The organism is Streptomyces sp. NPDC051909 (genome assembly GCF_040681095.1).
In the GTDB taxonomy this organism is placed as follows: domain Bacteria; phylum Actinomycetota; class Actinomycetes; order Streptomycetales; family Streptomycetaceae; genus Streptomyces.
Genome location: NZ_JBFAYA010000033.1, coordinates 1 through 57671, shown reverse-complemented (window position 1 = coordinate 57671; position 57671 = coordinate 1). Strand labels below are relative to the sequence as shown.

Annotated in this window: 43 protein-coding genes and 17 pseudogenes (1 of these 60 running past the window's edge); 27 read left to right on the top strand and 33 right to left on the bottom strand. The window is 66.4% G+C overall.

Going from position 1 to position 57671, the window contains the following annotated elements; translation table 11 throughout:
* Positions 1-212, bottom strand: partial view of a transposase family protein gene (locus tag AB0M18_RS32900; protein ID WP_365764516.1) — the beginning only. Its footprint begins 259 nt before the window's first position; only the first 212 of its 471 coding nucleotides appear in the window; the start codon lies at positions 210-212; the stop codon falls past the left edge of the window.
* Between the two features lie 271 nt (positions 213-483).
* Complete coding sequence (locus AB0M18_RS32895) at positions 484-948, bottom strand: hypothetical protein (protein WP_365764514.1); 465 nt, start codon at positions 946-948, stop codon at positions 484-486.
* Between the two features lie 783 nt (positions 949-1731).
* Between AB0M18_RS32895 and AB0M18_RS32890 the strand changes: the two are divergent.
* Positions 1732-2081 (top strand): annotated as a pseudogene (locus AB0M18_RS32890) (transposase family protein); the annotation flags it as partial.
* On the opposite strand, the pseudogene AB0M18_RS32885 reads toward AB0M18_RS32890, so the two are convergent.
* Both AB0M18_RS32885 and AB0M18_RS32880 read right to left on the bottom strand, forming a co-directional pair.
* A pseudogene (locus AB0M18_RS32885) lies at positions 2073-2171 on the bottom strand (IS5/IS1182 family transposase); the annotation flags it as partial. The pseudogenes AB0M18_RS32890 and AB0M18_RS32885 overlap by 9 nt on opposite strands.
* A 524-nt stretch (positions 2172-2695) precedes the next feature.
* Positions 2696-3325, bottom strand: a complete 630-nt coding sequence (locus AB0M18_RS32880) for a TetR/AcrR family transcriptional regulator (RefSeq protein WP_365764526.1) — start codon at positions 3323-3325, stop codon at positions 2696-2698.
* Positions 3326-3795: 470 nt separating this feature from the next.
* Here AB0M18_RS32880 and AB0M18_RS32875 point away from each other — a divergent pair.
* Positions 3796-4160, top strand: a pseudogene (locus AB0M18_RS32875) (transposase family protein); the annotation flags it as partial.
* Between the two features lie 34 nt (positions 4161-4194).
* On the opposite strand, the gene AB0M18_RS32870 reads toward AB0M18_RS32875, so the two are convergent.
* From AB0M18_RS32870 to AB0M18_RS32845, 6 genes and pseudogenes are all read right to left on the bottom strand, one after another.
* Entirely contained in the window at positions 4195-4632 is a 438-nt protein-coding gene (locus AB0M18_RS32870) for a cytochrome P450 (RefSeq protein ID WP_365764512.1), read from the bottom strand.
* A gap of 1288 nt (positions 4633-5920) precedes the next feature.
* Positions 5921-6466, bottom strand: coding sequence for a hypothetical protein (locus AB0M18_RS32865; protein WP_365764510.1), 546 nt, complete (start codon positions 6464-6466; stop codon positions 5921-5923).
* A 1428-nt stretch (positions 6467-7894) separates the two neighbouring features.
* Positions 7895-8771: pseudogene (locus tag AB0M18_RS32860) on the bottom strand (IS5 family transposase).
* A 165-nt stretch (positions 8772-8936) separates the two neighbouring features.
* A pseudogene (locus AB0M18_RS32855) lies at positions 8937-9656 on the bottom strand (IS5 family transposase); the annotation flags it as partial.
* Complete coding sequence (locus AB0M18_RS32850; RefSeq protein ID WP_365764524.1) at positions 9587-10135, bottom strand: integrase core domain-containing protein; 549 nt, start codon at positions 10133-10135, stop codon at positions 9587-9589. The gene AB0M18_RS32850 and the pseudogene AB0M18_RS32855, both read right to left, overlap by 70 nt.
* A gap of 52 nt (positions 10136-10187) precedes the next feature.
* Entirely contained in the window at positions 10188-10457 is a 270-nt protein-coding gene (locus tag AB0M18_RS32845) for a hypothetical protein (RefSeq protein WP_365764508.1), read from the bottom strand.
* Positions 10458-11281: 824 nt separating this feature from the next.
* Between AB0M18_RS32845 and AB0M18_RS32840 the strand changes: the two genes are divergently transcribed.
* On the top strand, positions 11282-11731 hold the full coding sequence (locus AB0M18_RS32840) for a WhiB family transcriptional regulator (RefSeq protein ID WP_365764506.1): 450 nt from the start codon (positions 11282-11284) through the stop codon (positions 11729-11731).
* Positions 11732-12527: 796 nt separating this feature from the next.
* Here the strand turns inward: AB0M18_RS32840 and AB0M18_RS32835 are convergent.
* On the bottom strand, positions 12528-12890 hold the full coding sequence (locus tag AB0M18_RS32835) for a hypothetical protein (RefSeq protein WP_365764504.1): 363 nt from the start codon (positions 12888-12890) through the stop codon (positions 12528-12530).
* A gap of 497 nt (positions 12891-13387) precedes the next feature.
* Between AB0M18_RS32835 and AB0M18_RS32830 the strand changes: the two genes are divergently transcribed.
* Positions 13388-13663, top strand: coding sequence for a WhiB family transcriptional regulator (locus tag AB0M18_RS32830; protein WP_365764522.1), 276 nt, complete (start codon positions 13388-13390; stop codon positions 13661-13663).
* 351 nt (positions 13664-14014) lie between these two features.
* Here AB0M18_RS32830 and AB0M18_RS32825 read toward each other — a convergent pair.
* A pseudogene (locus AB0M18_RS32825) lies at positions 14015-14304 on the bottom strand (2-oxoglutarate ferredoxin oxidoreductase subunit alpha); the annotation flags it as partial.
* A gap of 642 nt (positions 14305-14946) precedes the next feature.
* Here AB0M18_RS32825 and AB0M18_RS32820 point away from each other — a divergent pair.
* Positions 14947-15272 (top strand): annotated as a pseudogene (locus AB0M18_RS32820) (IS5/IS1182 family transposase); the annotation flags it as partial.
* A gap of 971 nt (positions 15273-16243) precedes the next feature.
* Here the strand turns inward: AB0M18_RS32820 and tnpA are convergent.
* Complete coding sequence (tnpA, locus tag AB0M18_RS32815) at positions 16244-16687, bottom strand: IS200/IS605 family transposase (RefSeq protein WP_365764502.1); 444 nt, start codon at positions 16685-16687, stop codon at positions 16244-16246.
* A 6-nt stretch (positions 16688-16693) separates the two neighbouring features.
* Between tnpA and AB0M18_RS32810 the strand changes: the two genes are divergently transcribed.
* From AB0M18_RS32810 to AB0M18_RS32785, 6 genes and pseudogenes are all read left to right on the top strand, one after another.
* Positions 16694-16831, top strand: a complete 138-nt coding sequence (locus tag AB0M18_RS32810; protein WP_365764500.1) for a hypothetical protein — start codon at positions 16694-16696, stop codon at positions 16829-16831.
* Between the two features lie 66 nt (positions 16832-16897).
* On the top strand, positions 16898-17284 hold the full coding sequence (locus AB0M18_RS32805) for a hypothetical protein (RefSeq protein WP_365764498.1): 387 nt from the start codon (positions 16898-16900) through the stop codon (positions 17282-17284).
* 62 nt (positions 17285-17346) lie between these two features.
* Positions 17347-17844: a transposase gene (locus tag AB0M18_RS32800; RefSeq protein ID WP_365764496.1), complete on the top strand. Its 498-nt coding sequence runs from the start codon at positions 17347-17349 to the stop codon at positions 17842-17844.
* A 651-nt stretch (positions 17845-18495) separates the two neighbouring features.
* Entirely contained in the window at positions 18496-21384 is a 2889-nt protein-coding gene (locus AB0M18_RS32795; protein WP_365764494.1) for a LuxR C-terminal-related transcriptional regulator, read from the top strand.
* Positions 21353-24037: a LuxR C-terminal-related transcriptional regulator gene (locus AB0M18_RS32790; RefSeq protein WP_365764492.1), complete on the top strand. Its 2685-nt coding sequence runs from the start codon at positions 21353-21355 to the stop codon at positions 24035-24037. The genes AB0M18_RS32795 and AB0M18_RS32790 overlap by 32 nt, the downstream gene beginning before the upstream one ends.
* Before the next feature lie 18 nt (positions 24038-24055).
* Positions 24056-24571, top strand: a pseudogene (locus AB0M18_RS32785) (transposase family protein); the annotation flags it as partial.
* Between the two features lie 121 nt (positions 24572-24692).
* Here AB0M18_RS32785 and AB0M18_RS32780 read toward each other — a convergent pair.
* From AB0M18_RS32780 to AB0M18_RS32765, 4 genes and pseudogenes are all read right to left on the bottom strand, one after another.
* Positions 24693-24843, bottom strand: a pseudogene (locus tag AB0M18_RS32780) (IS1380 family transposase); the annotation flags it as partial.
* Between the two features lie 195 nt (positions 24844-25038).
* Positions 25039-25305: pseudogene (locus AB0M18_RS32775) on the bottom strand (transposase domain-containing protein); the annotation flags it as partial.
* A 67-nt stretch (positions 25306-25372) separates the two neighbouring features.
* Positions 25373-26191: an MBL fold metallo-hydrolase gene (locus AB0M18_RS32770; protein ID WP_365764490.1), complete on the bottom strand. Its 819-nt coding sequence runs from the start codon at positions 26189-26191 to the stop codon at positions 25373-25375.
* A gap of 621 nt (positions 26192-26812) precedes the next feature.
* A pseudogene (locus AB0M18_RS32765) lies at positions 26813-27046 on the bottom strand (RNA-guided endonuclease TnpB family protein); the annotation flags it as partial.
* A gap of 412 nt (positions 27047-27458) precedes the next feature.
* Here AB0M18_RS32765 and AB0M18_RS32760 point away from each other — a divergent pair.
* From AB0M18_RS32760 to AB0M18_RS32720, 9 genes and pseudogenes are all read left to right on the top strand, one after another.
* Positions 27459-27641, top strand: a complete 183-nt coding sequence (locus tag AB0M18_RS32760; RefSeq protein ID WP_365764488.1) for a hypothetical protein — start codon at positions 27459-27461, stop codon at positions 27639-27641.
* A 210-nt stretch (positions 27642-27851) separates the two neighbouring features.
* Positions 27852-28799, top strand: a complete 948-nt coding sequence (gene mvk, locus AB0M18_RS32755) for a mevalonate kinase (RefSeq protein WP_365764486.1) — start codon at positions 27852-27854, stop codon at positions 28797-28799.
* Positions 28789-29823 (top strand): diphosphomevalonate decarboxylase, encoded by a 1035-nt coding sequence (mvaD, locus tag AB0M18_RS32750; RefSeq protein WP_365764484.1) that lies wholly within the window; start codon positions 28789-28791, stop codon positions 29821-29823. Before mvk ends, mvaD begins: the two co-directional genes overlap by 11 nt.
* Positions 29820-30959 (top strand): phosphomevalonate kinase, encoded by a 1140-nt coding sequence (locus tag AB0M18_RS32745; RefSeq protein ID WP_365764482.1) that lies wholly within the window; start codon positions 29820-29822, stop codon positions 30957-30959. Before mvaD ends, AB0M18_RS32745 begins: the two co-directional genes overlap by 4 nt.
* Entirely contained in the window at positions 30956-32029 is a 1074-nt protein-coding gene (gene fni, locus AB0M18_RS32740; RefSeq protein ID WP_365764480.1) for a type 2 isopentenyl-diphosphate Delta-isomerase, read from the top strand. Before AB0M18_RS32745 ends, fni begins: the two co-directional genes overlap by 4 nt.
* Before the next feature lie 12 nt (positions 32030-32041).
* The gene (locus AB0M18_RS32735) at positions 32042-33109 is read left to right on the top strand and encodes a hydroxymethylglutaryl-CoA reductase (RefSeq protein ID WP_365764478.1); all 1068 of its coding nucleotides are present in this window, start codon (positions 32042-32044) and stop codon (positions 33107-33109) included.
* Positions 33110-33490: 381 nt separating this feature from the next.
* A pseudogene (locus tag AB0M18_RS32730) lies at positions 33491-33663 on the top strand (IS21 family transposase); the annotation flags it as partial.
* 710 nt (positions 33664-34373) lie between these two features.
* Positions 34374-34892, top strand: a complete 519-nt coding sequence (locus AB0M18_RS32725) for an ATP-binding protein (RefSeq protein WP_365764520.1) — start codon at positions 34374-34376, stop codon at positions 34890-34892.
* Between the two features lie 247 nt (positions 34893-35139).
* Positions 35140-35760 carry a transposase gene (locus tag AB0M18_RS32720; protein ID WP_365764476.1) on the top strand — a complete coding sequence of 207 codons (621 nt, stop codon included), beginning with the start codon at positions 35140-35142 and terminating at the stop codon, positions 35758-35760.
* A 143-nt stretch (positions 35761-35903) separates the two neighbouring features.
* Here AB0M18_RS32720 and AB0M18_RS32715 read toward each other — a convergent pair whose 3' ends face one another.
* From AB0M18_RS32715 to AB0M18_RS32700, 4 genes are all read right to left on the bottom strand, one after another.
* Positions 35904-36623 (bottom strand): SGNH/GDSL hydrolase family protein, encoded by a 720-nt coding sequence (locus tag AB0M18_RS32715; RefSeq protein WP_365764473.1) that lies wholly within the window; start codon positions 36621-36623, stop codon positions 35904-35906.
* The gene (locus tag AB0M18_RS32710; protein WP_365764471.1) at positions 36620-37084 is read right to left on the bottom strand and encodes a cupin domain-containing protein; all 465 of its coding nucleotides are present in this window, start codon (positions 37082-37084) and stop codon (positions 36620-36622) included. The genes AB0M18_RS32715 and AB0M18_RS32710 overlap by 4 nt, the downstream gene beginning before the upstream one ends.
* A gap of 83 nt (positions 37085-37167) precedes the next feature.
* Positions 37168-37992, bottom strand: coding sequence for a helix-turn-helix domain-containing protein (locus AB0M18_RS32705; protein WP_365764469.1), 825 nt, complete (start codon positions 37990-37992; stop codon positions 37168-37170).
* Between the two features lie 709 nt (positions 37993-38701).
* Positions 38702-38887, bottom strand: coding sequence for a helix-turn-helix transcriptional regulator (locus AB0M18_RS32700; RefSeq protein WP_365764467.1), 186 nt, complete (start codon positions 38885-38887; stop codon positions 38702-38704).
* 283 nt (positions 38888-39170) lie between these two features.
* Between AB0M18_RS32700 and AB0M18_RS32695 the strand changes: the two genes are divergently transcribed.
* Positions 39171-39359, top strand: a complete 189-nt coding sequence (locus AB0M18_RS32695) for a hypothetical protein (protein WP_365764465.1) — start codon at positions 39171-39173, stop codon at positions 39357-39359.
* A 65-nt stretch (positions 39360-39424) separates the two neighbouring features.
* Here AB0M18_RS32695 and AB0M18_RS32690 read toward each other — a convergent pair whose 3' ends face one another.
* The 5 genes from AB0M18_RS32690 to AB0M18_RS32670 all read right to left on the bottom strand — a co-directional run bounded on the left by AB0M18_RS32690 (position 39425) and on the right by AB0M18_RS32670 (position 42625).
* Entirely contained in the window at positions 39425-40075 is a 651-nt protein-coding gene (locus tag AB0M18_RS32690; protein WP_365764518.1) for an HAD family hydrolase, read from the bottom strand.
* Positions 40076-40296: 221 nt separating this feature from the next.
* A complete protein-coding gene (locus tag AB0M18_RS32685; protein WP_365764463.1) occupies positions 40297-40527 on the bottom strand; it encodes a hypothetical protein in 231 nt (76 codons plus the stop codon).
* A gap of 138 nt (positions 40528-40665) precedes the next feature.
* Complete coding sequence (locus AB0M18_RS32680; RefSeq protein WP_365764461.1) at positions 40666-41010, bottom strand: helix-turn-helix transcriptional regulator; 345 nt, start codon at positions 41008-41010, stop codon at positions 40666-40668.
* Between the two features lie 119 nt (positions 41011-41129).
* Positions 41130-41438 (bottom strand): hypothetical protein, encoded by a 309-nt coding sequence (locus tag AB0M18_RS32675; RefSeq protein WP_365764459.1) that lies wholly within the window; start codon positions 41436-41438, stop codon positions 41130-41132.
* 632 nt (positions 41439-42070) lie between these two features.
* On the bottom strand, positions 42071-42625 hold the full coding sequence (locus tag AB0M18_RS32670) for a CGNR zinc finger domain-containing protein (protein ID WP_365764457.1): 555 nt from the start codon (positions 42623-42625) through the stop codon (positions 42071-42073).
* A gap of 81 nt (positions 42626-42706) precedes the next feature.
* On the opposite strand from AB0M18_RS32670, the gene AB0M18_RS32665 reads away from it, so the two are divergent.
* Genes AB0M18_RS32665 through AB0M18_RS32655 form a run of 3 tightly spaced genes read left to right on the top strand, consistent with a single transcriptional unit; the run spans position 42707 to position 44432 of the window.
* The gene (locus tag AB0M18_RS32665; protein WP_365764455.1) at positions 42707-43423 is read left to right on the top strand and encodes an AzlC family ABC transporter permease; all 717 of its coding nucleotides are present in this window, start codon (positions 42707-42709) and stop codon (positions 43421-43423) included.
* Positions 43420-43734: an AzlD domain-containing protein gene (locus tag AB0M18_RS32660; RefSeq protein ID WP_365764453.1), complete on the top strand. Its 315-nt coding sequence runs from the start codon at positions 43420-43422 to the stop codon at positions 43732-43734. The genes AB0M18_RS32665 and AB0M18_RS32660 overlap by 4 nt, the downstream gene beginning before the upstream one ends.
* Positions 43735-43748: 14 nt before the next feature.
* On the top strand, positions 43749-44432 hold the full coding sequence (locus AB0M18_RS32655; protein ID WP_365764451.1) for an RraA family protein: 684 nt from the start codon (positions 43749-43751) through the stop codon (positions 44430-44432).
* 141 nt (positions 44433-44573) lie between these two features.
* On the opposite strand, the gene AB0M18_RS32650 is transcribed toward AB0M18_RS32655, so the two are convergent.
* From AB0M18_RS32650 to AB0M18_RS32640, 3 genes are all read right to left on the bottom strand, one after another.
* Positions 44574-46337: a prolyl oligopeptidase family serine peptidase gene (locus tag AB0M18_RS32650; RefSeq protein ID WP_365764449.1), complete on the bottom strand. Its 1764-nt coding sequence runs from the start codon at positions 46335-46337 to the stop codon at positions 44574-44576.
* 1 nt (position 46338) lies between these two features.
* On the bottom strand, positions 46339-47343 hold the full coding sequence (locus AB0M18_RS32645; protein ID WP_365764447.1) for a hypothetical protein: 1005 nt from the start codon (positions 47341-47343) through the stop codon (positions 46339-46341).
* 450 nt (positions 47344-47793) lie between these two features.
* Positions 47794-48867, bottom strand: a complete 1074-nt coding sequence (locus AB0M18_RS32640) for a hypothetical protein (protein WP_365764445.1) — start codon at positions 48865-48867, stop codon at positions 47794-47796.
* A gap of 1289 nt (positions 48868-50156) precedes the next feature.
* Here AB0M18_RS32640 and AB0M18_RS32635 point away from each other — a divergent pair.
* Complete coding sequence (locus tag AB0M18_RS32635) at positions 50157-51881, top strand: lamin tail domain-containing protein (RefSeq protein WP_365764443.1); 1725 nt, start codon at positions 50157-50159, stop codon at positions 51879-51881.
* 508 nt (positions 51882-52389) lie between these two features.
* Here AB0M18_RS32635 and AB0M18_RS32630 read toward each other — a convergent pair.
* From AB0M18_RS32630 to AB0M18_RS32620, 3 genes and pseudogenes are all read right to left on the bottom strand, one after another.
* A pseudogene (locus AB0M18_RS32630) lies at positions 52390-52596 on the bottom strand (transposase); the annotation flags it as partial.
* 456 nt (positions 52597-53052) lie between these two features.
* Entirely contained in the window at positions 53053-53550 is a 498-nt protein-coding gene (locus AB0M18_RS32625) for a hypothetical protein (protein ID WP_365764441.1), read from the bottom strand.
* Positions 53551-53702: 152 nt separating this feature from the next.
* Positions 53703-53822: pseudogene (locus tag AB0M18_RS32620) on the bottom strand (cobalt ABC transporter ATP-binding protein); the annotation flags it as partial.
* A gap of 316 nt (positions 53823-54138) precedes the next feature.
* On the opposite strand from AB0M18_RS32620, the pseudogene AB0M18_RS32615 reads away from it, so the two are divergent.
* Positions 54139-54981: pseudogene (locus AB0M18_RS32615) on the top strand (IS5 family transposase).
* A gap of 1458 nt (positions 54982-56439) precedes the next feature.
* Here AB0M18_RS32615 and AB0M18_RS32610 read toward each other — a convergent pair.
* Positions 56440-56661: pseudogene (locus AB0M18_RS32610) on the bottom strand (IS5/IS1182 family transposase); the annotation flags it as partial.
* A gap of 160 nt (positions 56662-56821) precedes the next feature.
* On the opposite strand from AB0M18_RS32610, the pseudogene AB0M18_RS32605 reads away from it, so the two are divergent.
* A pseudogene (locus AB0M18_RS32605) lies at positions 56822-57032 on the top strand (IS5/IS1182 family transposase); the annotation flags it as partial.
* Positions 57033-57671 lie beyond the last annotated feature (639 nt).

Here is a 57671-nt window from a genome sequence, read left to right as displayed (position 1 = left end):
GGGATCCGAGGACGTTCGCAGGTCGTGACGATGCGGTGTGTGCGGGCGGCGGTGATGGCGGCCATACGTCCGGGCGGGGCGGGTGAGAGCCACGGGAGCCCGCCCTCCGCAGTGATGACCCGCGGGTTCACACCCTCGTGGCGGACCTTGCCGGAGAGGTGTCCTCCGGCACCGGCCCGGCCGGTCTCCGCGACGGTACTGTCCGGCGGCATGTAGCCGTCGGCGTGGTCCCGTGAGCGCTTCCGACAGCACCGGGGCCGCTTCGGCGAGTCGCCCGGCCGTGCCGTTCACGCGGCGCCAGCGCCGTGGCCACGCCGGTCCGGAAGCCAGCCGCGAGTTGTCCGGAGGCGCCGTGCTCGCGCGGGCAGACCAGCGTGCACCGGGCCCGGTCGTCCGTACGCGGCTGCGGGCGCGGTCATCGCCGCACCCGACGATCACCATCGTCACGAATCCTATGGCAGCGACTCACAGAAGGCCCGGCTTTCAGGAAACCGCGCGCACCGTGGACGCGATCGGTGACAAGGCTGCCAACATCCTCGCGAGGATACGATCAGCTGCCCGCTGAACATTTCCCGGCGGCAGGTGTGCCGACATTTCTACGATATTCAAAGTACAGCTGAGTGCTCTGCATGCAGCCACCAGCACTTTGACATATTCGTCGCGCCGAAGTACCCCTTCATCTATGCGGCGCAGAATGCGCAGGAACCAGGCGGTTACCGGCCCTCGGTCTACCACTTCTTTGAGATGCTTTTGGATCAGTCCGTTCAGATCGCCGTAGAATATCCGTACTACAGCATCGGAGTTCCGCGGGGTATAGCGGGCGACAGAAAGAGCTTTCAGGATGGGCACCGCCCATTCACGCAGCGTCTGTTCAGCCGGCTGACATAGCAAGACGCGAGAATGGACAATTCCAAGAAGATTGTTAGCTTCACCAATGTTTCTGACCATCGGCCTCTCACCGTGTCCTTCGCATCCTGACGCGAAAGGCGTCTTGTAGCCATGCGCCCCCAGGATTTTCGCTGGGAAGTTTCTTCGAGAGTTGCCGCTGGCTGCCTCCCGTTCATGAGTAGCTCTCACTCAAAGCCCTCAAAGTTCTTTGATCAACTACGGCGCGTCTCAGCATGGGAGGGGCGCACCACGCGTCTTGGGGTGCCGCTGTCATCGTGGACGCCAGTGCGCCAAGCGCCGCCGCGAACGACCCTCCCGGCGGGTGACCCGGAAGAGGACGCCGGTCCGCGTGGCCGTCGGGGGGCCGGTATCCGCTGGTGGCGCTGGTGTGAGCTGCGGCCCGCGCGGTCGCGGCGGGAGCGCGTTCGTACACCGTCCGCCGGGAAATCGAACGCCCGCGCTCCAACGGTCCGCCGGTACGGAGCGTGACCGTCCCGCGCGGCTGGCGGCGGACGGCGGGAGCGCCCAGGGTACACGCGGACCGGTGCGCGGCCCGCGGTCCGCCCCGCTGACGGTCATCGGCCAGGACGACCAGGTCAAAGCCCGGCCGCGTATCCCCGGCAGGACTGGTGAGGTCCCCTGTTTCGCGCGGGGTCCCCGGCCCGCTGGGCACCGGAGGCACCCTGGGTGAGCGCGGACGCACCGCACAGACAGCGCCCGGCTCCCGGCCGGGGGCGGGAAGGCCCACCGCTCGCTCACCGTCAAGCTCAGCCAGCAACGCACAAAGCCCCGTGCCGTTGGGGAAGGCGTTCAAAGTGTCAACCCGCCGGTACAGGAGCCTCGTTGGTTTCCTACCCCGCCGCACTCGACCTTCCGCATGCCCTCGTCGAGTGGGTCACGATTCTCGTCACCGCCCGTGAGGGTGACCGCAGGTGCAAATTCCTGCCGCACCAGCGCGCGCTTGTCGCTCTGGTGTACCTCCGGCCGCCCGACACCTCACCCGGATCTCGGCCGGTTTCGGAATATCCGTCGGCACCGCCAGCGCATATGTCACCACCGGGACTGGACTGCCAGCCGTTCGGGCCCCGGGCCTGCTCAAGACGCTGCGGAAGCCTGATCCGGAATTCGTCCTGCTGGTCGGGACCATAGCCGAGTACGACCGCGTCGGCGACAGCCCGGCCGACTATTCGGCCGGGCAGGGCGGGCAAGATCCATACCAGCATGCCGTCCGGAGCGATCACCACCCGCGGGTTCACCCCATGCCGGCGGCGCTTTCCCGAATACCGGCACGGCCGTCACCGGTCGGGGCGGACTCGGCAAGCGCCCCGTCGAGCAGGACGCAGCGGGCGTCGGCCGCTCTCAGGACCGCCGTCAGACCGGATGCGAGTCCGGCCAGGTGACCGACAACGGCATGAACGTAGGCGTGAGGGGAGCCCAGAGTGAGAGAGCTCCCGCAAGGCGTCATTCTTCCGCAGGTACACCAGCACGGCCAGGGCGGGCCCGGAGGCGACAACCGGCAGCGTCGGCCACCCTCCCGGGTGACGGTCAGCATCGTGACCCACTCCGCCAGGCCATGAGGGACTTCGAGTACGGCACGATAGGGAACCAACAGAGCCCCAAAGATGAAGAGTTGAGCGTAGGCATCTTGCTCACCAGCCCTGGGGCTCCGCCCCTTCCGTACTCACCACACGTCACCCGACCAGTGGCCGCACTGAACAAGCTCAATCACACACCAGCTCGCAAGGAAGGTCAGTGCGGGCCAGGAGATACGAGCCGTACCTCCCTGCCGGCGCTCCGTCGATAGCCGTCATAGCGTAGACGGAGTCTCGACAATCCCGGGGAAGCTGAGCAACTGGCGTATACCTTTCTTTAGTTCCGCCACAGAGAGTTGCTGCTCCACAGAAAGGTGGTGGATCAGGCAGGGAGAAAAGAGCGCTAGAAGGAGGTGGGCAAGGAGAGCGGCGTTGGCGCCGGGGCGGGCTTGGCTATTCAGCAGAGTCAGGTGGCTATGCATGGCAACGTACGCGCCGCTAGCGTATTGCGCGCCCGGACCAGCCTTTTGCGCGGCAAGGCGGATTGCACGCTGCTCCACTACGTGGTCAACAAGAGCGTCGAGGAACACGTGTTGACGCTGTGTGGCAGCGGCGCCCGGGCGTGGCGACGGACCGCTCAGATACTCCTCCTGGAATTGGCGATCTTGCTCGTCGAGCAGTGCCCACAGCAGCTGTGCCAGGTCACCGAAGTGCCGGTAGACGGTCCCCACGCCGATGCCGCTCGCTTGCGCGACCTGGTTCATGGTCATGGTTTCGGGTCCATGCCCATCCACAATCTGGGCTGCGGTATCAAGAATCTTGCGGCGGTTGCGGGCCGCATCGGCCCGCGCTGAGGCTCGCCGTCCAGCGGTAGAAGGCGCACTAGTAGGCTGCGGGTCCCGCATGCTCATCTCTTGCCTCCTGAACTGTGTTCGTTGGTTACGTGGCCGGAGTACCGCCGTGCGGGGCCGTCGCGGTCATCGAGGGCTATAGAGAGCTCGGGAGGATACGCTGCATTGCGGCGGTTCAGGTGGCGAGAGTAAGATCTACTTAAACTGCCGAGAGAACGCTGAGCTTGTACGTGTGGCCACTGATCGGGTGATGTAACGGGCGAGGCCCTCGGGTTGTTGAGCGGGATGTCTGGCGTCCGCGGCTCTTCGGTTCGTGGGCCTCGTGGTTTGTGTATCGTGCTGGACTCGATGTCCCGCGTGTCCTGGTGGGGTGGGTCATGGCGCTGATCGTCTCCCGGGAGGGTGTCCCGCGGGTGCCGGCTGTCACCGTCTCCGGGCGTGCCCTGGCCGCGCTCGTGTTATCCGCGCGGGAGTGACACGCTGCGGCGGCTCGCGGCGGGTTCTGGGATGAACGCGCGGGTCATCGCCCGCCCGGACGCACACCGCTGTGGTTCTCCCGTGCGACGCCCGGCCGGACTCACGACCTGACCGCGGCCCGAGCCCACGGCATCATCCAAGCCTGCCTCACCCGGCAGATCCTCGTCCTAGCCGACCGGGCCTATCAGGGCGCCGGCGTCACCGTCCGCACCCGTACAAGAACCACCGTGAACAGCCCGAGCACTACCAGCGGTTCAACCGAGACCACGCCCGCCTCAGAGCGCCCGGTGAACGCGCCTTCGCACAGCTGAAGTCCCGGCGGCCACTCCGGCGAGCCAGATGCTCCACCCGCCGCATCAGCACCATCATCCAAGCCGTCCACACGCTGCTGACCTGCAACTATCCAGGATGAAAGAGGCTCACTGACAGCCTCCACGAAACATAGATCAAATAGAGACGGGAATAACGGTGAATCGATCACCGGGTGGACGGCAGTCGGATCGCAGACTCTGCCCGGCCAAGCGTATCCGAGGCAGCGATGAGACCACCTCCTCCAGAGCTATTCGAACGCTCGCTCGAGTCAGAGGAGAGCAAAGTCTTGAGTATGGGCTAGCCGTAAAGGCGAGAGGGTGATTGGGCATCCGCCTCAGAGAGAACACATCAGGACGAACCCAGAATCGCGGGTCCCGATTGGCGAGCCCTTGAATCAAAAGGATGGACTCGCCGGCTCTAATTTCACAGCCGCCAATATCTACATTCTCTAGAGCAACCCTTGGCGCCGAGTATTCAAAATCGCCAAGGCGCAAAATTTCCTCAACCGCAGCGGGTATCAATCTGACATCACGCAAGATTTCGGCGAACTGCCCCGGCCGCTCAAGCAGCATCAGCGTGCCCGTGGTGAGTACCGAAGAAACGGCAGCATAGGCCGAGCACGCTGCGGTTACAATGCTTCGCGCAGCCGACTCCTCATTGCAATGGTGGGGCAGTTGCTCGCTACAGGAAATGCATCCGATATTCCCTCTGGTAGCGAGATACTGAGCCGATACCTCAACAAGCGTTCGGTAGGACGCCCCTTCGCGAAGGGACAGGTCACGCGACCAATTAATCAGGTGTCTCGAGGTTCCACGAGGAAGCTTCAAGACATGGCAGACGACATCCGCAGCAAACCGCTCAGAGAAGTCTCTCCTGAAGTCTACTGAATCAAGGAGACGGAGCCTTTGAATTTCGCGACGTGCAATCCTCCTGATCCAGGGGCCTTCTATTTTGGTCCGCCACGGCGAGAGCATAGGCATCAGGGGTTCAAAGCAAAGGGGAGCATCTTGAACCGGAGGGATAGTCCATTGGTCGGCCGAGGCCGCCAATGCCGAAAGGCCGCCACAGTGATCCTTTAGGTATCGAACAGGAGAAAACTTGAAGCGAGTATCCTGGAGCGCGATCCGGACATCGGAATTTCGCGAGACTACCCAACTGCAGAGCTCAGTGGAGTAGTACGGTTCCTGGTGAATTACGGAAATCGCTGCGCGGTGGGCCATGGGGACACCTCCCGGAAGACTGAACGTTCTGGGAGCCGATCATCTGCAGCACAAGGCAGCACCGCATGAGTACCAGGTGCCTATCGTCACGGGCTCTATGAAATCCCGGATCCGGCGCGATGGGCGGGCCTTGGGGTCGGCTGATGGCCTGTTCGACCGGGGAGCTCGAGTGTTGGGTATGTATTCGATTGGCGGCGGTGCTGAGGTGTCCGGGGTGGCGTTTGAGGGGAACGTGGAAGCTTCCGTCGGCCCCGCCGGTAGCACGGGTGGGTACCGGATCGGTTCGTCTGCGGGACCGGTGATGGCCTGGATGCTTGCTACGTGCTACCGGGCCCCACCCGGGTAGTCTCCGTACGCGGCCATGCCCGGTTCGTACTCGGCAGTGGCGCCGGCCAGCAGGACATCCGCGGGCTTCCGTCCGCCGCAAGGCCCTACGTGTCGGCACAACGCTGTCGAGCGAGAAGTCCCATCACACTCTGTACGCAGGCGTGGCTCCTGCCCTCGCTAACCCGAAAGCCCGCGGCAACCTTCGCGCACGCCGCCACAACGCCTCGATACGCCGTGGCAAGACGGCACCGACCAATCCTCAGAACTTCCAACTCCAGGGGAGGTTCACCGAAACCAATCCACTTCTTCACTTTTATTCGCTTTTATACCAACTGTAAGGAGCGGAGCCCGGAACTGTGATCTCGAGTGTGGCCGGATTGGTTTCCCCGTGATAGATGTAGCTCCTTTTTCCTGAAATCTCGGGGTCATTTAGCTCTCCACCTGAAAGCGCTTTGTCTGCGACATTTCCCGGGTTGGAGTCATAGAATCTCTTGCGACCCTTGACGGGGTGAAAGGTGAAGGTTCCATCTTCGTTGAAGGTAACGAATCCTTCACAGTCAATGAGCTCTTCATAGAGGTTCAGGGCATACTCGTACCGATAGAATTTCGCCGCACCGTCCTCCTTGAAGATCATCACCTCTCGGGTTGGTATTGCATTTCGGCCAGCATAGTATCCTTCGCGATAATTTTCCCATAGCGTTAGATCGATAGCACCGCTCCCCCAGGTTCCGACGAGCTCGCTGGGGACCTTTCCCCCCAGGGGGGACGCCGAAGCGTCTCCTTGGGGGCCATTCCCATCCCTGCAGCCAGCCACTCCCAGCATGATCATTACGATGATTGGAAACGTGATTCTCTTCATTTTCTCCCCGATTTAGAATCTTCACTTGGAAGGCCGAAAATAGCTCGCGTAATGGCCTATCTGCGGCCCTACACTTCGAACAACGGGTGGTCCCAAGTCCTGGCATACTCTCCATATCTACAGCCACTACCGCTTCGACACCACACTCCCCTGACACCCGCCCATCAGCCGTGTCAAAAATTCTGCGGTCAATACACACCTAGGCGCTTCTGACAAATAGCTTCAAACGCCCGCAGCCATCCTCGTAATGGACGTACTTGGATGGGTCCGAAGAACGCAGCGAGTGGGTGTGCCGGATGTCGCACGCCAGGCGGGACTTGTCGGGGTGTTGTGGGCTGAGCCTGTGCGTGTGGCGTTCACAGGCCTGCGGGTGCGGCAGCTCGAGCGACTGAAGGTCGTACAGGAACAAGGCGGAAACGGGTCGGGTGACAGCGGTCCATGTGCCTACCGCTGGCCGATTGGGTGCCGCTGGTGGCCTACCGCCATACGAACCCCACGATGCGGCATTTCGCCCGCTCTTCGACTCTCGCCGGCGACGGTCTGCCAGATGCCCAGCGGTTGAGTGCTCATCACGATCGAGTGGGCCTCACACATCAGTGACGCAATCCACCCCGGTAGCGCCTGCCGCAGCCCCCTTTAAAGCAGACCAACATCAAGACCAAACGCCGGACCGATATTGTCCAGGCCTTCCCCGACCCCGACGCCTTCGAACATCTCACCGCCGCCAAGCTCACCGAGATGCACGACGAGCGGATCGCCGCCCTTACCCCTCCCCGAAATCAGCACTACATGGGACGTTACCCGAGGCCGACAGAGGACGGATTGCCCGTCGTGCTGGAGCGGTGAGCCCGAATGCCGGTCCGAAAATGGCGGCTCAGCGCCGTTATGGCGCACGGTGCCTATGCGTCACGTGCCATCCTGGAAGCAGGTAGGAGGACCCTAGCCGAGTTCTCCTTTCGGAACTCCCCTAAAAACCACTTAGAGCCTATTCGAAGCAGCCGATCCTGCGCCCAAGAAGGGCTGAGTATACGCCTTCGGACGGAGACCAGCCGTGAGACGTACTCAACCAAGCATAAGGAAACTCGAGCAACGAATCCGGCTCAAGATGACTCGCGTCCTGCCGAACTCTTTGCGCCTGCCGAACCTGCCAGTACCTCATGCGCACTCCCGCTCTTCTCCGTGCGGTGGTCAGTGAGAGTGAGGCCTGCTCCCGTAGGCACGGCGACGGCGACATCTGTCGCCGGCAATAATCTTTCGCATGTTCTGCCTCTCGCAATTGGCACGCACGTTCGACGTGGTGCCAGGATCTTCCAGACGGGAGACCGGCCCCGCCGGACATTACGGTATTGCCGCCGCAGGGCAACGCCATGAGTATCGTGTACTCCTGGCGATCTGCAGGGTTGAAACAGCTAGGCTCTGTCCGGCGGATCATGGCCGGAGCCATAAGCGGATCGCCGCGATGGCGACGGTTCCGTGGAAGACGTAGGCCCTCTTGTCGTAGCGGGTGGCGACGGCCCGGGAGTTCTTGAGCCGGTTGATCGTGCGCTCGACCTCGTTGCGGCGCTTGTGGATCTCGCTGTCGAAGCCGGTGGGCCGGCCGCCCTTGCAGCCGCGTCGTCTGCGGTTGGCCCGCTAGTCCTTCGGCTCGGGAATGTGTGTTTGATCTGGCGTCTTCGCGGATAGCGGCGGTTGCGGCGCGAGCTGTATGCCTTGTCGCCGCCCAGGTGGTCCGGCCGGGTGCGAGGTGATCGCCCTGCGGACGGGGAACGCGGATCCGTTCGAGGACCTCGATCACCTGCGGCGCGTCGCCCCACTGGCCGGGCGTGAGGAGGAAGGCCATCGGCCTGCGGCCGCCCCCACCCGCGAGATGGATCTTGCAGGTCAAGCCGCCCCCGGACCGTCCGAGTCCTTCATCGGGGCGGTGGTGCCGGGGCGTTGTTCCTCTTTCGGGACGCGCGGCTTCTTCTTGCGGGCGCCGGCCGCGTCCTGGTGGGCGCGGCAGGACGTCGAGTCGGCGCTGACCATGCTCGAGTCGATCCGGCCCGCGAGGTCGGCGTCAGCCTGGACGGCACGCAGGATCCGGGTCCCACGTGCCCTCGGCCGACCAGCGCCGGTGCCGTTCGTAGACGGCTTCCAGCCAAAACGCGGGGGGAAGGTCCCGCCACGGTATGCCGGTCAGGACCCGGAACAAGATGCCGTTGATCACCTTGCGGTGGTCGTTCCACCACCCGCCACGCAGTCCGAACGCCGGCAAGTGCGGCTCCAGCCGGACCCACTCGGCATTCGTCAGATCACCCCGCCCCATCCCGGACACAACGAGCTAACAGTCCGACAGTCACATGATCCGCCGGACACTGCCTAGTCGGCAGGTGCTGTGACGGGCTGGGACCACTCCTCGCCGTGGTGATTGCGCCGGGAACCGGTGGTCGGAGACGTCCGCCAGTTCCTCATCCTTCCCTGACTGATCATTTCAGAATGAGGTTCGGAGTCCTCTCAAGCTGATGATGCCGCAGGCGAGTTGGAGCAGTCCGAGGTGGAGGTTGGCTCGTATCTCGTATTGGGTGCGGCAGCGTTTCAACTGGTGAAGCCAGGCGAAGGGGCGCTCGACGACCCACCGTGTCCTGCCCAGGACGGATACGTGGGCGGTGCCCTTGCGGGCGATCTTCGGGGTGATGCCGCGGGTCCCGGAGCAGAGGTCGATGCTTGCCATAGTCGTGGCCACAGTCGTCGAACAGCCGGCCACATCGGTGGCGCGGGCGGACGCGCCGCCCGCGGAAGCGGGGCATCGCGTCAAGCAACAGGATTAGCTGGGTGGTTCGTCCCGGTTTCCGCTAGTCAGCGACGCGGCGAGAGGTGTTCCGTGCCGGTCGGTGATCAGGTGGTGCTTGCTGCCCGGACGTGCGCGTTCGACCGGCGGAGGTCCGGTGTGAGCCCCCTACCTTCAAGGCCCGCACGTGAGAGTTGTCGGTGGCGGCCTCGTCCATGTCCAACAGCCCTGCGGAGCTCTGCCAGGAGGGCCTCGTGCAGCCGAGGCCACACGCCAGCCTCGGTCCAGTCCCAGCCGCCGCCAGCACGTCACCCCGCTGCAGCCGATCTTCGCGGTCGGCAGGTCCGCCCAGGTCACTCCTGGGCGCAGCGCACAGACGATCCCGCGTAAGGCTGAACAGTCATCCACCGGCAACCGGCCCGGGATACCGCCGACGCCACGGTGGGTGAGGAGGGGGCGGCAGAGCAACGCGTTCCACAGGTCGCCCTGCACAAGATCATGATGTACACGCAGAACCTGCCTCCCGCCACCCCAACTGCCAAGTCTTGAAGCGAACTCATTCTGAATCGATTAGTAGAATTGTTGCAGCGGGCTTCGGGTCGGGCGTCTTTTACCCGCACTGGGTTCGGTAGAGATCTCGGATGTTGGTTGTGATCTGGGGTTTCGTGGTTGCCCGGTTCTCGTATTCGACGGACGATGTGGCCTGTCTCACGGTGGAGTTGTCGGTGGTTGTACCAGTCGGCGTACTCGGCGGTGGCGGGCTCGGCGTCGGACATCGTCTTCCATGGCCGTCGGGGCTTGATCAGCGCGGTCTCGAACAGGCCGGTCGTGCTCTCCATAGGTGCGTTGTCGCAGGCGTCGCCGGCCGGGCCGGTCGATGCGGCAACGCCGGCCGCGTCCAGGTGCTCGGCGGGCCGGAAACTCGTGTATCACGCCCCGGCATCGCAGTGAGGGTCAACTGTCCCGGCTGTATGGGGTGCTTGCCAGACCGCCATCCCTCCGGGCGTCGAGCGCGAGAACGCTCTCCTTCACGGTGGCCGCGGACCAGCCGGCGATCCGGCGGGAGACGGTGTCCCCGGCGAACGCCACGTGGACGGCGCCGGCCCGGGTCTTCATATGGGTGAGGTCCGCGGCCCGGCGGCGGTTCGGGGCGCCGGCGGCGAGTATCCCGGTCCGAGAGGTCAGGAGTCCACCCGGCCTGCCGCCGAGAAGCGTGGTGATCATCCGCCTGCCGCGGACCGCTCCGGCGATACAGAGTTCGCGCGTCAGGCGTTCGGCGGTGCGGCGGGCCGCCTGGTGACCCCGCTGGTTCAGCTGCCGCCAGACCTTCCCCGCCTCGTGGACACGGTGGCTGGCGTCGCGGACGTGCTGGATCAGCTCCTTCGGCCCGCCGTCCCGCGCGATCCTGGCGGACGGCGCGGCCTGGCGCTCGTGGCGGGTGGAGGGGGCGATCGCGCGTCGTCACCACGCGGCAGACCGGCTCTACACCGCCGAAGCGACCCTCACACTCGTCGGCGAACGCTACGAGCGCGTGTGCGGCCGGCCGGGCCCGGCCGCGAGGAAGGACGCCGCTTTCATCGCGGTCCACCCGGTGTCGCGGCCGGCCACACCCCGGCGGCCATCCGCACCCCACGACGGCGCGGCTCAAGCAGGTACTGGGAAGGACGTGCCATGACCCGATCCTCTCAATAATCGAGTCCCTACCGAACCCGGTGCGGTTCAATGACAGCATTGGCCCGATCCTCCTCTTCACGGTGCGCCTAGTGAAGAGGCCGGTACTCTCGGTCGTTGTGTGCCGATTACTCAAGCAGATTCACCAGAGCTCTGGGAATTCTTGAGCATAGGTTGTCCCAGCCTGACCGAAGTTCCCTCATGGCGACAACCTCCACTCATGGTAGGCGCTGGCGGTCTGCTGCTTGCCAGGACCATTCGCCCCCGCCGGGCTGGCCCCAACATTGCGGCTCAAGAAACCGGCCCGTTGGGAGAATGGCGACTCACTGGAAGACCTGAGAAGTCCCGCCGCAGACACAGATTTCCCTCCAACTCCCATGGAACGACTGGTCGGAACCCGAGGTAGGCAGTCACCCTCAAAAGCCCTGGCACAAGGCTGCTCCGGCATCCCTATCCAGTCCCCACACCCAGCCACGACGAACACACATCAGGTAAACACAATGGCCGTGAAGCCCCAACGCCCCGACTTGGATCCCGTCTCAGGCCGGCGCCTCCCGTACTACCTCTCCGGGCTTGCGTCGCTCACCGAGTGGCACCAGCAAGCAGGATGCCGCGGTCTCGATACAGAGATCTTCTTCCCAACAACCAAGGGTGAGAACTCTCAAGCACAGGCCATATGCGCCTCGTGCCCCGTGACCCACGCATGCCGTTCCCACGCAGAGTCGATGCCCGAAGCGTTCGGGATCTGGGGCGGCCGCACCGCACGGGAACGTGGCTATGACTCTCGCGGGAAACGCACAGCAGGAGCTGCCGAGCAGCCTTGCTGACCCAGGCCAAGGAACCACAGCACTCGACTCGGGGAGCGGTTACGCGAAGACGACCTCACTGACGGCGACTCCACCCTCCCCTATCGGTTGCCTGCAGCAACGATTTGCCACCACCGCATCGCCGTCATGGACTCGACCCCTAGCGAACTCAACCCCTAGCGCATCCTCATCTGTTTCAGGCTCCGCACCCACCATCGACGCCCCATCAAATGAACCGGCTGGGATCCAGTACTGCCGAGACACCTTCCCTTAGCTCGTAGCACCTCGTCGTGTCGCATCGCCTGTCCCGCACCCGGCAGGACGGAAAATGGAGGCCAGGATCCAAGGCGAGCGGACCCTGATCAGACAGGCTCCGGTGACGACCGCGCGGCTCACCGCCGCGGGCGGGTGCGATGCATCCACAGCATGCGGTGGGTGCTTCAGCACGGCCCATATTGTTGCCCGAGAACGAAAAAGGGGCGTCTGCCGTCGCAGGGGGAGCGAGGTCGGAGAGCAGGCTACTCTGCGTCGATTCCGTGCGAGAGTGCGTGGATCGGGCAATAAGCCCAGGGAGGGCACGTCCTCGGGCCGACCGGTGAACCCAAGCTGCCAGAGGTTCGGCTCGGCGGTCTGTGGAGCACCCTCCTTTGGGCTCACCCAGGGCGGCGAGGCGACAGCTGTGTGCGGGCGGTGACGATGTGGAGTCGCGTGACAGCCAGGTCGCTCCGTTCGGGCCTGACGCCGTGAGGCGCCTCGTGGTGGCGGCCGGGCCAGCGCCCTGCCATCTGGTGTGCGTCCTGCGCGAAGGCGCCGGTTCTCACTCCCGCCATTCCCATTCGGAGAGTTCGTAGAGGTCCAGGGCATAGAGGGAGATCTCGGTAGAGGCCCCGGCGGGGTTGATCACGCTGAGCTGGCCGCCACCAGTGCGTTTCATGATCTTCAGTACCTGCCCCGGGGCGGCGCCGGACTCGGACCCGCCATGACGTTCGTCGCGCAGCACCCATGTCTGCCCGCATTCCGCGAGTATCCAGGGGTCCCCCTCAGTGATCGCGCGGTGCACCACCCGGCGGGCTACATCAGCGGGGAGCCGGTCTTGGTGGATCAAACTTACGAATCGCCTGGCGATGAACCTGTGCCGGCGGTGCCGGCCGATAAGCCGGTCGAGCGTCGTGGTGGACATCGCTGTCTCCGTGGGTGTGGGGCTGGTGCCCCGCGGTGGCATCCAGGAAGGTGGAAGTGTCCGTGGCAGACCAAGCTGGAAGCGGATGCCCGGTGCCTTTGGCCAAAGCTCAGTGGGTTGTCGCACGATTCGCTGCCGAGACTCCGATCGAGAACACTGTGAAAGGCCGCGCGGTACAGGCACCCCTTGTGAGGGCTGGACGATGCCGTGATGGTCGTGGCCGTCAGTCGTCCTGCAACCAGCCTGTGGGCAAATGCGGCAGGAAGTATGAGTAATCAGTACTCCGGTTGCACAATTCGGCAAGAAATGCGCGTCAGGCGCCATCCGCCAAGCCGGAGTGCCGCGTGGCAGACCCGTGGCCGAACGTCGCTCCGGCGAGCTCGGGTATAACTGAGCAGCTTTTACTCAGGCCGTCGGTAAATCCTGAGAAAGGATTAAAGAGAGGCATCTGAAGATCTGGGTGAGTACTGGAGACATGAGGGATCTGGGTGAGTGCGATGCGTGACTGGCGAGCGGCTGCCAACTGCGCCGTGTCAGGAGTCGATCCTGAAATCTTCTTTCCCTCTGCCGAGTTCTCGCGGCGCGGATGGGATCAGCGAGCGAAGCAGGTGTGCTACGGCTGCACAGTGCAACGAGAATGCTTCGAGGCCGCCATGAGCCAAGGGACCACGGATGGAGTCTGGGGAGGCCTCACAGGATCGGAGCGGCACGCCTTGGGCGGTGCCAGGCCACAGCGATCCCGAAAAGCTCGCCAGTTTACCACAATCGAGTGACAGAGCGTCAAAGATCTCCCCTAAGCGAATTCACCTTCGCCTAGCGAAGGATCATAGGCTCCGGAGCGAGGATGGCTCTTTCCGTGGACGTGAATCGATTGGTACTGCGACGGGCCTTGTGGAGGACGCGCCTTGTCTTGATCCGTGCGTTCGCTCTCTCAGCCGACCGTCGGAGCGGATAGTGCCCGGTTGGCGGACTTCTGTGTGGTGGTGATGCTCTTGCTCACACCGACGTGGGTCAGCACGGTGTGTTCGGAACGCTGCGCTTCGATAGTGACGGCGCACACGACGGGCCTCTGGCGAGTCGCCCCGGATGTACCCGCCCGCGTGAGGATGGTCGCGGCTGCGGGTGTCGCCGAGGTGCTTGGCCCGTACGAGGGGGGCGAGCTGGCCCGGGTTCATCTCGGGCACGACGATCTTCTCGTACCGCCTCAGGACCTCACCCAGGTTCTTCGGGAGGGGGTTGAGGTGCCGCAGGTGCGCCTGGGCGATGGGGCGGCCGGCCCGCCGCAGCTGGCGGTGATCGGCCCGCAGCTGGAACCCCAGCCGAGCACCAGGGTGTTCACACCGTCCGGGTCGCCGACCTCGACGTCGGGCACCTCGATGCCGTCGATCTTGGCCTTGGCATGGAGGGTCCGCACACTGAGGCGTCGGCAATGGCGAAGTCGCCCTATCCCAGCCCCGGTCAGTGCCTCGTGCGGGCTCGGTGCCGTCGTGGCGAGCACTCCCAGGGGCTCGTCGGTATTGCGTCAGCTGTCGCAGGTCGAGTCGCCAAACCTAGCCGCAAGCCGGGCGAGCGGCGACTGCTGGAAGCAGCAACTCAACCGCCCCTACCGCAAGTTCAGTGCACGCCCCCTGCGCGTAGGCACTGCCAACAGAACCCCCGGGTTGTTGGCGGAATCGAGTGCAAGTCAACACCGCCAACCACCCGACTGGCTCGGCACCGAGGCCATCGTCCTACTGGAGCCCCCGCTGCGACTGCACCAGTCACTCCCGCCCCGGCAGTAGGTGTGCTCTCCACGCACCTATCAACAATCCAACGAGTCTGGTCCTCGTCGCCCTCCCTCCCCAGGAGGAGAGCGACGAGGACTCACCGGTGGACGAACGGGGGGGAACACCACCGGAAGGTGTCAGCGCCCAGAGGCTTAGCGCTGCACCCAGGCAAGAGTTGATCACATGGGCGCCACACGGGGCTTGAGCAAAAGTGACTCAGCAATACCAGCGGGGGGATGACGTCTCTGCTCTTGCGCTACCGGAACTTCAGCCGCGCTCACGTCCCCTTCCGCACATGCGGCGAACGCGCCTTCGCCCGACTCCCGCGGGGGCGGCGGGCCCCGCTCACCCTCACCCATCTCCGCGACGGTCATCCGTGCGCCCGGCTCGCGGCCGGGTTCGGGATCGCCACCACCACTGCCCGCCGCCGCGTCGCCGAGGCTGCCGACGTCCCGGCCGCCCCCGACGAGGCGGTCCGGGCGGCGCCGCCGAAGGCGTTCGCCTCGCCGGACGGGACACCACCGCCGACCGACCGCATCGCCGCCGGCCGTTCTGCCCGGCCAAACACAAGAAACACGGGGCGAACGCGCGGGCCGTCGCCGATCCGCTCGGCCGGCCGCGGAGCGGGGGATGCATGCGGCCTCGATGGCGAGGGGGCGCTGGCGGGAGGGCAAGGACCTCCCGCCGGGCAGACGCCGTCTCTCCACGGCCTACGACCCGACGCCCGCTTCGGCGTGAAGCGGGGATCGGGGTGGTGCGGCTGCGAGACCCACCTGTCCGGGACCTGCGAGCCGGACGCCCCGCACCTGATCACCCAGGTGATCACCACGGACGCGACGGCCGCCTGGCACCGAAGTCACCGGGACCGTCCATCGTGGCCTGGTCGCACGGGAGTTACTGCCAGCCGAGCATGCCGTCGATGCCGGCTACGTCCACCGCCGCACACATCGTCGCGGCCCAGGACCGGTACGGCATCGAACCGCTGGGACCGGTCGGGCTGGACACACACCACGAGAACCATCGGGGCGAACACTTCGCGTAGAGCGCGTCCACATCGACTGGCAGACCCGCGCGGTCACCTGTCCCCAGGGGAAGACCAGCGTCAGCTGGTCTTCCCAGCGCAAGAGCAGCGGAACTCCCCTCGCACGGGTGCACTTCACGACCCAGGACCGCGGCAGTTGCCCCGTGCGCGAGAAGCGCACCACAGCGACGGATGGTAAGTGGGCCGCAGTCTGACCCCCGCTCTCTCCCCCCAGACCAGCGGGGGGCTGGAAACCCGGCGCTGTGAGCAGCTGACCGGCGAGTGACGGCAGCGTTACAACATCCGCGCGGGCCCGCATCCGCCGGACCCGCTACATCGGCCTGCCCAAGACCCGCCTCGGCCGCGTCTTCGCCGCCACCGCCATCAACATCATCCGACTCGACGCCTGGCTCGCCGGAACCCCGCTCGGCTAGACCAGGACCTCGCATCCGGCCCGACTCGACTTCACCGCGTAGAGGCCAGCCCACACCCGGTTTACAGATCTTCCAACGGAGTCCTGAAGGCCAGGGAGGAATCGCTTCTCTGGACTGCTCTGACCCGCAGGGCTAACGCGGGCGTTTCTGCTGCTCGATGTACTCCTTGATGATGCTCAGCGGTGCCCCGCCACACGATGCCGCGAAGTACGACGGGGACCAGAAGTGCGCACCCCACAGGTACTTCTGGATGTGTCCCGGGCACTCCTGTCTCAGCCTGCGGGCGGATACGCCCTTCAGCGAGACGACCAGCCGGGGCAGGGCGACCTTCGGCGGGTAGTGGACCAAGAGGTGCACGTGATCGCGCTCGCCGTTGAACTCGACCAGCTCCGTCTCGAAGTCCGCGCAGACAGCCAGCATGATCTCTTCGCAGCGCGTGAGGATCTCGTCCGTGAACGTTCCGCGCCGGTATTTGGGTGAGAAGACCAAGTGGGCGTGGAGGCTGTAGACGACCGGCCCCTGCGGATATCGGGGTTTGGCTGCCAGCGCAGTGACATAGATCAACTGAATTGCCATGACCGCATGAAGATCGTGACGCAGGTGAAGCTGATGCCGGAGGCCGAACAGGCAGCTGCGCTGCGCTCCACCCTGCGCACGGTCAACGAGGCCGCGTGCTGGGTCTCCGAGGTGGCGTTCTCCCACGGGGTGCCGCGTGAGTAGGAGCTGCGGAAGCACACGTATGCGCAGCTCAAGGAGCGTGGCCTCTGGGCACAGGCCGCTCAGCACGTGATCAAGAAGACTCGCGACGCCTGCACCACGTTGAAGGCGAACATCCATGCCGGGAACCTCGGCAAGACGGGTTCGAAGCGCCGGGTCGAGGCGGAGTCCAAACCGATCACGTTCCGGCCCGAGGCCGCGCAGCCACATGACGACCGGTGCCCGTCGTGGCAGTACGACGCACAGACCGTCTCTATCTGGACGACGGTCGGGCGGCTCAAGGGCGTGCGGTTCGCGTGTTCGGCAGATGCGCTCAACACTCTGCGGGAGCACCGCAAGGGCGAGGCCGACCTGATCGAGCGCGACGGTGTGTTCTGCCTGATCGCCGCGTGCGGCATCCCCGACGACGAGCCGTACGAGCCGACCGGGTTCGCCGACGTGGCATCGCGAACCTAGCCACCACCACGACCGGCTAACGTGCCGCCGGGCGCGGCCTGAACCGGCACCGCAAGCGCCAGTTGGAACTGCGCCGAAAGCTGCATGCCAAGGGAACCCGGTCGGCCAAGCCCCGGTTGAAGCACCGCAGCCGCGAGGAACAGCGGCAAGCCGTGAACATCAACCACATCACCTCGAAGACCATCGTCACCATCGCTGAACGCACCGGCCGGGGCATCGCCCTCGAAGACCTCACAGGGATTCGCGACTGGGTACGGCTCCGTAAAGGACAGCGGGCACAACTACACTCGTGGAGTTTCCGCCAGCTCGGCGCGTTCCTTGAGTACAAGTCGCGCCGGGCCGGGGTGCCGCTGGTGTATGTCGATCCGGCGCACACCAGCCAGCAACGCTCCGAGTGCCGCCACATCGACCGGATGAACTGCGTCGATCAAGCGACATTCGCGCGCCGGGCCTGCAGGTTCCTGGCCCACGCGGACGACAACGCGTCCCACAACATCGCCCGCAAGGGCGAGACCGTATGGACTGCGGGGCGTGAGTCACGCATCCCTGCCACCCCATAGAGGTGTCTCGACGGAGGAGGTCACGCGACAGCCGGTCGCGCCCTACCTCCAAGCCCGGTCCTTCAGGGCCGGGTCAAGTTGACAGTGGACGCCGACCGGTGACAGACCTCTCGTTTCAGCACAGGCCAAAGGCCCCTTCGGCCAGCCGCGGAAACCAGTTGGAAAGGCTCACCCCTTTGCGGGTGGCCAGGTACCGGCAGACCCTGTTTGAAGCAACCAACTGCTTCCGCGGTGAGTTCAGTTCAAGCCCTCGGGCCGCGGATGAGCCGGAAGGCATGCTCGACTGGCTACATGGGACGGCGCGCCCGGAAAGACTCTGAGCGCCAGGGACCCTTCGTTCGCTGGCGTGACGGGCGAGGTCACCACCCCGACGACGGGCTCTGCCACGCCACGAGCCGCGCGGGCGATCTTCGAGCACCGGTTTTGAGCAAGGTCTACTCAGGTGCCTTGCGGGTGGTAAAGGGAGTGTGGCGATGAAGGGTTCGCGCTGGAACCCCAAGGTCAGGGAGCGGCATCGGCGGAGGTGAGTGGCGTGGACGGCACTACTGCTGCGGTTGGTGGGATCGGTCAGACCAGGGGTTGGCATGAGCATGCGCGAAGTGCCGTCGCCCCCACAAGGCCGGCGGCCACCACATCCGCGGAGTGAGCCGTATGTACATCGCACCGCTGACGTTCACAGCTCAGAGCACGGACAAGAGCGCCAACTTGCTAAGCAAACAGAATCATCACGCAATAAGCAGCGAGCCCTCTGAGGGGACGATGGAGCCGTTCGGGGTATTCGGTCGATGGCCCCTTGTAGGGCGGGATCGTGAACTTGACGCCCTCATGCGGACCATGCACGCAGGGAAGCACCGCGTGTTCCTCATCCTTGGTCCATCGGGTATCGGCAAGACCAGGCTTGCAGAAGCGTGGCATGACCGCTTGGACGGCGAAGGGAGGAAGGTTCTCAAAATCAGCGCAAGTATCACGGGCGGTGATATCCCCTTCGCGGCAGTGAGGCATGTCCTCCCCCACAACCTGGAGCTGTCCGAGTCTGCCGACCGCCTCTCGAAGGTCGTGACCTCAATCAAGGCAGATCTCGGTGACTCAGTGATCCTCATCGACGACCTGAACCTCCTGGACTCGTCCTCGGCGCTGCTCCTCAGGCGGCTAGTCGACGCGGGAGATATTCAACTGATCGCAACAATCCGTCAGGGCCAGTGCGTTCATGAAACTCTGGCGCCCGTGATTGATGGGGAGCACGTTCACCGGACAGTGCTTGGTCCCTTGAGCGAGCAGAAGGTCCAGGAACTACTTCAGCGGGTCCTCAAGGGGCCCGTAGCCCACCCTGCGCTGCACATGCTCTACAGAATGTCCGGGGGCAACACCCTGTTCCTGCGTGAACTGGTGCGCGGTGGTCTTCAGAACGGCACGCTCATCCATGACGGCGAGTTGTGGCATGTTAGACAGCTGATCCAGCGAGAGTCCCTGATAACTCCTCGGCTGAGAGAGTACGTCCAGGCCCAGGCGTCGGGTGCAGGTTCCGACGGCCTCCGTTTGCTTGAAGTACTGGCGTTTTGCGAGCCTTTGTCGTGGGGGGAAGCGAGTGATATGGTTTCGCCTCGCCTCATCGAGCAACTGGAGCGTGAAGGCCTGATCCTGCGCACTGTAGCCGGGAGACGCACCAACATCACCCTGGTTCATGGTCTATTCGGCGAAGTGATCCGAGAGGCCACGTCGACCCTTCGCCGGCGTGAGTTGGTTCTGGAGCAGGTGCGGCGGGTCGAGAGCTACGGAGCGCGACGCGAGCGCGATCCGTTGAGGATCGCAGCATGGCGCGTCGCAGCCGTCGGAACAGCTGAGCCCGGCCTGATCGTACAAGCGGCCACGCTCGCCCGCAGGTTGCACGATCACCGCCAGGTAGTGGATCTCCTGAGGGCGCTGCCGTCGGCGGACCAGACCACGACGACTCTCCTTCTTCTCGGTGAGGCACTGGGGGAGCTCGGAGATTTCCAGGCCGCGGACGCGGTACTCAACGAGGCCGAAGAGCGGGCGGCAAGCGCAGAGGAGAGAGCCGCCGCGGTCAGCGCACGCTGCTACAACCAGCAGTGGACGGAAGGAGCGGGCGACGCACTCAGGGTGGGCCAGTCCGCACACAGGTCAGGGATGCAGAAACAGGAACGAGAGCTGTTGCTGATCAACGAGGCGCGGCTGCGGATTCTCTCCGGGGAGCACCTGGCCGGGAAAAGAATCCTTCAGTTCCTGCCTGACAGGATCGATAAATCCTATCCAGACCGAGAGGTGTGGCTAATCGGGGCGCATGTGAAGGTAATCTCCCTGGCGCATCTCGGGAAACCGTCCGCAGCGACTTCCCTGGGGGAGCGTGCGTACGATCTGCACGTGCGGGAGGACGGCCATTCACATACGCTTCCGCATTCTGCCGTTCAGCTTCTGTCGCTGACCCTCGCACATTCAGAGGCAGGTGAATTTGACCGGGGTCGAACTGTTGGAAGGCGGGCGGCAGAAGCTTTCGTGGCCATGCGGATGTGCCGGGCACATTTGCGGACAAACTTCTACCTCGCACGTCTCGAATGGCTTGCGGGCCGGATACCTGAAGCGCGTCGGCACTATGCTGAAGTGGTATCAGCTGCGCGTCAACGGAAAGTCCATGCGCATATTCTTCGGCCGGCGCTCGCCGGACTCGCCGCCAGTGCCGCCCTGATGGGCGACTGCGTTGCGGCAGAGAATGCCCGACAGGAGAGTAAAACGCATCCAGCGCCTGGGTACCTTGCCGGCGAGGAAGCGATAGCGGACGCATGGATTCTCGCCACCCAGGGGAGATTCTCAGCCGCGCGTGCGATTCTGATGCGTGCAGCGCTCAGGGCCAGGGCCACAGGAAATGTGGCTTCAGAAGGGCTGCTCCTTACCGACGTGGCGCGTCTGGGTGGGGCCGAAGAGGTCTCCGAGCGCTTGAACGAAATCGCCCGCAGCAGTCAAGGAAGACTGTATGAAACAAGGGCGAAGCTCGCACTGGCCTTGGAATATGAAGATGCCCGGTCTCTCATGGATTGCGGAAACAGCTTCAGCGAGATGAATGCCAGCCTCCTGGCAGCCGAGTGCTACGGAGCGGCTGTAAGCGCCTGGCGCAGGGCAGGGAATATCCGGCAGGCCGATCTGGCGGCCAAGCAGGCTCAGGAGGCCCTGGACGGCTGTGGAGCGGTGCGGACGCCGGTGCTTTCGGTGACCTTGACGGACTTTCCGACGCCGCTCACGCGAAGGGAACAGGAGATCGCCCTTCTGGCTGCCAGTGGTAGCAGCAGCAGAGACATTGCAACCCAATTGGATATCTCCCCAAGGACGGTCGACAATCATCTTCAGCGCATATTCGCGAAGATCGGAGTGAGGAGCCGGAGGGAACTCACCAAGCATCTCGGAGTCCATAGATGCGACGGGGCTAACGCTGCCAGTTCGATCGCCCACATCCCCGCGTCCACGCAGCCTGAGAAGCAAGAAGGCGTAGCCTCATCCCTTGAAAGCGAGGCAATTAATGAAGCGCAATAGTCCGGCTGGACGCTGGCCATTGATCGGCCGTGACGATGAGATGCGCTTCTTCGCCTACTCACTCACCGATGGTTCCAGCAGGGGATTCGTTATCTGCGGGCCGGCCGGGATGGGAAAGACGCGACTCGCGGAAGAATGCATTCAGGAAGCCCGGAATCTAGAGCGGCGGGTCATGACGGTCCGGGCCGATGAAACCAGAGAGGCTTCAGGAGTCATTCATCTCACTGCCCTCCTGCCCCTTCTGCAGGCTGACGGCGAAGCTGGCGCCGCTTCCATCTCCGCGCCTTCTCCTTTCGCGAGCGCTGACGAGTTGAGTCCCCCAGTCATCCTGATCGACGACATGCACCTGCTGGACCCCGCCTCGGTCGTGCTGCTGCGGCAGATGATGGACGCGGGGAAGGTATTCATCGTGGGGACCATCCGCTCCGGCGCGGCGTCTGGAGACCGCCTGGAGCCGATCGTTTCCGCGGAGTCAGTCCGCCGCCTCGACCTGTCTGGACTCAACGAGGCACACGTAGCGGAACTCGTAGAGAACGTGCTCGGCGGGCCTGTGGGCATCCGTTCGATCCACCAACTGTACGACACCTGCAAGGGCAACGTCTTCTATCTGCGTGAGCTGCTCCTGGGGTCGCTGACGAACGGCGCAATCACATACGACGGACATCTCTGGGACATCGCAAGCGGCGCCCTGACCGGCACACCGCGACTGGTCGACCTGATCGCCGACCGTCTGGCGGTAGCCGCTGACACTGACCTGCCCGTGCTCGAAGAACTCGCCGTCTGCGGGGTGATCGCATTGCAGGACGCTGAACGTCTCTGTTCCGCCCCGGCACTCAGCGCCATGGAGTCCGCAGGCCTGATCACAGTGACTCAGGACGGCCGGCGCACCACTGTCAGTCTGAGCCACCCCGTGTATGGCGAAGTCATACGGGGGCAACTGTCGGCCGAGCGCAGGAAGGAGATATTGCTCGCCCATGTGGAGCGCGTCACCCGCCAAGGGAGCAGACGTTCCGATGATCCGCTCCGCCTCGCTTCCTGGCAGTTGCTTGCCACTGGTTCAGCCGAGCCGCAACTCCTCCTGCAGGCGGCATTCTTGGCGAGGACCGCTCACGACTACGCCCACGTCGTAGGCCTCCTCTCAACTGTTCCAGCCGAATCGCACAGCATGCAGAGCCGTCTCCTGCTAGGCGAGTCCCTGTCCGCGCTGGGGAGAAGCGACGAAGCCGAGTCCGTGTTCCGTGATGCCCAGGAGAACGGCGGCGGGCAGAGCCTTTCCCTCCTCAGAGCCAGAACCGTAAATCTGTTCAACGCCGGCCGCCCCGATGAAGCGCTGGCGATCAATGAGGCAGCGGCACAGCATGCCCTGGACCAGAAGTGGCTGCAGGCCCTCAGAGTGAACGAGGGGGCGGTGCGGGCTCTCAGCGGTGATCCCGTCGCAGGCCTCCAACTACTCAACGCAATGGACAGCGAAGCACCACCGTGCGCTGAATACGTGGACGTGTGGCTGTTCGGACTCTCCATCAAGGCTGCCGCATTGGCGTCCACCGGAAAAACGCTCGAGGCATGTGACCTGGCCAGACACGCCTACTCAATTCACGTCGATATGGACCAGTCCACGCTTCACCTGCACCCGACGACCCAGGCTTGCCCTCTGGTCCTCGCCCTCACGGAGGCCGGACAATTAGTGCAGGCAAGGGAAATAGGACGGAAAGCGCTGACTGATTCAGTCCGTGCAGGTGCTGCCGTTCCTCAAATGTGGATCACTCTATTCTTGGCGAGGAACGAGTCCATAGCGGGCCGCTACCGGCAGGCCCAACGACTATACCTTGAGGCAGTCTCCCTCGCCCGCTGGCAGAAGTCCCGTCTCCCACTGATTCTGGGGGAATCCGGGTACCTCATGACCTCCTGCATTCTGGGGGATGTTGACCTCGCGGATAAAGCTTTGATAAGCGGCCAGGAAAGTACCGTCAGCATGCTTGGTCTGCATGGTCATGAACGAGTCACCGGCACGGCCTGGCGAGAAATATCCCAAGGTAACCTGAAAAGCGCCCGCAAGATCCTGGCGGAGGGCGCAGCCAGCGCCCGCAGAGCAGGACAGTTGAACAGCGAATCCCTGCTCCTCACCGAAATCTCAAGGATCGGCTGGGCTCGGGACGTTTACGGGAGACTTCGCGAAATTGCCGACCAAACCGACGGGAGGCTTGCCGAAGGACGGGCCAGATTCAGTGCGGCAATGGCCTCGGGAAGCCCAGAAGCATTGTTCACCGTGTCCGAATACCTGGAGAATATGGGGGTGCACATCCTCGCTGCTGAAGCGGCCAACAGCGCGGCGAAGCACTGGCGGGAAGAAGGCGACGGCCGCCGGGCTGCTGCGGCAAATCAAATGATGAAGAGGAACATAGACCAGTGCGAAGGCGCACTGACTCCTGGCACAAGTGATGCTGAACGAACAGGAGTTCTTTCTTCGCGTGAGCGTGAGATCGCACAACTGGCGGCCCAGGGTAACAGCAGTCAGGAGATTGCCGCGATTCTTACCTTGTCCGTCCGGACCGTGGACAACCATCTGCAGCGCGCCTACCGAAAACTGGGAATAGGAAGCAGAAAAGGGCTCGTAGAGGCGCTGAGGCGTTTTCATCCTGGGGTACTGGGGTGAAATGGCTGGCCGCAGGGTAAACGGGCGGCAGGGGCAGGAGCCCGGCACCGGCTGGTCGTCACGCTGATCCATCTGCGGCACGATCTCCCGCACTCGGTCCTCGCTCTGCTGTTCGGTGTCGACCGTTCCACTGTCACCCGGGCTATCGGGGAGATACGTGCGCTGCTCCGAGCGGGGATGTGCGGTCCCCGACCGTCCTGGCCTGCGGCTGCGGACACTGGCGGATGTGTTTTCGCCTATGCCCAGGCCGAGGGCATCGAGCTCCGTTTAGACGCCACCGAGTTCCAGGTCCGCCGGCCCTTGGCCGGCCCGGCGGGCGCCGCGCGCTTGACTCAGGCAGGAAGAAGCAGAGGACTGTTTCAGCCATCGTCATCGTTGGCCATCAGGGCCCGCACGTTATGGACTGGTGCTCTGCGGCCTGGACGTATGCACGACGCGACCGCCGCACGCAGCGAAGGCATAGGCGTCTGTTTCCGGCGCTGTCCCGACGTGCGGGTCCTTTTGGACGGTGGTCATCTCGTTCTCCGCCGCAACCTCCCGGCCTCGTCTCGCCGATCCGGGGGCAATCTGCCCGGCCAACCGCCAGACGGGCTGGCGGACTTCGGCCCGAGTCCGCCGGACGGCCGCAAGCGCCTGCGGCCCGGGTGTCGGTCTACCGGGAGACGGTCGGGTCGGACGCCACCGGTCCGAACACCGCGGGTCCGGCCCGCCGCGTCGCCACGTCCGCCAGGCAGTCCCCCCGGCGCGACCGCCAGCGCAACATCCAGCAGGACCTTGCCCGGATCGTGCACCGCCCTGCCCTTTTTCCGTACCTGCGGATACGCGCACCGCTCGGTGCGATGGGTCTTCGGCCGCCCGAAGCGCGCGGCGTTCTGCTCGCTGTCTGGCACATCGAAGACGGTGCCGTCGATCGCCGCCAGCCGCCACCGGCCCATACCGGGGACGCCGCGGGTCTCCTCGGTCGCCAACGGCCGGGCAGCCTCGGCGAGCAGCGCCTTCAGCGGCTCCGGCCCCGGCTTCACGCGCGACCGCGAGATCGCCGCCGTAGTCGGCACCTGCCACGACCCCGACCACTGCTCCGCCCGAGTCAGCCCCTGCGTGAGCAGCCGCGCGACCTCCTCATAGCCCTGCCCCGACAACAAGCACATCACCGGCACGAAATAGACCACCACCTGCGGCGGCGTACGCAGGCCAGAACGGCCGCACTCGGCGACTACTCGGTCCACCGACTCCGGTAGAAACAGTCGGGCCGCCGGCCTGCCCACCATCCGCCCCAGAAAGCGAAAGGTCCGCCGACTCCGTCGACGGACCCTCACGAAATATCGAGGCTAGGAATCAGCGCTTTCCGATCGTGGCTTCGATCAGCTCATCGAGCACGGACTGCCCGGGCTTGGGACTGGGGTCGGCGCCCGCCAATGCGCGGATGCGACTGAATCCGTCAGTGATGTCACCACCGCGAAAAACTGGCCCATGAGCCGAAGCAAGGGCCTGAGGCTGCATTTTTTCAATCGAGTCGATGTGGCGTGAGTAGGTCTCAGGATTCAGCCATTGATGCCACGGCGAGACCATGCTGTTAAGGGTGCGGAAAGTTTCATCACGCATTTCAGCAGGCACATCTTCAATGGCGTGAACGTCCTGCGGAGTTAGACAGGCGAAAGAATCAACTGCCCAGAAGATCCCCGTCTTATCGTCGATGATTCCCCGAGTAGTCGGCCCATCGAAAATGGGCGGCAGTACCAGATTGAGCTTGCGGTCCCCGATATCAACGCTGTCTCCCGCCTCCACCCAACGCAAGCGCTGCAGGGGCAGTGGTTCGACGAGTGACACGCGGTCGGTGGTGAAAAAATCTGTCAGGAGTGTCGCGTTCGGGCACAGGTCGAGCAGTTCAGTAAGATTTCCCATGTGATCGGTGTCGTCATGGGAGAGAAAGATCCAGCGCACATCTTCCGGCTCCACCAAAGAGAAGACCTGCCTGAACCACTCCTCCCGGTGCACCGGTGCACCCGTGTCTACAATCACGGGCTCACTCCCTCGGATCAGCATCGAGTTGACGGAAAGGAAGACACCGTCGCCGATCGAGATGCTGTTCTTGATGAGCCACGTATCTTCACCGATGTGATACGGGGCGCTATTAGGGAGGATCGGGTTCGACATACTTCCGCCACTTCTGTCTTGGGTGCCTCAGGCCGGGATTCCGGGTATCGAACCGTGTCCGAACCCGAACTTTTCGGAAAAGTTACCCGGCTGGGCGTACCCGCGTATTAAGTAGTAGCTACTCAAATGCGCCATCTGGCGGCGTCCGCCTGGCAGGACACTTCGATGGCGGTGGCAGGCTCCCGCCCGCAAAGCGACTGCGGTGGCCGGCCGAACGGCGTGCTTGGAGCAGATGCCCAGGACCTGAGCCAGGTGAGGTGTCGCCAGACGGGCGCTATCAACTCGCAGCGGCCAGAACCGGTCCGATCGCGTCGAACAGGCAAGACTGGCATCGGAGATGACCAGTCAAAGTGGCTCTCACCCAGGCCCGCCAGGGCCTCGGGCAGGCCCGGTGCCCATGCGGTTACTGCAGGACATCGAGGGTCTCTCCACATACCGCCGCGCGGTTGCCCCGGACTCCCCGAAGCCGGCCTGACCTGCGCGGACATCTCGTTCTTCCGTAGATGGGGCAGGACCAGCGGAGAGCCTGCTCGTAGCAGCCCAGCCGTCGCCAAGGCGATCCCAGTTCACGCCTTCGGGCGTAGATCAGCCACGTACCAGGTCGACGAGCTCGCGCGGGACGCTCCTGGTGTTTTTCGCCTGGAGGTTGCGGCGCAGGTCGGGATGACGCTTGCGGTGCCGGTTCAGGCCGCGCCCTGCGGCACGGTAGCCGGTGGACGTGGTGGCGATGTCCGCGATCCCGAGGTCCACACCGATAAAGTCGTCCGCCTCGAACGGGATGGCCTCGGACACCTCGCACGCAGCGATGAGGAACCACATGCCGTCACGATGGATGAGATCACTCTCGCCCATGCGACGCTCAGCGCACTGAGTCTTTTCCAGCCTATGGGCTGGGCTGGTCAGTTCGGCTGACGGATGGGGGAAGCTCCTGGCAGAGGGGTTTTCGGCCAAGAAGGGCCCGTGCCCGCCAGAGGCTTCGCATGCCTGTCCGCCCGTCCGGGCTGGACGTGTCCGGCTCCGCCCCGCGCTTCCTCACCGCCCGTCCGCGGGGACACCGCCGCCGTCCGGCCGCACCGCCGCCCGCTCTGCCCGGCCAAACAGAAGAAACACGGGATGAACAACGTGCGGGCCGTCGCCGATCCCCTCGGCCGGTGCCGCGGGTCCAACGCTCCGCCGGGGGCAAGCCATCGTCCGCTGGGCCAGCAAGGAATACCAAGGAGCCGGCGACACGGACCCGGGTTCCCCACCGCGGCAGGCGGAAGACGCCTTGTCCACAGGCCAGCAGGCCGTCAACCAGACCCACCCGAAGACCCGCGCCCAGGCCGGACAGGCCAACGCCACCCTCACGCCCCGGCGGCTCCTCCACAAGCCCCGCCGCTCAACCACCCACACCACCACCCTCGCCCAGGCCGTCCCCACCCAGCATCCGCCCAGCTCACAGCGAAGATGAACAGGCTCACTGAGTATCGAATACCGAAGCCGACGTTACAGCTGGGTCATAACCTCAGAGAGAAGAGGCCTGCTGCCGCTGTCTGAAGGCCAACCCTGGCTGTCAGACGTCGCGTTTCGGCCTCGGAACAACGCACAGAGAGTTGAGCGCGTGGCTTCACCGATTTCATCCCCAAGATTTCTATGGGATTCAGAAGGCCGGAAGACTGGCATGGGGTCCTCCCACGGAAAAGCTATTCTCTTGGGGGAACATGCGGTCGTCTACGGAGCTCCGGCGCTTGCCATTCCAGTTCCGGGTCTGACGGTCACAGCAACCGCGCAGTTGTTGCCGGCATCTGCCGAACTGGGTGAGTTCACGTTCACGATGACCGGGTCCGGGTCCGAACGGGTAGTCATGCAGACGGGTGATGGCTTGAGGCTGCTCGCGTCCGAGTTCAAGAAGACGGCTGGCATCACGGACAGTCCGCAGATCAGTGTGCGCATCTCCTGTGGAATTCCGCCTGGACGTGGGCTTGGCTCCAGCGCCGCATGCGCGCGGGCTGTCGTCCTCGCCTTGGCGGATCTCTTCGACCGCCGCCTCGACGCCGGCACGGTGTTCGACCTCGTGCAGATCTCCGAGGGTGTCGCGCACGGCCGGGCTAGCGGCATCGACACGCTCGCCACCGGCTCGCCCACACCAGTGCTGCTCTCCGATGGCGTGGCCAGGGAACCGAAGATGCGTTTCGACAGTCTCTTCGTTATCGGAGACAGCGGGGCCGCCAGTCTGACGAAGCATGCCGTGGAGCTTCTGCAACGCAGATTCACGGGGAAGCCAGGAGCACAGGCAGAGTTCGTGCACCGCTCTGAGGCCCTGACCCGGGACGCCGTACAAGACCTGGCCCAGGGGCGGATCGCCGACTTCGGTGCGCGGATGACCGCTTGCCATGAACTGCTGGGCTCAGTGGGACTCAGCACAGACAGGATCGACGCTCTGGTCGATGCCGCGCTCGCGGCCGGGAGCCCTGGTGCAAAGATCAGCGGCGGCGGACTTGGCGGCTGCATGATCGCCCTCGCCGACGAGCCGCACCGCGCGGCGGAGATCGTCACGCGTCTTCACAAGGCCGGGGCGGAGCGCACCTGGGTCGTGCCGACGGGAAGGTTTCTCTTCCATGGCTGCTGACTGCTTGAGGGGGGCTGAGACCGCACCACGCGAGCCGTTGGGAGGTTGCGCGACGGCCGACGCCCACCCGAACATCGCCCTGATCAAGTACTGGGGCAAGCGGGATGAACAGCTCGTTCTCCCATGGACCGACAGCCTTTCTCTCACCCTCGACGTCTTCCCGACGACAACCACGGTTCAGGTGAGTCCCGGGGCACGCACGGACGTGGTGATACTTAACGGCGTGCCCGCAGTCGGCGAACCGCAGCAGCGCGTTGTCTCCTTCCTCGAACTGGTACGGGATATGGCGGGGCGCGAGGAACGGGCTGTCGTGAACACCCGTAATACCGTTCCCACCGGAGCGGGCCTCGCGTCCTCGGCTTCCGGGTTCGCGGCCCTGGCCGCCGCGGCCGCCGCCGCGTACGGTCTCGGCCTCGACGCTACCGCGCTGTCACGGCTGGCCCGACGAGGGTCAGGCTCAGCGGCGCGGTCGGTCTTCGGCGGCTTCGCGCTCTGGCACGCCGGCGACTCCGACCTCACCTCGTATGCCGAGCCGGTGCCCGCGGCCGGCCTCGACCCCGCCCTGGTCATAGCCCTGCTCGACACCGGCTCCAAGGCCGTGACCAGCCGCGCGGCTATGCGGCACACGGTAGAGACATCCCCCCTCTACCGGCCGTGGGCCGACTCCTGCGGGACGGACTTGGCTGAGATGCGTGCGGCGCTGGGCCGCGGAGACCTGAACACCGTGGGAGAGATAGCCGAGCGCAACGCGCTCGGCATGCACGCGACGATGCTGGCGGCGCGCCCCGCGGTGCGCTATCTGGCACCTGCCACGCTGGCTGTACTCGACGCAGTACTGCGGTTGAGACGGGACGGTATAGCGGCCTACGCGACGATGGACGCCGGGCCCAACGTCAAAGTCCTCTGCCACCGGCAGGACGCGCAACGGGTGGCTCAAGTGGTGCGCAGCATCGCGTCGCGCCCGGTGGTTGTCGCCCACTGCGGGCCGGGCGCCCGGCTGCGGACCGAAGCTGGTCGCACATGACCCGCCGTCATACCGTCGAACGGCTCGCCCCGGGCAAGCTGTTTATCGCCGGTGAGTACGCGGTGGTAGAGCCCGGCAATCCAGCGATTCTGGCGGCGGTCGACCGGTGCGTTCGCGTAACCGCAACGGGATCTGACGCGGACGGTAAGTCTTCGGACGGCGCAGAGGTCACCATAGTCTCGGACCTCGCCCCGAACGGGGTGAGGCTGCTCAGGTCTCGCGGCGTGCTCGTTGGGCATAGCGTCGGCGACGAACAGCGGGCACGTCGCGACCTGGCCCACGTGGTGTCCGCGATCGAGACGGTGGACGCGTTACGGGTTGAGCGAGAGCTCTACGCACCCGCGCTGCACGTCTCGGTCATCAGCGAACTGCATGACAGCGGAGTGAAGTTCGGCCTCGGTTCGAGCGGCGCTGTGACCGTCGCAACGATCGACGCGGTGGCGGCCTGCTACGGGATGAGGCTGTCGCGTGAGGCCCTGTTCCGGCTGGCGATGCTGGCAACGGCGAGGATCGACACCGGCCCTTCCGGCGGTGACCTGGCAGCCGCCGTCTGGGGCGGCTGGATCGGATACCGGGCACCTGACCGGGATGCTGTCCTTGCCATGGCACGGCGCCATGGCGTGGAGGAGACACTGAGCAGACCATGGCCTCATGAGGAGCTGCGGCAGCTGCCGCCGCCCTCCGGGCTCACCGTGGAGATCGGCTGGACCGGACGGCCGGCCTCGACCACCGACCTGGTGGCCGGCTGGAACACACCAGCCTTGCGCAGTGGAATCACCCACCAGGAGTTCCTTGCCGACAGCGCCGAGTGTGTGCGGGCGATATCCCGCGCACTCGTTCAGCAGGACGGTGAAGCGCTGCTGCACCAGATCCGGGCCGCCCGGCTGGTACTCGCCCGCCTGGAGAGGCGGACCGGGATCAGTATTTTCACTCCCCGTCTCACGGCACTGTGCGCCACCGCTGAAGCCGTCGGCGCGGCGGCCAAGCCTTCCGGCGCTGGCGGCGGGGACTGCGGTATCGCTCTGCTGCCCTCCGAGGCGGCCGAGGCTCTGACACGGCTGCGAGCCCGCTGGACCGCCGCGGGCGTGGTGCCTCTGCCCATCCGCACCTCCGACCGAAAGGACCTATTGCAATGATCGCTGACCGCAAGGACAACCACGTCCGGCTTGCCCTCGAGCAGCAGCGCGGCCACATCGGACACAACGAGTTCGAAGACCTGTCCTTCGTCCACCATGCGCTGGCCGGCATCGACCGGTCGGACGTAAACCTGGCCACCCGGTTCGCTGGCATCGAGTGGCCCGTTCCGCTGTACATCAACGCGATGACGGGCGGCAGCACCAAGACCGGCGTCATCAACCGGGACCTGGCCATCGCCGCCCGTGAGACCGGCGTGCCGATCGCGACGGGGTCCATGAGCGCCTACTTCAAGGACCCGTCGTCGGCCCACACCTTCCAAGTGATGCGACACGAGAACCCCGACGGGTTCATCATGGCGAACATCAATGCGACAGCATCCGTCGAAGACGCGCGGCGAGCGGTCGACCTGCTGCAGGCCAATGCCCTGCAGATCCACCTCAACACGATCCAGGAAACGGTGATGCCGGAGGGCGACCGGTCCTACGCCTCCTGGCCGAGCCGGATCGAAGAGATCGCGCTGGGCGTCGATGTCCCCGTGATCGTGAAGGAAGTCGGGTTCGGGCTGAGCCGGCAAACCGTGGTGACGCTCCAGGAGCTCGGGGTGCACGTGGCTGACGTCGGCGGCCGCGGGGGAACGAACTTCGCGCGCATCGAGAACGGCCGCCGTGAGGGCGCTGACTACGCCTACCTCAATAATTGGGGACAAAGCGCACCTGCGTGCCTCTTGGACGCACAGGACTCGGGGATGCCGCTTCTCGCGTCCGGCGGTGTTCGCAATCCCCTCGACGTCGCCCGCGCACTCGCCGTCGGCGGGGCCGCCGCCGGCGTGTCCGGCGGATTTCTGAGGACCTTGCTCGACGGCGGCGTCTCCGCACTGGTCGCCCAGATCAACACCTGGCTCGACCACCTGGCCGCCCTGATGACCGCGCTGGGCGCCCGCACCCCCTCTGACCTCATGCACTGCGACCTACTGGTTCAGGGCACGCTGCGCGCGTTCTGCCTCGACCGGGGGATCGACACACGCCAACTCGCCACGCGCTCCCGCCCCTTCAACCCAGCCGCCCACTGATAGGAAACACCGATGAACGTCACCCATGTGGTCGCTGAGGTTCCGATGCGATGGGTCGGTCCTGTGAGGATGTCCGGAAACCTCGGCGCATTCGAGACCGAAGTCCCGCTCGCCACCTACGAGTCACCTCTGTGGCCCTCCGTAAACCGGGGCGCGAAGATCTCGCGGCAGGTCGAGGAGGGCATCATCGCTACTCTCGTCGACGACCGGATGACCCGCTCGGTGATTGTCGAGGCGACGGATGCGCACACTGCGCACCTGGCCGCCCAGGAGATCCATCGGCGATTCGACGAACTGAACAAACTCGTGCGTACGTGCAGCAGGTTCGCGAACCTGGTCGGAATCCGGCACGAGATCACCGCGAACCTGCTCTACATCAGGTTCGAGTTCACCACGGGCGACGCGTCCGGGCACAACATGGTGACCCTCTCGGCCGATGTTCTCCTCCGGCACATCCTCCAGGTGATCCCAGGAATCTCCTACGGTTCGATATCCGGGAACTACTGCACGGACAAGAAGGCCACAGCGATCAATGGAATCCTCGGCCGGGGCAAGAACGTGATCACGGAACTGACCGTTCCGCGATCTGTGGTGACCGGGATGCTGCACACGACAGCCGCCCAGATCGCCACGCTCAACGTGCGCAAGAACCTGATCGGAACCGTCCTCGCCGGCGGCATCCGTTCAGCGAACGCCCACTACGCCAATATGCTGCTCGCCTTCTATTTGGCGACAGGGCAGGACGCGGCGAACATTGTCGAGGGTTCGCAGGGCATCACCGTCGCTGAGGACCGCGACGGTGACCTGTACTTCTCGTGCACTCTGCCCAACCTGATCGTGGGCACCGTGGGCAACGGCAAGGGACTCGGTTTCGTCGAAACCAACCTGACACGGCTTGGCTGCCGGGCCACGCGAGATCCCGGCGAGAACGCCCATCGCCTCGCCATCATCGCCGCCGCAACAGTCCTGTGCGGCGAACTCTCACTCCTCGCAGCACAGACAAACCCCGGGGAACTCATGCGCGCGCACGTCCAATTGGAGCGGAACAGCGGCCCTGCGCCGGTAGCGAAGTCCGCGTAGGCCACGGCTCGCCGCTCAACGCGGAGTCCAGCTGGATAGCGTGAGGACCGGGTAGCACAGGCCCGGCCCGGTCGTTCACCGATTAATGGCGGGTTCGAGAACCTGTGAGACGTACGAGTTCACGTCGGCCGAGGCCCAGGCCGGCACCTCTCGCTCGCTCTCCCCCGGCCGCGGGCGGCACGCCGACTCGGCTCGCTGCTTCCACCTGGTTCACGCGATGCCGGGCATGGTGAGTCATTCACAATTCCCGGCTGGCGCCGCTGCGCTTGGCCAAGGCAACGAGAATTTTCCAGCCTCACTTTGCGCTGGCCAGATGAAGGGTGAGGATGACCTTCACGAGGCTGGCGATCCGGGTGGTCGAGCATCGTGAGAAGGCTCCTGGAGACCTCGTTCCTGCCGGGACACCCGTTCACCTCACCGCAGGATTTCAACCAGCAGTTGACTGAATGGCTGGTTCGGCCAGCTCCCGCACCGTCCGGTCGATTCAGGGCCGGCTGGCCGACCTCCTGGAGACCGGCTACGTGTCGATGCTGCCGCTGCCGCCCGTCGTTCCGCCGGCCGGGGAAGCGTCTTCGCGGGGCGTGGCAGATCTGTTCCGGGCTCCGCCGCGGGCCCGAGGAACGGTAGCCGTGCGGCACGGTCCGGTCGCGGCGGATCTCCCGGCTGGCCATGGAGGGGCCGCTGCCCAGCTCCGGAGCGATCTGCCGGATGGCGGCCTTCTCCCTCAGGCGGCCGGCGATGCGGACGCGCTCGTCCTCACGCGGATCCCAGGACGGGCGCCGCGGACCGCCGGCGGCCCACGGCCATGACCGCGTAAGCGTTCACCATCGCGCCGCTTCCCGCCCGTCCGGATGTTCACACCCACGATCCGGCGGGCGGCCTTGCCGCTATACCCCTGCCGCACGGGCTGGAAGTACGCGGCCCGTGCCCGGGCCACCTCCTCCCGCCCCGCGGCCTCGTCCGCGGACGGATCTCGAACTCCAACGAACACCCCTACGAGCTGGGGTGTCGCAACCACCATTCGAGCTCAAGCTCGCCGACCGCGCCCCGCCGTACCGGGGGCACCCCCGAAGCTCGCCGCACCACCCGGGACAGCCATCCCCGGCACCCCGCAATGAGCTGTTTGACTGTTTTGGGTACCGGTTGCTCAAGGACGGCAAGCAGGGCGGGAGGAATCTAGTCAGTGGAGGGATGCAGATCCCGGACACACCTCAGGATCCGCACCCGAAGACCGCAAGAACAGATCTTCCCGGAAGTGATCGCCATGTATGCCACCGTTCCCAACAGCCTCACCGGCCGTGCCGGCGGTGCGGGCGGTGCGGGGGCCCGACCGGCGACTGCCACAGACGGCACCGGTGACACCCGCACGGCGATCCCCGCTCCGCGTAAGCCCGCCGACGACGATCTCACGCGGGCGCTGGAACACCGGCCGGAGGCGGCGTGCGACGCCCGGCACGCCGCCCAGGCCATTCTGGAAACATGGCAGGTGGACGCGGAGACGGCCGACAGGGTGGTACTCGTGGTCTCGGAACTGGTCACCAACGCGATCGAACACGCGCAAGCCCCACTCTTCCTGCATCTGCACCGCGAACACGCCGGCAGCCGGGTATGGGTCGGCGTGACCGACGGCGGCCCCGCCCCACACGACGGACCCTGGACCTCGTCCTGCACCGAAGACGAACACGGCCGCGGCCTCGGCATCATCTCCACACTCGCCGACGCCCACGGCACCCGCAACCACACCCACGGCGCCACCCACTGGGCCCGCCTCACCACAACCTGACACCACTCCAAACCCCGGCCTCCCACACCTGACAGTGAGAAGCCGGACCGGCCCAACCGCACCAGGGGACACCACGCGGCAAACGGGCCACAGGGCGGGATCCCCATCCATCCCTATCGGGATCCCGCCCTACCCCCACCCCACGCACCCAGATACCCGCCACAAAGTCGACGTGAGCTGCGCTGCGAGCAGCCCTAGTACTCCAGCAGCGTTTTGCTATCTGTCCTGGTCAGAGGTGTCGTCGGGAGTGAAGGTCCCCAAGCGGGCCTGGAACCGGCTCTCGTGCGGACAGGGCGCCAAGGGACCACGCGTCTACGACTGGGCCCTGGTCGCCACCGCCGACCCACGCCACCACCTGCTGGTCCGCCGCAGCATCGCCAACCCCACCGACCTGGCCTACTTCTACGCCCACGCACCCGAGGGCCGGTCGATGGCGCTGGCCGACCTCGTGACAATCGCCGGAATCAGATGGACCGTTGAGGAGGACTTCGCCAACGCAAAGGACGCCGTCGGACTGGATCACACCCAGGCCCGCCGCTACCGCTCCTGGCGACGCCACGTCGTCCTTGCGATGGCTGCCCTCGCCCTGCTCTCCGTGATCGCCAGCCTGGACCGGCGAGAACATCCCGCCCCGGTCCTGCCGACCAGCCCCACCGCCGATCCGCCCGCGGACTTCGGACAGATCGCCCTGACCGTCACCGGGGCCCGCCGCCTGTTCCAGCTGTTCACCAACCTGCTGCGGGACCTGCCCGCTGCCCTCGCCACCCGTCGCATGGCCTTCCACCTGCATTGGTCCACCTGGCGACGATGCCACCAAGCACGCGCCCGCTGGCACCACTACAAGCGACGCCTCACCGACCCCGACTGAACCCCGCCCCCCCAACGACCCGTCAGATCACAAAGTGCGACTGGAGTACTAGGGGAACGACTGCTACCGGCCGCGTTTCGCCTAAAGCGTGTTGCAGAAGGTTGTGTCCGGGCAGGTCAGGACACAACCTTCCGCAACACGCTTTAGGCGTTCTGGGTCAGGAGACCGGCGTCGATGACCTCAGCGATCAGGGTGGCGCCGCGGCTGTTCTGGTGGATGTGGTCGGTCGTGAGGACGAGGTTTCGGCGCCGCGAGATCGTGTCGAGGTTGCGGCGAAGCACGGTGTGTTGGACGAGGACGCCGAGGCCCGCTGCGGGGGTCGCCTCCCGGTAGGGAATCGGCGGTGGGTCTGCTCGGCGCAGTTCCTCGATCTGGCGTTCGTGCAGTGGAAGGTAGGTCACCCCGTCGGTGGTGGCGACTTCGGCGATCATCCGGCTGTACCGCTGTGATGCCTGTGCCGCTGTTCCGTCGAGTTGTTGGCCGAGAACCGGGAGCGACAGCAGACCGATCGTCGCGTCGGTCTGCGCTCGCAGTCGTTCGACGACGGCTCCCAGGCACTGCTGGAACCAGCCGGCTGACGGGCGTTCGGGGAGCTGTTTGCGCTTCATGGCCTTGTCGACTCGGTAGCCGGCAAGGCTCGCTCGGGCGTCGTTGGTCCCGATCAACACGGTGATGACGTCGGGCGGGTTCGCGATGACGGTGTCGAGGCTTTGCAAGAGGTTGTAGGCGAAGTCACCGTTGGCGCCGAAGCGGGCAAGCTGCAGATCACCGGGTGGGTGGCGTCGTCCGAGGAGGTCCAGGTAGTCGACGCTGATCAGCGCGCGGGTGAGGCTGTCGCCGAGGCAGGCGATGCGCGTCGTCATGATGCTTCCGGTCCCGGCACGCCGGCGCGTTCGGTCGGGTGGGTGCCGGTGCGAGGACGGTGGTCGGTGCCGAGGCCGGCGGTGATGGTCAGGATGGACGTCGGCCCGGTCATGTCGACCGCGTGCCACACGCCGGCCGGGTTGACGGTGGCCTCGCCGGGCCCGAGCAGAACGCGGTCGGGCACTCCGTCCAGGTCGCGGGTGACCGTCACCGACCCGCTGAGGCAGACGATCAGTTCGTCGCCGGCCGGGTGGCTTTCCCAGTGGTCGCCGGGGCCGTCGCCGTCGAAGATCATCACCATCCGGCCCTCGGCGCCGTCTGCCGCAACCGCGGCGCTGTAGGCCTGGAGCGTCTCCGGGTCCCAGGCGAAGCCCTCGACGAGTCTCGCTGTCGATCCCAGTCCGAGGTGCACGGGGGTGGTCCGCAGGTCGATGGCGTTGTGTTCGCTGACGAGTCTCATGCCGACGATCGTCACACCGCAGCGACCGGGTGGTCTTGAAGGAATGGGAACACCAGCCGACGCGGCGGGCGGCCGGCCGGCGACTACCCGGTCCCCAGGAGGACCTCGCTGTGACGCCAGGCCGTCGGCGTTCGGCCCGTGAACTCGCTCCAGTCCCGCACGAGGTGGGCCTGGTCGGCGTAGCCGGAGATGGCCGCCACATCGGGCCACGAAAGCCGGTTCCGCGCCGTCGCCAGGTCGTGCGCGTGCTCGAAGCGCAGAACGCGGGCGAAGGCTTTCGGCGTCAGGCCCATCTCGCCACGGAACCGTTCGGCCAGGTGCCGGCGGCTCCAGCCCAGTTCCGCGGCGACTGCACCGACCTGGACGCAGCCCCGTGCGGCGACGAGGCGGCGCCAGGCCTCGGCCACCTCGGGGCGCATCCCGCGCGCATGGTCGCTGCCGGCGCCACGGCCGACAGCTCGCAGGAGCAGCTCGTCCAGGACGGTGAACCGCGCCGCCCATGTCGATGCCGCTCGGAGCCGGTCGGCCAGTTCGCCGCCAAGCGCTCCGAGAAGCTCGTCGAGTGGGACCAGTCGGTGGGCGAGCTCAGCGGCGGGCATGCCGTAGACGGCCCGGGCCCCGAGCGGTGTCAGCGCCACCTTCACGCCTTGCTGGCGTCCGTCGTGGTGGATCGCGACGGACCGGCCCATCAGACCGCCGGCCACGCTGCCGAATCGGGTGACCGGTGACCCGTCGCCAACGCCCGCCGCCACCTCCAAAGGGTCTGACAGGCTGATCACCGCAGTCAGAACGCGACCCGGCGGGCCGCAGTGCACCCCCGCCGCGAACCCGCGCAGGTCGAAACCGACATACGAGTCGACGTACCGCCGCAAGGCGGGCGCCGGACGTGCACCGATCCCGGTGGCCATGCGACCTTCCTCCCTGCTTTGAGTACGAGCCGGCGAGCCCGGCAAGATCATCGACCGGACCGTCGTGCCGCTTGCCGGTCCGGTCCGCGTCCGCCACGCACGGCACGTCCTCGGCCAGCTCCAGCACGCCACGCAGACGAGCCGGCGCGGACCTGGGAACCTGGCCCAGCCCCGGAAGTACCCCAGGTGCGAACCGCGGGGACGCGGTGCGGTCGATCGACATCGCTGACACGCAGAAGAAACACGACCCGGCAAAGACCCGAGCAGCCCAACCACCGCGGACCAGCTGCCCGACATTGCCGCCGACCAGCGATTCCGCGGCTTCACGGCCCCTTCCCGGCCTATTCGGGTTGCCACCCATGTACGGCATACCAGGCAGCCTGACATCAGCTCCCCCACCGGCGCTTGCGATTTCCGAGCACCTCGGCCACCTGATACGCCCGCGTCACCCCGATATCGGCGGTCAGTCCACGCCTTCGTCGTCCTCGTCCAGCCCGGGCGCGCCCGGGTCGCGCAGCGGGCGCAGGGCGCCGGCGGCTGGAGTCGGGGTCGGGACGATCCCCGCGCGGCGAAACCCATGACAGCCGGCAACCAGACCTGCCAGCCACCCCACGACAGCCGCTTGGTCACCCCATGACAGCGACCACGCCCCCGCCCCACACCCCACTACCAGGACATCCGCATCACGACACCGCTGACACCCGCCCACTCACACCCTGGCAGCCGGTGCGCAGCGGGCGGCGTCGATGCCGAGGGCAGCGGCGAGGGCTTCGAGGACATCGTCGCTGGGGCGCCGGGCGCCGCGCTCGACGGCGCGGACGGTCGCGTACGAGACGCGCGCGGCGTTCGCGAGCTGAAGTTGGGTGAGGCGGCGGGCGGCGATCCGCTCGCCCACCTCCCGCGGGCTGTCAGCGGCCCTACCTCCCTGACCGTAGCGAGGGCTCGCCGGCCAGCGCTGCGAAACCGTGCATTGGCCCTCGTTCGTGGGCGCTTGCTCAGCGATGCCCTCGTCGTCGTGAAGGGGGAGGCGGCGGCCCGTGCCCAGTCGCTCGCGTACAGGACCGGAGCACCGGTTGCGGGGCTAACCCCTCGGTCCTCCACCCTGCAGTCGCCCACCGCGTGTACCGCACATCTTGCGCCGGGAGGGAGGGCTTTTTTCGACTACCAGGAGGACGCGTATGACAACCATCCAGACCATCTACATGCTGATCGGCGTGCTCTCCGTCGCTGTGATCGTGCTCGCCGCCGGCGGTGTCGCGGTCCTGGTGCACATGCAGCCCAAGCTGGTCCAGCCCCTGACCCTCGCAGCCGTGGTTGCCTTCGGACTGGTGACCGTGGTGCTGACCATTGTGGGGTGGGCCAAATGACCCAGGCCGCCTTCGGCGGTACGCCCCGGCCGCGCCTATCGTCGGCGCGGACGCCCGGACAGGCCCTAGAGCCCGTTCTCCATGCGGACGATGTCGACAAGGTCGTGCAGCGAGTCGACGATCCAGTCGGCGGCGGCCACCGCAATCTCGTCCGCCCACAGGTGGCCCCACGGTCCCCGCCGCAGATGCGCCGCCCGCAACCCGAAAGCGGCCGCCGGCAGCGTGTCGTTGGCCGGGTGGTCGCCGACGTACACGGTCTCGTGCGGCAGCGCGCCGCCCGCGGCGTCGCTCACCCGCGTGAAGAACTCCGTGGCCGGCTTCGCGCACCCCCACTCTCCCGATGTCGCGACCAGGTCGGCGGGCAGCTCGAGGTGCCGCAACAGGCGGCCGGCCTTGACCGTCTGGTTCCCGGCGATCACCACGCGCACGCCGAGCCCACGCAGCGCCGTGAGCGTCGGGCGGACGTCGTCGTACAGGTCGCTCTCGTCCAGGTCTTCGCCGCGGCCGGCGGCCTCGCGGGCGGCGTACTCGGCGCCGAGGTCGATGCCCGGCTTCAGCAGCCGCAGCGCGTCGGCGTTGTCGCGGCCCTGGGCGACGACCGCGCCGACGAGCGCGGAGAGCGTGTGCCGGGGGACGTCGAGCCACTCGGCCCAGCGCGCCCAGTACCGGTCGTCACGAACGAGGGTCTCGCCGATGTCGAAGACGATGCACTTGATCACGCCGCCGAGCGTACGGGCCGCTGCACGGACGCGGCAGGCCTGTGGACAACCCGGGGCACAGGCGCCCGTACTCGAGCCGAAGGCCCCACGGATGTACTGGCTCACCAGATACTGGCCGCGGCGAGGAGGCCGCCCGAACCGACGGGCATCGCCCTCGCCACCACGGGCTCCACCCGATCGCCGTCACCAAGACCGAACGAATTCGGCCGAGGGGTTGATCACGTGAGGACGGGGGATCCCTGCTGGGGTTCAAGCCCGGTGATCAGGTCGCGGGCCTGCCAGGCCAGCCGGTAGGACAGCACGATGATCTGCAGCAGCTCGGCGGTGGAGGGCAGTTCCCCCGGGTTGACGTTGGAGGAGACGTGGTAATGGTGCACGGTCTTCGCGACCGCCCCGCAGCCGGCGGGCAGCAGGCCGTCCTCGTCGGCCCTGCGGTAGGTGTCGACCACGTTCGAGGACCAGTTGCCCGGGATGTCGCCGTAGAAGCGGTGCGAGAACTGCAGGGCGCCGACCCGCAGGACTCCCCAGCAGATGTCCGGGGTGGGCTTCGGATCTGACGCGGCCGCAGCGCAGGCCTTCTCGAGCCCTTAGGCACCGGCCAGGTCGGGGATGTCGGCGCGTACGGAGGTCAGCCAGACGGACACCGCGACCGCGGCGGTCGTCCCGGTCCCGCCCTTCGCCTTCGCCCAGCGTTCACGGACGTCGTCGTGGTCGGCTCCGAGCGCATCGGCCAGTTGGGCGGCGACGTCCCAGGTGGGCAGGCGCCGGCCCGCGAACGCGTCGCCGATCGTCGTCTTGCCGGACCCGGTCAGCTGGGCGAGCCGGCGCACCGAGGGATCGCCGGCCAGGGCCCGCAAGTGGCGAAGATGGCGGGCGAAGTCCTCGACGACGGTCAACAAGTCCTCCCGGTCGGCGGGTTGGTGCCGGTCCATCGTATGGGTCTGTGACCTGCCGTCCGCTGTTGTCCGGCCCCTGTCCGGACAACAGCCGGAGCAGGGCCGAAGCCCTGTCCGGCCAGGTGCCGGACACGATTACGTGGACTCACGCGGCCTCAACTTTTAGAAATCTTCGACGAATTCTCAGTGCAGTCGACGACGACTCGTCTGCATAGAGCGGGGTGACCGCAGTACGACGAGCTTCCGCCACCCGTGCGGGTGCGGGAGGTGTCGGCTGCTTTGGCGAACGCGTCCTGGAAGTGGCGCAGCCGCTCGGCTGTGAGATCGAGGGCTTCCACGTCCGTGCGGGAATCCCGCAGGGCCCGCAGCGCTGTCGTGTCGATCGTCTCCCGAGGTTCGGCCTCCGGCTCCTGGCTGTCGCGCTCGGGGTCGGCGGCCAGGGGCGCGAGCAGCTGCTCGGGCATCGCCGCCTGCTGGTGGGGCGACGACGTCGTACGCCGGGCCCCGCAGGGCGGTGGCCGTGGTGCGCAGGTTCTCCCTCACCACCGCGCCAGCGAGGACGGCCCGGTTGTTGCGCAGCGGGACGCGGGGTATCTCCCGCTGCTCCGCTGTCCGGTCCGGGATCCGGGATGTAGCCAGGTCGCCGGGACCGGCCTTGAGGGGAGTAGGCCCGCGGTCAGCACAGCCGTACGAGGGGAACGGGGCCATCCCCGCAGGAGCGGGGAGCAGCACCTCTTGGGGTGCGAGGTGAGCGGATCAGTCAGTCGGCCGGAAACTTCGAGGATGTGTGCGGTGGGCCTCGGCCCGGGTGGGGACGGCCTCAAGAGCCCGGATGGCGAACGGGGCGTACCGACCAGGTGGACCTTAGAGGTCAGGTCGTAGCGTCGGCGTCGGGTGGGTGTGACACGCCTGCCGGACGGCCGCCGAACCGGTCCGGAGCGTGGTGCGCGAGGAGGTCTTGGGCGAGGACCGTCCAGGGCCTCCTGCTGCCGGGCGACGCTGATGGACCGGCTGTTCGCCCTGCCGCGCTGCTCCTGCGGGGCGTCCGGTTGCGCCGGTGGGCGGGAGGGCCGCCGGCGTCGGTGTGCCGCCCGGCTTACGGGAGCGGGTCGTGGCGGTCGGCGCGGCCGGCACCGGTGTCTCTTCGGCGGGCGCGGTGGGCTGCGGCGCTGGCACGGTTTCCGCAGATCCGTGGACTGCAGTAGCGGCGCGACTGGTTGCGTGAGACGTCCACGAACACCTCTTCACAGCGGTTGCCGTCGCAGATGTGCAGGCGGCTCATTCCGGTGGTGGTGATGACGCCGAGAAGGCCGATGGCGGCGTTCACGGCGTATTGGTCGACGGGCGGGGCCTGCGGGTCGGTGACATGGAGGTGCCATTCGCCGTCATGGTTGGTGTAGTGCGGGAGTGCGTGGTGGTCGGCGAGGATGCGGTTGAGGAGGGCGACGGCGGTTTCCTCGTCGGGGGCACCGAAGACTTCACGCAGAGCCGCCCGGAGGGTGCGGGCCTTGTCGAGGTCCTTGGTTCCGGGCAGGTCTTTGATCCGGATTTCGTGGGCGATGAGCAATTCCGCCAGCGCCGCCGGGTCGGGCATCTTCTCCTTCTCACGGACCACGTTGTAGGTGTTGACGAGATCCTCGGCCCATGTCACCGAATCCCCAGAGTAACTAGCAAATCTCATCATGACTCCGTATCATCTGGCGCAATGGAATCGTCTCGAGATGGAGGGTCGATGGACTCCCAAGAGGCATTACCCGCTCCCGTCACCGCGCCTGAAGAGCATTATCCCCCAGCCGGGTTCAGGGAAGAGTGGCTGCGCGGACTGCGCATGGCGATCCCGCTGGCGATCGCGGTCTTCGGCTTCGCCGTCTCCTTCGGTGTGGTGGCCCGGGCCGCCGGCATGGGAATCATGGCGCCCATCGCCATGTCGTTGACCACCTTCGCCGGGTCCGCCCAGTTCGCGGCCGCGTCCGTGGTGGGCACGGGCGGGGGCATCGCCGCGGCCATCGTGGCCGCCGTTCTGCTCAACTCCCGTTACCTGCCGATCGGGATCAGCGTCGCCCCGGCGATGACGGGCAACCCCCTCAAGCGTTTCCTCTCCGCCCAGCTGGTGGTGGACGAGTCCTGGGCCGTGGGTCATCTGGGCGAGGGCCGCTACTCGCGCGGCCGGCTGCTGGGCGCGGGCGTCGTGGTCTACTGCGCCTGGGTGGGCGGCACGGCCGTCGGCGTCCTGGGGGCACAGTATGTCGGGGACCCGCTGCGTTTCGGACTGGACGTGGTCTCGCCCGTCCTCTTCCTGGCCCTGCTCAAGGGACAGATCAGCGATCGGCGCGCGCTCGTGTGCGCGATCCTCGGCGTCGCCGTCGCGCTGTCCCTGACACCGGTCGCCTCACCGGGAGTGCCGTTGATCGCGTCCACCGTCGCCTGTCTGCTGGGATTGAGGAAATGATGAGCGGAGTATGGCTGGCGGTGCTTCTCGTGGGCGCCGTGTCGATGGCGCTGAAGGCCACCGGGCCGGTACTGCTGGGCGGGCGGGAGCTGCCGGACAGCATGCAGCGGGTGGTGGCTCTCATGGCGCCGACGCTGCTGGCGGCGCTGATCGCCACTCAGATCTTCGGCAGCGGCCAGGCGCTGACGGTCGACGCCCGCGTGGTGGGTCTGGCCGTGGGTGCCTTCGGGGTGTGGCGCAAGTGGCCCACACTGCTCGTGGTGTTCCTGGGCGCGGCGGCGGCGGCGGCAACCCGGCTGATCGCGGGATGAGAGGGGTCTCGGCAATGAGTGCAGACCGGGCCGATGGGCAGATGTGGCCGACCGCGGCGCTGTGGGACGCCGGCATCCGGCTGGGGCACCGGCTCTCGCTGCCGCCGCTGCCCCTGCGCCCGGCAGCGCCGGGAATGAGGCTCGCCGGTCCGCTGCGCAGGATCCACCACACCGAGGGTGTCGCCTCGATCCTCGAGGGCCTGGACGAGGCACGCGAGGGTGACGTGCTGTTCATCGACAACGACGGGCGCACGGACGAGGCGTGCGTGGGCGACCTCGTCGCGATCGAAGCGCGGCTGGCCGGCGTGGCCGGCCTGGTGGTGTGGGGGTGCCACCGGGACACCGACGAGCTGGCCGTCATCAGGCTGCCGGTGTTCAGCCTGGGACCGTGCCCGTCATCGCCCACCCTTCGCCCCGACACCGCCGCCGCCGGAGAACAGCCCTTCACGTTCGAGGCGGGCGACATCGCCGTGGGCGACTCCGACGGTCTGGTGCTCGTCCCCGCCAGGATCCACCCGGAGGTCGTGGATGTCGCCCGGGCCATCGCGCAGGCCGAGCAGCGCCAGGCCGAGGAGGCGCTTCGCGGCGTGAGTCTGCGCGAGCAGCTGCGCTGGGCGGAGTTCAAGCGACGGCGGCGAGAAGACCCGTCGTACACCTTCCGCGCACACATCGCCCCGCTCAGCGGAGCCCTGGAGTAGGAGCAGCTGAGCGGAGCTGGAGCAGGAGCGGCGCAGGGGTTCAGGCGGGAGTGTGCCGGCGCAGCAGGAGGCCGCGGCGCCCGGGCGGGCGGTGGACGACGATCTCCTGCCGGCGCGTGTCCCCCACGATGCACGCGCAGATCATGGAAGCCTCCTTGCGGCGTCGATGTGCCTGCGGGTGAACTCCATCTGGCGGCGGAAGACCGTGACGCGTTCCTCCACGGCCGTCACGCTGTGGCCCGCGTCCACGGCGTGGAACTCGACGGGCAGGCCACGGGCTTGAAGGCGGTCGGCGAAGGCGCGGGCCTGGTCGATGGGACAGCGCGCGTCGTTGACGCCGGCACAGATGAAGACCGGTGCGCGCACGGCGTCGGCGTAGGTGGCCGGCGAGGCGTCGCGGTAGACCTCGGGCACTTCCTGCGGTGTGCCGCCGAACAGGGTCCGGTCGAGCGCCTTGATGTCGTCCATGGCCTGCTGGTGGGCGGCGGCGCAGTCGGCGACCGGAGCACCGGCCAGACCGACGGTCCAGTCGCCCGGCCGGGTACCCAGGCCCAGCAGGGTCAGATAGCCGCCCCAGGACCAGCCGGCCAGGACGAGGCGGGCGGGGTCGACGATCCGCTGGTCGACGGCCCACTGCCGTACCGCGGTGACGTCCTCGAGTTCGGTGTGGCCGACGCGGCGCCGCAGGGCCTCCGTCCACGCCCGCCCGTAGCCGGTCGAGCCGCGGTAGTTGACGCGTACGACGGCGAACCCCTCGTCCGTCCAGGCCGCGGCCTCGGGGTCGAAGGCGTCCCGGTCGTGTTCGTCGGGCCCGCCGTGCAGCAGGAACACCGCGGGATGCGGCCCGGGACCGGACCGGGGCAGGCTCAGCAGCGCGTGGACGCGGCCGCCGGGGCCCTCGACCCACACGTCACGGCAGAGCGCGGCCTGCGGCGGAGCGCCGGCGGCGGGAAACCGGGGGTCACCGCCCAGGGCCCGGAAGACGGGCGGGTGCGCGGAGTCGGACCACTGGAACCACACATCGCCGCCAGGGCGGGTGCGGGCGTGCTCGATGGTGCCGTCGGGAATCCCCAGCCGGGTCAGCTCGCGGGTGGCCAGGTCGTAGCGGAAGGCCTGGGAGCGGGCCTGGTGGTCGTGGACGACCAGCAGCGAGGCGGCGTCCTGCGACCATTCCACGGACGTCTCGCCGGGCAGCTCGAGGTCCAGGGCGGCGTACTCGCCGGTGCGCGGCTCGTAGACGACCGGCTCCCAGCGGTCCTCGCGCGGCTGCAGGAGCAGCAGCCGGTTGTCGCCGACGACCGGGGAGAAACCGACGGCCTCGCCCTCGATGTCGGCGACAGCGTGGCCGTCCGTGGTCAGGACGCGCACGCCCGGCTCCCACAGGTCGCCGCGCTCGCTGTGCGCGATGACGGCGAGGGCGAGGTCGCGTGACAGATCGACGGCGTACGCGGGCTCTTCGTGCCGGTACAGCAGGCGGGATCCGCCTCCCGGCAGCACCAGGGAGACATCCGTGCCGTGCTCGGTGGTGTGGCCGAGCAGGTTGTGTCCGCGCAGGCCGAGGGCGAGTCCCGCGGGCCAGTACGGGTCCAGACCGCGTACGGCGGGCTCGTCTAGGCCCCCGGCGAACGGCTGCCGCATCCACTGGCCGCGTTCGTCGCCGTCGGTGTCGGCGAACCACCACACGGCCTCGCCGGACGCTTCGACGGCGCAGTGCTGGGCGCCGGAGGGGCGATGGGTGACCTGCCGCAGCGTGCCGGCCGCGCGGTCCCAGCAGTAGACCTGGGCGTTGCCGGAGCGGTCGCTGACGAACACGCAGCGCTCCGGGGAGCTTTTGGCCCAGGCGGGCAGCGTGTGGCGCGGGGCCCGGAAGCGCTGTTCCCACAGCGGTGTGTTCACGGCGGTCATGTCAGTGGCAGCCGCAGCCGGCCGCGGTGACACGGTTCATCCGGCGGCGCCGGGGGCCCGTGCCGGCGGCCGTGCCCGCTCCCGCCAGGGGCGTGGTGCCCGCGAGCGCGGTGAGGGAGCTGGTGGCGCAGTCCAGGACGATCTCGAACTCGTTGAGCGGCAGTGAGCCCAGCAGCAGGTGAACGGAGACGGCGGCCCTGCCCGTGGCGGCGGCGTTGGACTCGCTGTTGAAGGGCAGCTGAGGGGCGGCCGGGTTCATGCCGAACTCCAGTCCGGTGACGGCGGCGTGGCCCCGGTCGGCGGCGAAGAGCTGTTCCAGGGCGGCGGCCGCGGCCGCCGATCCCGTCTCGGTCGCCTTCATCGCCCTCACCGCCCCGTCCTCGACACTGAGCACGAGCGGGTAGTGGGAGAGCCCGGAGAGCTTCTCGAACAGCTCCTGGCAGCGCGCCGTACCAGGGGCGCGGGTGCGGACGACGGACCAGCCCTTCACGGCGATCTGCCCGGTGACCGTGGTGCCGGCGCCCGCGAGGTCCAGCCTGCGCAGGCCGGCGGGCGCACTGTGCACAGTGCCGGGCAGGAACGTGCCGCCGTCCGCCCTGGACCATGCCGGCACCGCGAACGTCACCTTGGCCACGGACCCGGTCAGAGCGTCTTCCAGGACCAGGCCGCCGGCCGCCGCAAGCCCGTCGACGAGCGCGGCGCCGGCCAGGCCGAGAGCGTCGGGATCGGTCGTCTCCAGCGACGCGAGCAGGCTGCGCAGCTGGTCCAGGGCGAAGGGGCCGCTGCCCGCGCGGACAGCGGCGACGGTACGGTGCGGGCCCACCTCGGCCGCGGGAGCCGTCAGCAGCCGGTCGTCCCGGGCCACGACGAGGACGTCACTGTCCTGCGGGACACCGGAGCGCAGTACGTCGGTCAGACACTGCCCCGCCTCGGCCGTGACCGTGTCCCACGCCGCGTAACGGCTCGGGGGCTCGATCTGGAAAGAGTCGGAAAAGCACTGTTCCACGACGAGTACGAATCGGTTCCGGCCTGCCGGATACTGGCGATAGGCCTCAGGACGGACGATAATCACTGTGACGCTCCCAGATCGTTGTGCCAGTGTGTCAGTGAGGCGGGCCGAGCTATCACCTCGGCCCGCCTCACTTACGGCACACCCGGCGCGGGGCCTCGCGGGCCTTTCGCGCGTGGCGGCCGACTACCCGGCTCAGCCCAGCAGGGTGCCGAGGTAGTTGCTGTTCTTACGGACCTTGATGGTCTTCTTCATGGCGCGCACCCCCCATCTGACACTCGATCCGGCAGGCGGCCGGAGCCTTCAGTTCCCGGCCCCGCGATCCCTACCTCAGCCCAGCAGGGTGCCGAGGTAGTTGCTGTTCTTGCGAACCTTGATGGTCTTCTTCATGGCCGACACCTCCCTTCCATGGTGGATTTCGCGCTCGTGCGGTTCGTTCACGGCCGGTCAGACGACAGCGGCCATGCGAACGCTGGGAGCGCCGCCCTTGTCGCCCAGGACCACCTGGCCGCCTTCGGTGTAGACGGTGGTGTCGGGCGAGATGATGTCGAGGTGGTACTGAGTGAAGGGAGTAAGGCCCAGCCCCCAGTGGAGGCAGCCCCGTTCACCTCCGTACACCTCGTTCATGGCGTGGTTGCCCGGCAGAATGTCCAGGCTGGTATTGAGGGCGTGCCCGATCTCCCAGACCAGCGCGTAACGCGAGTCGATCTCGAGCATGGCCTCGAAGACCTTGGCGACCTCGGCACCCTCCCTGCGGAAGGGACGCAGCGAGGTGATCGTCCCCTTGGTCACATCGCAGACCACCGCTTCGTGCTCCAGGCCGGCGAGCTTCCCGGCGAGACGAGCCTGGTCCTTGCGGATGAACGACGGCGTGCCGCTGTGCAGAATGGGAAACCCGCGAAACGCGATACTGCCCTCGAGCGGAAGATGCAGACTCTCGTCGAACTCGACGATCTGCATCGGCAGCACACTGATCTCGCCGGAGGGAACGATCTGCTGCTCCCCCCACTCCAAAGGCCCGGCCTGCTGATTCCAGATCAGACCGTCGGCGAGATGGTCGAGCACAGCACGCGTACCGTGACGCTCATCGACATAGAGCAGATGATCGGTGGACTCGGCCAGCTCGAAGAAACGGTCACTGAACTCGCCCTGCTCCTTGGCAGAGGTATTCTCGATGACACCGATGAAATGCCGGATGATATCGAGATCGGCCGGAGTCGAGTTGCAGGCCATCCCCATCAGCTTACGATTCGGGCCCAGAGCCTCCTCGGAAGGAGACTCGAAGAACCGGTACGGCGAGATCACCAGAGAATGCGACCGCTGAGGAATCGTTTCCGCGGCGAGCATCGCCTCGAAGTCGTCACCCTGGCCGATGAGGATGGTCCGGTACTCCGCATACGGAGCCTCCTTGACGATCTCCAGCTCGTGCTCGATCTCACGATTCGTGATCAGACAGAAGACACTTCCCTCTGCCGGCCCGAACTGACTGTATCGAGCAGGATTGATCTTGATCGTCGCCATAACGAGCCTGTCTCCTCATCGGTCAATAGGTGCTCGATCCACGACACAGACAACATCACCCCGGACGAGGAGCGCAATACGGCCCATCACTACGGCCTGAATCAGGCGAGGTTTGAACAGCCGAACCCAGAAAACGGAAGCATTTCATCCACACCCTCCCCCACGACCACCAGGCAATTTCACACGAACACGATCTGTCAAGTACGCAACATTTACACACCCGAAACAGGCCGACCGGCGAACTTCCGCCACGATCCACACCACCGCACCCACCCACGCCCGCCACGTGACAGACAACCACCCACACCCCCCACCCCAAGCTGTGACACGCATCACAACAGGAGGAATGCGGGGAGAGACCACGCAACAACCCACCACCCCAAACAACCACCCACCGAACACCCCCACCACCCACCCCAACCCACACCACGGCCGTCGCCGCGGGCGAGCAGTGACCATGGGCTCCGCGGAACGCGGCCGTGAACCCGGCGACGCCGGCGGCCCCCTCCTCCTCGCGGCCCTCACCACCCTCACCACTCTCACCTACAGCTTCGCCGTGCTCGCCGCGCTCCTCGCCATCGGCCCCGCCGCCCTGCTCGCCCGCCGCCACGCCACGAGCCCCGCACCGCGACAGCCATCAAACGCTCCGCTCTCGAACGAAGCCCCAGGCGGGCGACCTGGGGCCTCGTCGCCTCCACACCATCGGGAGCGGCGCGCCAGTCGGGGTCGGCCTTGGACCAGACGGCAACGAGAGCGGCGAAAATGCATGCAGGTCGTCGCGAGCCGGGGCACAGGCAGTGCTCGCCGCCCAGCGGCTCCACCACCGTCGGCGAAGACGGACACGTGGGGCGGCCCAGACGCGCTGCCCGATCGAGAGGGCGCCGATCCGGCACGGCTCACGCCGGACGGCGACCCGGTGACGGGACGGTTCGGCGGGGACCTCGACGGCAGGCACGAGCCGCCGTTCGCCCGGCGCCGGTTCACTGTTCGACACGCGAGAGCCGTTCCACCAGGCAGAGCGTTCCGGCGCTCGGCTGGTGTCCGAGGCCATTGGAGAGAGGTTGTGGGGAGCGCGGCTCAACAGGTGGGCCCTGTCGGAGGTATGGCGCCGCACCCGACGCCGGTGCACACTGCGCAACGCGCGTAGAAGTGACATGCGGAGGAAACCTTCCGGTCCCCCGCGTGCAACCCCGCACGCCTACAACTGCCCTGCCGCCACGGCGTGTCCCCCACACACCCCCGGTGCGGTGCTCCGCGAACCGTCCGAACCGCTCGCGAAAGGCACCCTCATGCCCCCACGTCACATATCCGCCAGACGCCCCCGCCACACCGCCGCGCTCGGCGCCGCCTGCCTGACCGCCGCCGTGACGCTGGCAACGCTCACCACCACCCCCACGGCGCACGCCGCCACCTCGGTTCCGTCGCAGGGATCGCCGACACAGCTCGACGTCGGCAACTGGAACCTCGAGTGGTTCGGCGCGCCGGACTTCGGCCCGACCGACGAGGCGCTTCAGCAGCAGAACGTCCGCGACGTCATGGCGGGCACCGACATGGACGTGTGGGGCCTCTCCGAGGTCGTCAGCACCTCGGCGTTCGACACCCTCGTGGCCGGCATGCCCGGCTACACCGGAGTCGTCGCCAACGACCCGACCGTGACGAACGGGGCGCAGTACTACTCGGACTTCGGCAACACCGAGCAGAAGGTCGCCCTCGTCTGGCGCTCCAGCCTGGCCACCCTGGTGAGCGCCAAGGTCATCCTGACCGACCAGAACAGCAACTTCGCCGGCCGCCCGCCGGTGGAGTTCACCTTGCGCGGCACGTTCGACGGTGTCACCCGTGACCTCGTCTTCATCGTCCTGCACGCGAAGGCAGGTTCCACCCAGGACGCGTGGAACCTGCGCAACCCCGCCTCACAGGCCCTCAAGTCCTACCTCGACACCACCTACCCCACACAGAACGTCTTCGTCATCGGTGACTGGAACGACGACGTCGACACCTCCATCACGTCCGGGAAGACCTCGCCCTACGCCAACTTCGTGAACGACGCGGCGCGCTACACGTTCCCGACGCGGGCCCTGTCGCTGGCGGGCGTGCCGTCGACGGCGGGCTATCCGGACTTCATCGACCACCAGCTCACCACCAACGAGGTGCAGGCGAAGTACGTCACCGGCTCGGCGACCGCCTTCCAGCCCCAGGCATACGTCCCGAACTACGCGACGACGACCAGCGACCACTACCCGGTGCTCGCCCGCTACGACTTCGCCATCGGCACTGGCGGCGGCGCGAACCAGCAGCCCACGGCCTCGTACACACACACCTGCACCGCTCTCGACTGCACCTTCACCGACGGCAGCACCGACTCCGACGGCACCATCGTGAACCGCAGCTGGAACCTCGGCAACGGCCAGACCTCGACGGCGACGAACCCGACCGTGACCTACGCGTCAGCCGGAACCTACGCGGTCTCACTCACCGTGACGGACAACGGCGGGGCCACCCACACCACGACCCAGAACGTCACCCTCACCGCCGGCGATGGCGGCGGACCCGCCGACGTCATCATCAACGAGGTGCTGGCCAACGAACCGGGCAGCAGCACCGCCGGCGAAGCCGTCGAGATCGTGAACACCGGTGGCACGGAAACCAGCCTCGCCGGCTGGACCCTCCGGGACGGCACGGCAGTGCGGCACACGTTCGCGGCCGGTACGACGCTGCAGCCCGGCAAGGCGATCACCGTGTTCGGCGCGGGCTCCGCGATCCCCGGAGGCATCGCCGCGGTGGCAGCCAGCACCGGCGGCCTCAACCTGTCCAACAGCGGTGACCAGGTGACCCTGCAAGACTCGACCGGAACAACGATCCAGTCGATGACCTACACCTCAAGCCAGGCCAACTCCGACGGGGTGTCCATCAACCGAAACCCCGACGGCTCAGCGACCGGCGACTGGGCCAAGCACAACACCATCAGCCCACTCACCCGCTCACCCGGCCAGCACACCGACGGAACAACCTACTGAACCCCGCACCACCGACCTGACGCCGAGACTGCAGAGGCACGATGACACCACCAAAAGACCGTGCCACAACATGCCAGCAAACAAAGTGAACAGCACTCAACAAACCAACAGAAAAGCAACCGACACGGAGCCCAGAGCCATAGGTTCACGCAGACCAAAGACCATATGCGGGCCCAAGCGCCGGCTGATTCCCGATCGCCCACTCCCTGCTCATCCGCGTCATGCCCCGACGCTGCCGCACGCCACCGACAGTGCTGCCTCTCAGGAGTCCAGGATGCCGGTCATACAGCGCCAGTGATCCGAAGCCTGCCGGCAGCCGTGAGGGCGTGGAGTGGAGACAGAACGCCGGGCTGCCGGCCCCGGTCGGCTGGTCTGCCCCCGAAGTCCCTCCCCCGCTGAACCCGCAGCAGCAGAATCGAGACGTCCTGCAGCGCTCGCCGAGGCTGCCGGTGTAGCCGCCGGCCCGGACCAGGGCGAGGCGGTGGTGGGCGTTGGCCACCTGCGCGAGCAGCACCTTCGCGGCGGAGCGGTCGCCGATGTCCGCGCTCGTGACCATGACGCCCAGCAGCAGGCCGAGGGTGTCGACCACGACGTGCCGCTTGCGCCCGTTGATCAGCTTGCCGCCGTCGAAGCCGCGGCTGTCGGCGCCGACGACCGCGTCCGCCTTGACGGACTGAGAGTCGATCACGCCGGCCGTCGGCCCCGCATCCCGCCCCGCATCCCGCCCCGCCTCCTCGCGGACCCGGCCGCAGCGGCCGGACCACAGCCCGCTCCACGTCCGTCATGTCCGAGGGGTACCGCCGGACATGTTCCGGGTGATCGGCCGCAATGCCGAACCGGTGAGCGACGCAATCACACGACAGGGCAGCCGAATCGAACTCCACCGGCGCAAGCACGTACAACTGCGGCAACGGCGCCTCCTGGATCTCGGTCGGCTTCGCAACCCCGAGCTACCAAGAGGCCCTGTTCCCATATCCGAGGCCAGCCGCGATCACCCGTTCGAGACTGCCGTTCAAAGCCCACCCCTCAAGATCGAAACGACAACAGCTACTGAAGGGTGAGCCGCCCTGGACGTCCCCCTGACCTGAAGTTCCCTTCGTACGACCGTCTCCCATGGTGCGACGCGAGGGGAGAAGGCCGGATTCCGGGGCCAGGTGGACGTCGGGGTCCGTCAGGCGAGGTGGATCGTGAAGCGCCTCACGACCTTCGGGTCCGTGTCGATCGTCTCGGAGTGGACCGAGCCGCGCGCCTTCTCGTACTTCCCGGTGCCGCCGGTGATCGCGGCGTCGAAGGGACCCTGGTCGATGTAGTTGAAGTACACCCCCTGCGTGGTGAGCTGGCCGTCCGGGAGGACGTAGGTCACGAGGCACTGCTCCGCTTCATCGTCACCACCCCGGGTGGTGGTGCAGGTGCCGTGGGTCTCGCCGACCTTGTTGTGCGCCTCGTCGAAGAGGTCCGAGCGGACGACGACCCGATCGCCCTGCGAGACAGTGCCAGGGGTGACGGGGAAGCGGGTCAGCTGCTGCACCTCGGCCAGAAATGTAAGGGTCCGGGTCTTACCCCTGGCCTGGGCGGAGCCGGCGTCCGTCGCGCCTGCCGCGACAGGGGTGAAGGCGAGGAGGGTGACCAGCGTGGCCGTGCCGAGGCCGACCGCTCTGATGGGGCGCATCTTGCGACTCCTGAGGTTGATGTTCGGGAACGACCGGATGGCGAACTTCCATCCGATTCCGTTCGATTCCCTTCATAACCTCGACTCCGCCGCCGCGCGGAGCACCCCGGCGCGAACCACCGGCACATCCAGCCGGTCGGACCAGAGTCAGCGGTCACGTCCAGGGAGCGCGGGATGTCGACGAGCTCGCGGCGCGAGGCCGGGTCCAGGTGGGAAGACGGCTCGTCGAGGACGACGATCTCAGGCTCCATGGCGAGGGCCGTGGCGAGGGCCGTGGCGAGGGGAGGCCACCCGACCGGGAACCCTCGTTCGACCGCCGAGCGAACCTCTCGGTACGACAACGGCTCCTAAGAGGTCGTTTTCACCTGTGCTGCCCGCTTATCAGTGGATTCTCGAAGTGTCGGGTTGTGGTGCAGGTGAGGTGGCGGAGGCGGTCGATATCTGCGAGGCGGGCGGGGTTGTGGATGAGGTAGAAGGCGACGTAATCCTGTCTCATCCCAAGATGCCCGGTCTTCACGGTCGCGGTGTGCTTCGACTGTCGCCGCTGTGCGCCTGGGCGCATTCGGCTCGCGGCGGTACGCCGGAGGCCTGGTGAAGCGACGTCCGTATCCGAGTGATCTGTCCGTTGCTCGTTGGGAGTTGATCGAGCCGGTCCTTGCCGCGTGGCGGTTCGGGCGCCGCGGCAGAGCTCGGGATTTCGGCCGGCCGCCCGAGCACGACCTGCGTGACATCATGGACGCGATCTTGTATATGGACCGGACCGGGGTCCAGTGGCACTACCTCCCTCACGACTTCCCGCACTGGAACACCGTCTACGGCTACTTCGCCAAATGGGCCGACGAGGGCGTGTTCGCCCAGCTCAACGGCCTGCTCCGGCAACTGCTCCGCGAGAGGGAGGGGCGGGACGCCGAGCCTTCCGCGTGCGTGATCGACGCCCAGAGCGTCAAGACCTCCACCAGCGTCCCCGCTGCCGGCCAGGGCGTCGACGCGGGGAAGAAGATCGTCGGCAGGAAGCGGAGCATCGTCACCGACACGCTCGGCCTCCTCCTCGCGGTGCTGGTCACCGCGGCCAGCGTGCAGGACTCCCTCGCCGGCACCGCACTGCTCGACAAGGTCGCTGCCGAACACCCCGGCATCCGCAAAGTGTGGGTCGACGGCGGTTACCGCCGGCGCCTCGTCGAGCACGCAGCCACCCTCGGCATCGACATGGAAATCACCGCCCGTAAGCCCGGGACCAGGGGATTCACCCCGATCCCCAAACGGTGGGCGGTCGAGCGGATCTACGGCTGGCTCATGCTCCACCGCCACCTCGCCCGTGACTACTAAACCCGGCCCACCCGCTCCGAAGCCATCGCTCACCTCGCCATGACCGACCTCATGGCCCGCCGCCTCACCAGCGAGAACACCATCTCCTGGCGAGACCCGGAATGACCAAACAACCGATTACGGGATAAAACATCGGACCAAAACGACCTCTTACTGAGAATGGGTCAGTCACAAGATCTCCGGCTGTGGTACCCGGTAGTGGTCTGATGTCGTCGCAAATGCCATGCTACGCAGCAGGGCCGTATTCGTGATCAAGGAAATCGGGCCACGAACCCCGTGAATAGGCCTCAAGCCCTCGCGCGGGCCGCCACCCTCACCAGCGCGAGCGGCGGATTCTACAGAAGACGATCACGCGGATCGGCGTCTCTGCCGAGTCCTCACACTCCAGAGCGACAGAACACGACAGCGCGAACGCGGGCGGGAAAGCTCACGAATTACGAAGCTCCGTCGTTCGCGAGCGAGTCGGTAGCCCACCCACATCAACGGAGCTTCGGTACGCCCCGTCATGCCCCAGCCGGCCAGCTGTTCACAAGAACACGGCGGCTTCGCGAGATCCCTGCTCTACAACCGACGACACCGTCACGAAGATCGAGGTCAGGCAGACCGCTCAGCGGGGCCGCGGTCTATTGATCAAGAGGGGCGGGATGAAAGGCAGATTCGCGAGAAACCCTTTTCGCCTACGGCTACTTGATCGCCGAGGATTTTAGCCGTTCATGGCAGCACAGGTATATCTCGGGAATACATCGCCAGAATGGAACGTGCGATTTATCGCTTGAAAAACTACATAATCCGGACTCGCATCCCGGTGCCCTATCGGATCAAGGGTCTCTATATCAGGATCCCCACCCGGCGCCCACTCTGCATTCACCAGGTAGGGTCGGTTGCTGGGGCAGGTTGATTCTGAAACTACAGCCTGAGTCGGACCCGGACCTCCCGCAGGTATATTCATGAGCTCCGTAAAGGTGATATATGGAGGCCCACACTTGAATGTAGCAGTGACAGTTCCGTTGCTGCTGCTGTCATTTTTCGTCCATACCCGCATCGAATGCCTGGGCGCGTAGGTGCCGTCAACGTAATATTCGAATACAGCGGAGACGTTCGAGCTAGAAGAGATCTGCTGGCCCACTATGGAATCATGTGGGTCTGGGCAGTAGAAATAAGACGTGCCGGGGCCACTGTTGGCGTTGACGCTCTTTGTTTCCGTAAGGGTATAGTCCTCCGGCGTGTCTGCAACCGCCTGCCCTGACACCAATGTCGCCGCTAAGGACAGGCCGGCGCCCAGTACGCCAGCCAGTCTTGCGAGATTCCAATTCAACGTATTTTCACCATTCTCGTGGCGCGATCCGTGTCACTCAGACCGCGGATATACAGTTCCATGCAAGCTCGGATATTCTGAGCCTTGATCGCCACGGTGCAGCGGTCTCGTCCTCTAAATGGACGATGGTGAGATGGCTCAGGTTTGTCCCTGCAGCGTAAGGTTCACTGCGGCGTGCGATATGAGCACGTCATGCTCAAAAGCCAAACACGCGGCGGTGCTGTCATATTTTTACACAGAGCCCTCTTTCATCCTGAATAGTCACAGGTTGGCTGGGTATGGGCAGCTTGGACGATCGTGCCGATACGGCAGGTGGAACATCGTGCCCGTCGCGGGGCATGCCACCGCTTGAGCTGTGCGAAGTCGCGTTCACCCGGAGCCCTCAGCCGGGCGTGGTCCCGGTTGAACCGCTGGCAGTGCTCGGGCTGTTCGCGGTGGTCGTAGTAGGGGGTGCGGACGGTGGCACCGGCTGCATGACGAGATCCTGCACCGCCTCGACGACACCGGCCTGCTCGACCTGCCCCGTGCCGTCCTCGACTCCGCCCATGTCATGGCTAGACGGGGGATTCACCGGTCCGAGCCCCGTGGACCGTGGGCGCCAAGACACACGTCCTGTCGGACGCGGCCGGAAGCATCGGCATCCGCCTCGCCCGCAAGGGCATCGAGCCCAGCGAACGACTCGGGCGCCGCAGATGGGCGACCAAGCGAACCATGTCCTGGCTGACCGGCTACCGCCGACTCAACCACCGCTACGAACGGCCACCCCCGCAACTACCTGGCCTTCCTCGGCCTCGCCGCAGCCATCTGCTGCTACAAACGACTCATCCGCCTCACCACATAGGGCACGGTCTTGGCTGTCGAGGTGAAGGCGGTGGTTTCGCTGGAGTTCTGGCCCGCGGTCAGGTCCTGGTGAAGCTGGCCGGTCATTCGGTTGAACAGGTGGCGGAGGACCGCGCGGTAGCGGTCTCACGTCGGCGGTTGTAGTGTGCGTGGGCTCCGAGTGAGGCGGTCAGGGCGGCGAATGCCCAGTGCCGGCCGGTCGCTGCGAGTCGGCTGTTCTTGATCCGGCGGTGGCTGATGCGGCGGCCGCCCGGACTCGCGGGTGACCGGGGCGCTTCCGGCACAGGCCTTCGGGTCGCGGGCGGGTCGGAGCGGGTGCGGTCATCGCCGGTCTCGGCGAGGATCCGGACGCCGTGTGTGCGGGGGGGGGGAGTTCAGCACGCGGTTTCAGCCCCAGCGCCGCCTCACCGCCGTTGCTGATCAGCAGCCGCGCTGTTCCCCCGCTGACCACTCTTGGCACCCCATTCCCACTTGGGCTTCACTGACGCAGGCCACTCGGCCACATGCGATGCCCTCAATGCAAGGCAGGTGCCAGGGGGCCGGATTGGGCTTACTTCGCTTTGACGGACATCGGAGATCAGGGGCTTGGGCCCCGGAAGGATGATGTTCATCATGGAGAGCATGGGGAAGAGGAAGGCGC

Bases quoted from the DNA above. Each gene is read 5' to 3' on its own strand.
- AB0M18_RS32635 (WP_365764443.1), top strand. From the start codon at position 50,157: ATGCCCCCACGTCACATATCCGCCAGACGCCCCCGCCACACCGCCGCG.
- AB0M18_RS32880 (WP_365764526.1), bottom strand. From the start codon at position 3,325: ATGCGGGACCCGCAGCCTACTAGTGCGCCTTCTACCGCTGGACGGCGA.
- AB0M18_RS32710 (WP_365764471.1), bottom strand. From the start codon at position 37,084: ATGAGACTCGTCAGCGAACACAACGCCATCGACCTGCGGACCACCCCC.
- AB0M18_RS32715 (WP_365764473.1), bottom strand. From the start codon at position 36,623: ATGACGACGCGCATCGCCTGCCTCGGCGACAGCCTCACCCGCGCGCTG.
- AB0M18_RS32840 (WP_365764506.1), top strand. From the start codon at position 11,282: ATGGAACGACTGGTCGGAACCCGAGGTAGGCAGTCACCCTCAAAAGCC.
- AB0M18_RS32705 (WP_365764469.1), bottom strand. From the start codon at position 37,992: ATGGCCACCGGGATCGGTGCACGTCCGGCGCCCGCCTTGCGGCGGTAC.
- AB0M18_RS32810 (WP_365764500.1), top strand. From the start codon at position 16,694: ATGAAGATCGTGACGCAGGTGAAGCTGATGCCGGAGGCCGAACAGGCA.
- mvk (WP_365764486.1), top strand. From the start codon at position 27,852: ATGGGGTCCTCCCACGGAAAAGCTATTCTCTTGGGGGAACATGCGGTC.
- AB0M18_RS32735 (WP_365764478.1), top strand. From the start codon at position 32,042: ATGAACGTCACCCATGTGGTCGCTGAGGTTCCGATGCGATGGGTCGGT.
- AB0M18_RS32830 (WP_365764522.1), top strand. From the start codon at position 13,388: ATGCGTGACTGGCGAGCGGCTGCCAACTGCGCCGTGTCAGGAGTCGAT.
- AB0M18_RS32845 (WP_365764508.1), bottom strand. From the start codon at position 10,457: ATGATCACCACGCTTCTCGGCGGCAGGCCGGGTGGACTCCTGACCTCT.
- AB0M18_RS32675 (WP_365764459.1), bottom strand. From the start codon at position 41,438: ATGCCCGAGCAGCTGCTCGCGCCCCTGGCCGCCGACCCCGAGCGCGAC.
- AB0M18_RS32655 (WP_365764451.1), top strand. From the start codon at position 43,749: ATGAGTGCAGACCGGGCCGATGGGCAGATGTGGCCGACCGCGGCGCTG.
- AB0M18_RS32870 (WP_365764512.1), bottom strand. From the start codon at position 4,632: ATGCTGCTTGAGCGGCCGGGGCAGTTCGCCGAAATCTTGCGTGATGTC.
- AB0M18_RS32680 (WP_365764461.1), bottom strand. From the start codon at position 41,010: ATGGACCGGCACCAACCCGCCGACCGGGAGGACTTGTTGACCGTCGTC.
- AB0M18_RS32835 (WP_365764504.1), bottom strand. From the start codon at position 12,890: ATGTCCACCACGACGCTCGACCGGCTTATCGGCCGGCACCGCCGGCAC.
- tnpA (WP_365764502.1), bottom strand. From the start codon at position 16,687: ATGGCAATTCAGTTGATCTATGTCACTGCGCTGGCAGCCAAACCCCGA.
- AB0M18_RS32865 (WP_365764510.1), bottom strand. From the start codon at position 6,466: ATGAAGAGAATCACGTTTCCAATCATCGTAATGATCATGCTGGGAGTG.
- mvaD (WP_365764484.1), top strand. From the start codon at position 28,789: ATGGCTGCTGACTGCTTGAGGGGGGCTGAGACCGCACCACGCGAGCCG.
- AB0M18_RS32795 (WP_365764494.1), top strand. From the start codon at position 18,496: ATGTACATCGCACCGCTGACGTTCACAGCTCAGAGCACGGACAAGAGC.
- AB0M18_RS32665 (WP_365764455.1), top strand. From the start codon at position 42,707: ATGGACTCCCAAGAGGCATTACCCGCTCCCGTCACCGCGCCTGAAGAG.
- fni (WP_365764480.1), top strand. From the start codon at position 30,956: ATGATCGCTGACCGCAAGGACAACCACGTCCGGCTTGCCCTCGAGCAG.
- AB0M18_RS32725 (WP_365764520.1), top strand. From the start codon at position 34,374: ATGTATGCCACCGTTCCCAACAGCCTCACCGGCCGTGCCGGCGGTGCG.
- AB0M18_RS32745 (WP_365764482.1), top strand. From the start codon at position 29,820: ATGACCCGCCGTCATACCGTCGAACGGCTCGCCCCGGGCAAGCTGTTT.
- AB0M18_RS32660 (WP_365764453.1), top strand. From the start codon at position 43,420: ATGATGAGCGGAGTATGGCTGGCGGTGCTTCTCGTGGGCGCCGTGTCG.
- AB0M18_RS32640 (WP_365764445.1), bottom strand. From the start codon at position 48,867: ATGGCGACGATCAAGATCAATCCTGCTCGATACAGTCAGTTCGGGCCG.
- AB0M18_RS32695 (WP_365764465.1), top strand. From the start codon at position 39,171: ATGACAACCATCCAGACCATCTACATGCTGATCGGCGTGCTCTCCGTC.
- AB0M18_RS32625 (WP_365764441.1), bottom strand. From the start codon at position 53,550: ATGCGCCCCATCAGAGCGGTCGGCCTCGGCACGGCCACGCTGGTCACC.
- AB0M18_RS32770 (WP_365764490.1), bottom strand. From the start codon at position 26,191: ATGTCGAACCCGATCCTCCCTAATAGCGCCCCGTATCACATCGGTGAA.
- AB0M18_RS32650 (WP_365764449.1), bottom strand. From the start codon at position 46,337: ATGACCGCCGTGAACACACCGCTGTGGGAACAGCGCTTCCGGGCCCCG.
- AB0M18_RS32895 (WP_365764514.1), bottom strand. From the start codon at position 948: ATGGTCAGAAACATTGGTGAAGCTAACAATCTTCTTGGAATTGTCCAT.